The 57,671-nt window shown below is 41.9% G+C and carries 48 protein-coding genes (2 of these 48 only partly in view); 26 read left to right on the top strand and 22 right to left on the bottom strand.

Features of this window, described 5'->3' with window-relative positions:
- The 6 genes from IPM71_14175 to IPM71_14150 form a co-directional block, all read right to left on the bottom strand.
- Positions 1 to 73, bottom strand: partial view of a DUF1987 domain-containing protein gene (locus IPM71_14175; GenBank protein ID QQS50717.1) — the 5' end (the start) only. 302 nt of this gene lie to the left of the window's left edge; 73 of the gene's 375 nt are visible here — the first part of the coding sequence; the start codon lies at positions 71 to 73; its stop codon lies off the left edge, out of view.
- Between the two features lie 75 nt (positions 74 to 148).
- The gene (gene amrS, locus IPM71_14170; protein QQS50716.1) at positions 149 to 1,159 is read right to left on the bottom strand and encodes an AmmeMemoRadiSam system radical SAM enzyme; all 1,011 of its coding nucleotides are present in this window, start codon (positions 1,157 to 1,159) and stop codon (positions 149 to 151) included.
- A 164-nt stretch (positions 1,160 to 1,323) separates the two neighbouring features.
- Entirely contained in the window at positions 1,324 to 3,348 is a 2,025-nt protein-coding gene (locus tag IPM71_14165) for a dihydrofolate reductase (protein QQS52845.1), read from the bottom strand.
- Between the two features lie 100 nt (positions 3,349 to 3,448).
- Positions 3,449 to 4,981 carry a carboxypeptidase-like regulatory domain-containing protein gene (locus IPM71_14160; GenBank protein ID QQS50715.1) on the bottom strand — a complete coding sequence of 511 codons (1,533 nt, stop codon included), beginning with the start codon at positions 4,979 to 4,981 and terminating at the stop codon, positions 3,449 to 3,451.
- Complete coding sequence (locus tag IPM71_14155; protein QQS50714.1) at positions 4,981 to 5,898, bottom strand: FecR domain-containing protein; 918 nt, start codon at positions 5,896 to 5,898, stop codon at positions 4,981 to 4,983. The genes IPM71_14160 and IPM71_14155 overlap by 1 nt, the downstream gene beginning before the upstream one ends.
- A gap of 20 nt (positions 5,899 to 5,918) precedes the next feature.
- Entirely contained in the window at positions 5,919 to 6,527 is a 609-nt protein-coding gene (locus IPM71_14150; GenBank protein QQS50713.1) for an RNA polymerase sigma-70 factor, read from the bottom strand.
- 203 nt (positions 6,528 to 6,730) lie between these two features.
- Between IPM71_14150 and IPM71_14145 the strand changes: the two genes are divergently transcribed.
- Complete coding sequence (locus IPM71_14145; protein QQS50712.1) at positions 6,731 to 8,107, top strand: TrpB-like pyridoxal phosphate-dependent enzyme; 1,377 nt, start codon at positions 6,731 to 6,733, stop codon at positions 8,105 to 8,107.
- A 93-nt stretch (positions 8,108 to 8,200) separates the two neighbouring features.
- Here IPM71_14145 and IPM71_14140 read toward each other — a convergent pair whose 3' ends face one another.
- From IPM71_14140 to IPM71_14130, 3 genes are all read right to left on the bottom strand, one after another.
- Entirely contained in the window at positions 8,201 to 9,430 is a 1,230-nt protein-coding gene (locus IPM71_14140; protein QQS50711.1) for an ammonium transporter, read from the bottom strand.
- A gap of 23 nt (positions 9,431 to 9,453) precedes the next feature.
- Positions 9,454 to 9,810 (bottom strand): P-II family nitrogen regulator, encoded by a 357-nt coding sequence (locus IPM71_14135; protein ID QQS50710.1) that lies wholly within the window; start codon positions 9,808 to 9,810, stop codon positions 9,454 to 9,456.
- An 88-nt stretch (positions 9,811 to 9,898) separates the two neighbouring features.
- Positions 9,899 to 10,588: a hypothetical protein gene (locus tag IPM71_14130; GenBank protein QQS50709.1), complete on the bottom strand. Its 690-nt coding sequence runs from the start codon at positions 10,586 to 10,588 to the stop codon at positions 9,899 to 9,901.
- A gap of 306 nt (positions 10,589 to 10,894) precedes the next feature.
- On the opposite strand from IPM71_14130, the gene IPM71_14125 reads away from it, so the two are divergent.
- The 10 genes from IPM71_14125 (at position 10,895) to IPM71_14080 (ending at position 20,149) form a co-directional block, all read left to right on the top strand.
- Entirely contained in the window at positions 10,895 to 11,473 is a 579-nt protein-coding gene (locus IPM71_14125) for a YfiR family protein (protein ID QQS50708.1), read from the top strand.
- A 2-nt stretch (positions 11,474 to 11,475) separates the two neighbouring features.
- Positions 11,476 to 13,425, top strand: a complete 1,950-nt coding sequence (locus tag IPM71_14120) for a response regulator (GenBank protein ID QQS50707.1) — start codon at positions 11,476 to 11,478, stop codon at positions 13,423 to 13,425.
- A gap of 51 nt (positions 13,426 to 13,476) precedes the next feature.
- Complete coding sequence (locus IPM71_14115; GenBank protein QQS50706.1) at positions 13,477 to 14,103, top strand: SemiSWEET transporter; 627 nt, start codon at positions 13,477 to 13,479, stop codon at positions 14,101 to 14,103.
- 207 nt (positions 14,104 to 14,310) lie between these two features.
- Positions 14,311 to 14,454 carry a hypothetical protein gene (locus tag IPM71_14110; protein ID QQS50705.1) on the top strand — a complete coding sequence of 48 codons (144 nt, stop codon included), beginning with the start codon at positions 14,311 to 14,313 and terminating at the stop codon, positions 14,452 to 14,454.
- Positions 14,451 to 15,482, top strand: a complete 1,032-nt coding sequence (locus IPM71_14105; protein QQS50704.1) for a hypothetical protein — start codon at positions 14,451 to 14,453, stop codon at positions 15,480 to 15,482. Before IPM71_14110 ends, IPM71_14105 begins: the two co-directional genes overlap by 4 nt.
- A gap of 58 nt (positions 15,483 to 15,540) precedes the next feature.
- Positions 15,541 to 17,169 (top strand): hypothetical protein, encoded by a 1,629-nt coding sequence (locus IPM71_14100; GenBank protein ID QQS50703.1) that lies wholly within the window; start codon positions 15,541 to 15,543, stop codon positions 17,167 to 17,169.
- 6 nt (positions 17,170 to 17,175) lie between these two features.
- Positions 17,176 to 17,874: a hypothetical protein gene (locus IPM71_14095; protein ID QQS50702.1), complete on the top strand. Its 699-nt coding sequence runs from the start codon at positions 17,176 to 17,178 to the stop codon at positions 17,872 to 17,874.
- Between the two features lie 143 nt (positions 17,875 to 18,017).
- A complete protein-coding gene (locus tag IPM71_14090; protein QQS50701.1) occupies positions 18,018 to 18,632 on the top strand; it encodes an SIS domain-containing protein in 615 nt (204 codons plus the stop codon).
- A 38-nt stretch (positions 18,633 to 18,670) separates the two neighbouring features.
- Positions 18,671 to 19,213, top strand: coding sequence for a hydrolase (locus IPM71_14085; protein ID QQS50700.1), 543 nt, complete (start codon positions 18,671 to 18,673; stop codon positions 19,211 to 19,213).
- A gap of 9 nt (positions 19,214 to 19,222) precedes the next feature.
- Positions 19,223 to 20,149, top strand: a complete 927-nt coding sequence (locus tag IPM71_14080) for a carbohydrate kinase (protein ID QQS50699.1) — start codon at positions 19,223 to 19,225, stop codon at positions 20,147 to 20,149.
- A 36-nt stretch (positions 20,150 to 20,185) separates the two neighbouring features.
- On the opposite strand, the gene IPM71_14075 is transcribed toward IPM71_14080, so the two are convergent.
- From IPM71_14075 to IPM71_14060, 4 genes are all read right to left on the bottom strand, one after another.
- Positions 20,186 to 20,974: a hypothetical protein gene (locus tag IPM71_14075; GenBank protein ID QQS50698.1), complete on the bottom strand. Its 789-nt coding sequence runs from the start codon at positions 20,972 to 20,974 to the stop codon at positions 20,186 to 20,188.
- Positions 20,975 to 20,993: 19 nt separating this feature from the next.
- Entirely contained in the window at positions 20,994 to 21,386 is a 393-nt protein-coding gene (locus tag IPM71_14070; GenBank protein QQS50697.1) for a biopolymer transporter ExbD, read from the bottom strand.
- Positions 21,387 to 21,391: 5 nt separating this feature from the next.
- Complete coding sequence (locus IPM71_14065; protein QQS50696.1) at positions 21,392 to 22,090, bottom strand: MotA/TolQ/ExbB proton channel family protein; 699 nt, start codon at positions 22,088 to 22,090, stop codon at positions 21,392 to 21,394.
- 84 nt (positions 22,091 to 22,174) lie between these two features.
- Positions 22,175 to 26,656: a translocation/assembly module TamB gene (locus IPM71_14060; GenBank protein ID QQS50695.1), complete on the bottom strand. Its 4,482-nt coding sequence runs from the start codon at positions 26,654 to 26,656 to the stop codon at positions 22,175 to 22,177.
- A gap of 57 nt (positions 26,657 to 26,713) precedes the next feature.
- Between IPM71_14060 and tsaD the strand changes: the two genes are divergently transcribed.
- The 3 genes from tsaD to IPM71_14045 all read left to right on the top strand — a co-directional run bounded on the left by tsaD (position 26,714) and on the right by IPM71_14045 (position 30,488).
- On the top strand, positions 26,714 to 27,733 hold the full coding sequence (gene tsaD, locus IPM71_14055; GenBank protein ID QQS50694.1) for a tRNA (adenosine(37)-N6)-threonylcarbamoyltransferase complex transferase subunit TsaD: 1,020 nt from the start codon (positions 26,714 to 26,716) through the stop codon (positions 27,731 to 27,733).
- Positions 27,734 to 28,062: 329 nt separating this feature from the next.
- Positions 28,063 to 29,496, top strand: coding sequence for an MBOAT family protein (locus tag IPM71_14050; protein ID QQS50693.1), 1,434 nt, complete (start codon positions 28,063 to 28,065; stop codon positions 29,494 to 29,496).
- 5 nt (positions 29,497 to 29,501) lie between these two features.
- Positions 29,502 to 30,488, top strand: coding sequence for a hypothetical protein (locus IPM71_14045; protein QQS50692.1), 987 nt, complete (start codon positions 29,502 to 29,504; stop codon positions 30,486 to 30,488).
- Positions 30,489 to 30,525: 37 nt separating this feature from the next.
- On the opposite strand, the gene IPM71_14040 is transcribed toward IPM71_14045, so the two are convergent.
- Positions 30,526 to 31,068, bottom strand: coding sequence for an HD domain-containing protein (locus IPM71_14040; GenBank protein ID QQS50691.1), 543 nt, complete (start codon positions 31,066 to 31,068; stop codon positions 30,526 to 30,528).
- Between the two features lie 154 nt (positions 31,069 to 31,222).
- Between IPM71_14040 and IPM71_14035 the strand changes: the two genes are divergently transcribed.
- From IPM71_14035 to IPM71_13995, 9 genes are all read left to right on the top strand, one after another.
- Positions 31,223 to 31,597, top strand: a complete 375-nt coding sequence (locus IPM71_14035; protein ID QQS50690.1) for a DUF1987 domain-containing protein — start codon at positions 31,223 to 31,225, stop codon at positions 31,595 to 31,597.
- Positions 31,598 to 31,833: 236 nt separating this feature from the next.
- Complete coding sequence (locus IPM71_14030; protein ID QQS50689.1) at positions 31,834 to 32,658, top strand: DUF3108 domain-containing protein; 825 nt, start codon at positions 31,834 to 31,836, stop codon at positions 32,656 to 32,658.
- Between the two features lie 189 nt (positions 32,659 to 32,847).
- Positions 32,848 to 33,270 (top strand): SoxR reducing system RseC family protein, encoded by a 423-nt coding sequence (locus tag IPM71_14025; protein QQS50688.1) that lies wholly within the window; start codon positions 32,848 to 32,850, stop codon positions 33,268 to 33,270.
- A gap of 1 nt (position 33,271) precedes the next feature.
- The gene (locus IPM71_14020; GenBank protein QQS50687.1) at positions 33,272 to 34,168 is read left to right on the top strand and encodes a Fe-S cluster domain-containing protein; all 897 of its coding nucleotides are present in this window, start codon (positions 33,272 to 33,274) and stop codon (positions 34,166 to 34,168) included.
- 11 nt (positions 34,169 to 34,179) lie between these two features.
- Positions 34,180 to 35,514, top strand: a complete 1,335-nt coding sequence (gene rsxC / locus IPM71_14015; GenBank protein ID QQS50686.1) for an electron transport complex subunit RsxC — start codon at positions 34,180 to 34,182, stop codon at positions 35,512 to 35,514.
- A gap of 27 nt (positions 35,515 to 35,541) precedes the next feature.
- The gene (locus tag IPM71_14010; protein QQS50685.1) at positions 35,542 to 36,537 is read left to right on the top strand and encodes an RnfABCDGE type electron transport complex subunit D; all 996 of its coding nucleotides are present in this window, start codon (positions 35,542 to 35,544) and stop codon (positions 36,535 to 36,537) included.
- Positions 36,534 to 37,184 (top strand): RnfABCDGE type electron transport complex subunit G, encoded by a 651-nt coding sequence (locus IPM71_14005; GenBank protein QQS50684.1) that lies wholly within the window; start codon positions 36,534 to 36,536, stop codon positions 37,182 to 37,184. Before IPM71_14010 ends, IPM71_14005 begins: the two co-directional genes overlap by 4 nt.
- Positions 37,181 to 37,774, top strand: a complete 594-nt coding sequence (locus tag IPM71_14000; GenBank protein ID QQS50683.1) for an electron transport complex subunit E — start codon at positions 37,181 to 37,183, stop codon at positions 37,772 to 37,774. Before IPM71_14005 ends, IPM71_14000 begins: the two co-directional genes overlap by 4 nt.
- A 5-nt stretch (positions 37,775 to 37,779) precedes the next feature.
- Positions 37,780 to 38,352 carry an electron transport complex protein RnfA gene (locus tag IPM71_13995; protein QQS50682.1) on the top strand — a complete coding sequence of 191 codons (573 nt, stop codon included), beginning with the start codon at positions 37,780 to 37,782 and terminating at the stop codon, positions 38,350 to 38,352.
- Positions 38,353 to 38,431: 79 nt separating this feature from the next.
- Here the strand turns inward: IPM71_13995 and IPM71_13990 are convergent, their stop codons facing one another.
- Both IPM71_13990 and IPM71_13985 read right to left on the bottom strand, forming a co-directional pair.
- Positions 38,432 to 39,688 (bottom strand): Gfo/Idh/MocA family oxidoreductase, encoded by a 1,257-nt coding sequence (locus tag IPM71_13990; protein QQS50681.1) that lies wholly within the window; start codon positions 39,686 to 39,688, stop codon positions 38,432 to 38,434.
- 174 nt (positions 39,689 to 39,862) lie between these two features.
- On the bottom strand, positions 39,863 to 40,312 hold the full coding sequence (locus IPM71_13985; GenBank protein QQS50680.1) for a cytochrome B: 450 nt from the start codon (positions 40,310 to 40,312) through the stop codon (positions 39,863 to 39,865).
- Between the two features lie 225 nt (positions 40,313 to 40,537).
- On the opposite strand from IPM71_13985, the gene IPM71_13980 reads away from it, so the two are divergent.
- Positions 40,538 to 43,441, top strand: a complete 2,904-nt coding sequence (locus tag IPM71_13980) for an OmpA family protein (GenBank protein QQS50679.1) — start codon at positions 40,538 to 40,540, stop codon at positions 43,439 to 43,441.
- 80 nt (positions 43,442 to 43,521) lie between these two features.
- Here IPM71_13980 and ppk2 read toward each other — a convergent pair whose 3' ends face one another.
- From ppk2 to IPM71_13965, 3 genes are all read right to left on the bottom strand, one after another.
- Complete coding sequence (gene ppk2, locus IPM71_13975) at positions 43,522 to 44,328, bottom strand: polyphosphate kinase 2 (protein ID QQS50678.1); 807 nt, start codon at positions 44,326 to 44,328, stop codon at positions 43,522 to 43,524.
- Positions 44,329 to 44,406: 78 nt separating this feature from the next.
- Complete coding sequence (locus tag IPM71_13970; protein ID QQS50677.1) at positions 44,407 to 46,491, bottom strand: S9 family peptidase; 2,085 nt, start codon at positions 46,489 to 46,491, stop codon at positions 44,407 to 44,409.
- 134 nt (positions 46,492 to 46,625) lie between these two features.
- The gene (locus IPM71_13965) at positions 46,626 to 47,057 is read right to left on the bottom strand and encodes a methionine-R-sulfoxide reductase (protein QQS50676.1); all 432 of its coding nucleotides are present in this window, start codon (positions 47,055 to 47,057) and stop codon (positions 46,626 to 46,628) included.
- 338 nt (positions 47,058 to 47,395) lie between these two features.
- Between IPM71_13965 and IPM71_13960 the strand changes: the two genes are divergently transcribed.
- Positions 47,396 to 51,277 (top strand): response regulator, encoded by a 3,882-nt coding sequence (locus IPM71_13960; GenBank protein ID QQS50675.1) that lies wholly within the window; start codon positions 47,396 to 47,398, stop codon positions 51,275 to 51,277.
- Positions 51,278 to 51,314: 37 nt separating this feature from the next.
- On the opposite strand, the gene IPM71_13955 is transcribed toward IPM71_13960, so the two are convergent.
- The gene (locus tag IPM71_13955; GenBank protein QQS50674.1) at positions 51,315 to 51,683 is read right to left on the bottom strand and encodes a DMT family protein; all 369 of its coding nucleotides are present in this window, start codon (positions 51,681 to 51,683) and stop codon (positions 51,315 to 51,317) included.
- 51 nt (positions 51,684 to 51,734) lie between these two features.
- Positions 51,735 to 53,774, bottom strand: a complete 2,040-nt coding sequence (locus tag IPM71_13950) for a S9 family peptidase (GenBank protein ID QQS50673.1) — start codon at positions 53,772 to 53,774, stop codon at positions 51,735 to 51,737.
- 256 nt (positions 53,775 to 54,030) lie between these two features.
- Here IPM71_13950 and IPM71_13945 point away from each other — a divergent pair, with 256 nt between their 5' ends.
- Complete coding sequence (locus tag IPM71_13945) at positions 54,031 to 54,459, top strand: flavodoxin domain-containing protein (GenBank protein ID QQS50672.1); 429 nt, start codon at positions 54,031 to 54,033, stop codon at positions 54,457 to 54,459.
- A gap of 196 nt (positions 54,460 to 54,655) precedes the next feature.
- On the opposite strand, the gene IPM71_13940 is transcribed toward IPM71_13945, so the two are convergent.
- Positions 54,656 to 57,671, bottom strand: the 3' portion of a protein-coding gene (locus IPM71_13940) for an SMP-30/gluconolactonase/LRE family protein (protein ID QQS50671.1). The gene runs 437 nt beyond the window's last position; only the last 3,016 of its 3,453 coding nucleotides appear in the window; its start codon lies off the right edge, out of view; the stop codon is at positions 54,656 to 54,658.

Below are 57,671 nucleotides of genomic sequence, written 5' to 3'. Positions count from 1 at the left end.
CAAATACCCCAATATTTGGGTCTAAAATAACCTTTGGAGTATCGTTGGTGCCTTGGATATTGAGTGCTTCCATATCAAGCTTTTAAAAACAACGGGAGAATAATTGAAGTAAAATAAGTAATTTGTTTGAGTATTGCCTAATATTTAATTAACATTTCGCACAAAAAAACACCGGAGTGGAACAAGAGGCACAACTTCCATCGGAATTGGCATTGACAAGCCTGACATTGTATCCGTGGCGTTCGATGAGCCTGATACCGCAAGAAGGACAATGTGTATCGGAATAGCCCGACCTGCCAACGTTGCCCATGTATACAAATTTCAATCTCTCCGAAGCTATTTGCGCAAATTTTTCGAGGGTTTCTTCAGGTGTGGGGGGAGCCTGGTAAAGATTATGCGGAAAATAACGTGATAGGTGTAGTGGTACCCAATCGGAAAGATTATGCACATACCAATTCAAAAATTCAACAAATTCGTCCTCTTTATCATTGACTCCGGGAACAATCAGGCAGGTAACTTCAAGGTGCCTTCCGGATTTATAAATAGTCACCAGGTTTTCTTTTACCACGCTAAGCTCGGCCAGTGTGTATTTACGGTGCACTTTATCGTTAAAAGCTTTTACATCCACATTAAAAGTATCGATAATCTGAAGGTAATCTTTCAGCGCTTCCTGTCCAAAATAGCCGTTAGTAACCATCGCAGTTTTTAACCTGCGTTTCGAAAAATAATTAGCCACCTCCATGATAGTCTCATAAGCCACCGAAGGCTCGTTGTAGGTGAAGGCTATGCCCACATTGGCAGGACGACTGCATGCAAGCTCATAAAGCTGTTGCACAGTAAAATGCTTCGAATGAATGCCCTGGCTCATTCCTTTTTGCGAAATTTCGCAATTCTGGCACCACTGGCAGCGCATGTTACATCCATAGCTTCCTACCGATAGAATTTCCCTGCCAGGATAAAAATGATACAATGGTTTTTTTTCAATCGGGTCAAAAGCCATGGAAGAATAGAGTTGATAGGCTTCGGCTACCAGCTTTCCCCGTTGGTTTTTCCGTACCCTGCAAACTCCGGTTTGTCCATGCTTTAACACACACTGATGCGGGCAAAGTAAACACTGAACCTTGTTTTCGCCTAATGATGTATAATGTGCTGCAAGCATGCTAACAAAATTACTTTCTTTAAAATTAAGAATATTTCGCGGGCATTTACTGCCTATACTCTCCTAAAAAGGAATAAAAATACCGGAAAACCAGTCAGTCGGTTTCCGGCATCTGACTTCGAATGGATTGGAATACCTATAGTGTTTATTAGAACCTTAGCCTTCTAATTTACAGATGGTAAAACTGAATATTGCTTGCTGTATCCAATCATTTGCCCGGCATAATTGTCGATGTATTTTATTTTTACATCAATTATCTTATCTCCCTCGGTTACAAGTTCAAATTCGGGGTTCACAAAACCGGCATAGGGTGCAAGCTGGAGTTTTTTATACCTTTCGAGTACTTCTTTATGCAGTGCCGGGTCAACCACAACACCATAGCTTTCAACAAGTTTTTTACCAGCCTCGTAATCGCCCTCGGATTTAATGCGCTGCACCTCTTTTAAAAGCTGCCCAAACAAGTCGCGCAGTTTGTTAAAATCGTTGACCGTAAAATAGGTTTTGCCATCCTTCACCACTTTTTCAATTACCTTCTCCTCCAGACCTTTTTCGTAGCACCACGAGGCAATCAGCTGACGGTTGCGCATGTGGGCCTGTTCGATGTTTTTTCCCGGATCAATGCGTTTCAGCTGTGTCATGAGTCCATTGCGGATGTATGCAATGTATTCGGCACGGGCCACGTCGAGGTTGGGTTGAACGCCCAGTTCCACCATTTTGGGATCCATGGCATAATAAAGTGCAAACAAGTCGGCACGGGTTTCTTCGAGTGCCGAACCGTAATTTTTAAGTGCATCGGTACTTACACCAGTTAACAATTGTCCCGAACCATGACCCAGACATTCGTGTAAATCGACATGCAGGTTATGAGCCAGGTGACCGTATTGTTTTACCAGATCCATTTCTTCCTGGTTGTACGAGAATTCTTCGAGTTCGCCGGTTGCCAGGTCAGCCTGGCTATATGCATATGTAATGTTTTCCATGGTTACCGATTTCGAACCGTGTTGCTTGCGTATCCAATCGGCATTGGGCAGGTTGATACCAATAGGAGTAGCAGGGTAGCAATCGCCGCCAAGCATGGCTACTGTAATTACTTTGGCACTTACACCTTTCACCTCTTTCTTTTTAAATTCGGGGTTTATAGGCGAATTGTCCTCGAACCATTGGGCATTACTGCTGATAATCTCGGTACGCTTGGTGGCTTCAATGTCTTTAAAATTTACCACCGATTCCCAGGTTGCTTTCAACCCAAGCGGGTCGTTGTAGTTTTCGATAAAGCCGTTTACAACATCCACTTGCGACTGTGTATCCTTCACCCAAAGCACATTGTATTCATCCCATGTTTTCAGGTTGCCGGTTTTGTAGTATTCGATGAGTTTCGCGATAGTCGATTTCTGCAAGTCGTTCTCGGCAACCGTAAGAGCTTTTTCGAGCCAGAACACAATATTTTCTATGGCTGGTGAATACATGCCATTCAATTTCCAAGTAGCCTCGGTGAGTTTGCCATCCACTTTAAGTACTTTCGAATTCAAGCCATAGGATACAGGGGTTTCGTCGTCTGGGTTCTTCATCGATTGGTAAAAATCCTCTACCTCTGTTTGAGTGATTCCTTCGCCATAAAAGTTAACCGCCGAATGAATGACCATGTCTTTTCCCTCTTCCTGAATAATCTTTTTCGGCCAAACAGTTGAATCGAACATCACCAGCTGAATAAGGGCAAGGGTTTCGGTAAGATTCTTACCGGGTGCAAGTGCAAATCCAGCCGAATCTGACTTTTCCACCAGCTCTTTAAAATAAGCTTCTGAAAAACCAGGAGTAAATTTGTCGGACGAATAATGGTGGTAAATACCATTGGCAAACCAGATTCGCTTCAGGTAGACTTCAAATGCCTTCCAGTCGGGAGTGGCTTTATCGCCCGAATAACTCTGATAAATATTTTCGAGGTTTCGACGGATCAGCAGGTTGTATTCGCCATTCTGGTCGAACAAAATATCGCGGCCATATTTTGCAGCTTCGGCAAGGTAATAGATTAACTCTTTTTGCTGCAGGCTTAACGATTCGAAACCGGGTACCTTATAGCGCAGTATGCGCACATCGGCAAACTGCTCAAGTACGTAGTTAAAAGAATTGTCGGTTGTTTGAGATGTATTGTCGGGATTTTTACACCCCATTAGCATGGTCAGCATAAGCATAGAAATAAAATAAATTCTGTTCATGGTAATAGTTTAAAAATCAAAGTTAGAAAAAAGGACGAAGCCTGAACCAACAAATGATTGCTTAAAAGGAGTTAATTTATTCGATCACTGAAGGATAGTTTTTGCTTTCGGGGATTGCTCCTTTTTCCTGCAGGCGTTGAATAGTTTGTAACAAAGGTTCCTCAGGTAAAATAACGTTATCGTTTAGCCAGTATCCGGGTGTTGTAGTTTCTACCTGTCGGGCCAGTACATCGTCCGGCCGTGAGGTTTCCTTAAAAGGAATGTGCTTTAGAGTTGTATCGGCCATATTGGTAATTACAAACTCCGAAGAGGAAGTAAAGTTACACGAAAAGCCTTTGTTGTCTTTGCCACGTAATTTCTTCACTTTAATTCCGAATTCGGTGCGTGCATACTGCAGGTTCCAGGTTTGGTTATAATAGCGATATTCTACCGTATAACACGCAAACTCCGGATCGGCACGGTAATTCCGGGGGGTCTTTTTCACTAGCAGCGAACGGGCATACTTTAATCCCGATGGGTCGAGTTCAAATTCGGCTCTTACCAGGGCAAGGCTTTCAGAATCGAGATATAGCTTGCCGGAATAACCTGGGTATTGCACACCCTCTTTGGGTCGAAAGCCAATGACATAGGTCTGCTGGTTTTTATACATCACGGTCGGAAGCATGCGGTATTCGCATTCCTGCCCAGCTTCTTCGCTGTAAAAGTAACTGCTGTATTTAGCCACATCGAGCCTCAGACCATTGTACAAACCTCCTTCCACCACCAGGTTTACCAGTTCCGATTGGCTGATGTTGGTTCCCTTACGGCCCTTTACAAACCGGATCTGGTCGTCGGCCTGGCTTATGTAGGATGTTTTGTTAATCTCTACCAATGCCTCGCTGAGCGAAATATACTCATCGTTTTGTTTCGACGATTCGCGAAAAAAAGCGGTCATGTAGCGATTCTCTGTGGGGTGATTTTCCTTTCTGGCCTTGTAAGAGGCTAACACCAGCGAAAGGGCATTGCCAGGACGTATAATCACTTCTTTAATAGGCACGGTGGCTGTTGTAAGCTCCACCATCAGCATACTGGTTAACCATTCTTCGGGCATCAGCTTGCTGGTTAGGTACCCCATGCTGCTTACCAGTAAGGTATCGCTGGTATATTCTTCAGGAATTACCATTCGAAATTCCCCATCGGCGTTGGTAATGGTTCCCATGCTGCGCTGAGAGAAAAAGACGGTGGCAAAAGGAACAGCATTCTCCTTTCTGTCTACAACCTTTCCTCTGATTACAATTTTTCCGGGCGAAATATTTCCGGTACCCTGCGGCGATAGCACTACCAGATTGCCACGCACGATATACTTTACCTCTTGTGCCGGAAACAAACGATCGAGCAACTGGACTACCTGATAAGTGCCGTTCTCTATCTCCACCATGGTGCTGGGGTTTAATGCATCGGAATAAACAAAGCTAATTCCGGTTTGCTTCTGAATGGTATCGAGGTAAGAAAAAACTGTGCCTTTTTCGAAACTGATAGTTAGACTTTGGTTAAGCACGTTCTGGGCACCCAATGGAAGGGATACGATCCATAGAAGCCAAAGGAAGCATATCAGATTTCGTTTGTACATTAATTGCTGATAAATATCCGGTTCGAATCGAGTTGGTAATTAAAAGTTTGCATGGTGCTTAAATCGATCATTTCAAAAATATCCTCCAAAGACTGATTGCGGAACGTAGCGGTTAAGGTCTCAGTGAGTTCATGCTGCAGATTAAGTTCCAATTTTTTGTCGTAGCATTCGGCAAGAGTAATAAAAACTTCGTGAAGCGGTGCCTGACGGAATTCCAATATGCCTGTCCGCCACGCCAATGCATTGGCATTGAAAGCTTCCTTATCCTGAATTTGTTTTTGGTCGACAAGAAAGGTTCCCATCTCGTTTCTCAAAAGCTCTGTGCGGTTTTTCTTGTTGGCCGTTTCAAACATAGCCACATGTCCGGTTACAACTCCCACTTCAACAACTTCGTTTGTAGATTTTACATTGAAGGCAGTACCCAATACTTCTATGGTAGCTTCCGAAGCAAATACTTTGAAAGGGACAGCCTCGTTACGATGCACTTCGAAAAAGGCTTCACCCTCGAGAATTACATCGCGGTTTTCTTTTCCAAACTGGCTGTTATACAACAATTCCGAATGTGCTTTCAGTGTAACCACCGAACCATCGGGCAGGTTTACAAGCCGATTGCCATTCTGTGCAACCAACTGGTAATAATCAGACTCAGGCTGGGTGGGGATTTCTTTTATCAGCAGGTTGAACAGATATACCAATCCAAGCGCCATTACCAAAATGGCCGCAATGCGCAGCAGATATCGTGGCAGGGGAATACGATTCATGCGTGGAGACAAGCCCATGCGTGCCTTTACTTTTTTCCAGTCGGCTTCCACATCGATACCTTCAAAGGGCTTCAGGTCGGGCGTGGTGTCAATCAGGCGATCTGCTTTCTCCCTGTTCTCCTTTATTTTTTCTGTGTTAATATGAATCGTTTTCATTGCTCGATAATTTAATCATTTTAATATAAATAACTAATAAATCCGACAGCCCAAAGTATCAAAGAGGCTGTCATGTATGGCATCAGCCTTACGCGCAACAATTTGATAGCCTTACTGATTTGCGTTTCGACCGTACGTTTCGACAGTGCCAGCTTTTGGGCAATTTCTGAATTCGAAAGTCCATCGAACCGGTTAAGTTTAAAAATTAATCTGCACCGTTCGGGCAATGCTCCAATAGCCTCCAGCAAAGCCGATTCCAGCTCGGTTCGCCCCATTTCCTGTTCTATGCTATTGTCCATAGTTTCGGAATTACTTAATATATGGTTAGCATAATTCATCTTACTTTTTTGTGCCTGTAAATAATTGAGACTCCGGTTATGAACTGCTTTATACAGGTAAGAAGCCAGTGAGGACTGAATATGCAAGCTTTCTCGTTTCTCAAATAGTGTTACAAATAAATCCTGCACAAGCTCTTTCGAGAGTTCAACATCGCCCAAGAACCTGTGGGCATACATCACCAAACGAAGGTAATATTCCTTAAAAAGAATTTCGTAAGCCGTTTCACTGCCTTCTTTCAGATGCCTAATAAGAATTTCCTGTTCCACCTGTATTGTGTTGGTTGCAGCCATAAAATTAGCAATTGCTTTTATACCTATAACAAACAAAGCGCCTCGAACACGTATTGATCGTGAAAACTTTTTAGCTTGAAAAAGAATGACTGATAAAACACCTCTCCATTAGATAGAGAGTGAATATTTGCAAATTCGGAGAGGAAAAGTATATTTGTAGTACATGACAAAAATCATATCAACAAACCCTTCAAAAATAAGCTATGCCAAAAACAACTAAAATTTTCCTAAGCGAAGAGGATATGCCCCGGCAATGGTATAACATTGCAGCCGATTTACCAGGTGGGGTGAAACCACCCCTGGGACCCGATGGACATCCCATTTCGCCCGATATGCTGGCAGCAGTATTCCCAATGAACCTGATTGAACAGGAAATGAGCACCAGCCGTTGGATTGATATTCCGGAAGAAGTGCTAGCCCTGCTGGCTAAATGGCGACCTACACCGCTTCACCGCGCCTATAGCCTGGAAGCCGCCCTGAAAACACCAGCCCGTATTTATTATAAAAACGAAAGTGTATCGCCGGCCGGGAGCCATAAACCCAACACGGCCATTCCACAAGCCTGGTACAACAAACAGTTTGGTATTAAAAGGCTCACCACCGAAACCGGCGCCGGACAATGGGGTAGTGCCCTTTCATTTGCATGTTCACTTATTGGACTTGAATGCAAGGTTTTTATGGTACGTATCAGTTTCGACCAAAAACCTTTTCGCAAGCTTATGATGCAAACCTGGGGTGGGCAATGTGTAGCCAGTCCCAGTAACGAAACAAACTTTGGTCGAAAAATTTTGGCTGAAATGCCCGATACTCCAGGGTCATTGGGAATCGCCATCAGCGAAGCCATTGAGGCTGCCGTAAGCGACCCCACCGGACAAACCCGCTACACCCTGGGCAGTGTATTAAACCATGTAATGTTGCACCAGACCATTATTGGTTTGGAATCGAAAAAACAGCTGGCACTCTTTGGCGAAAAACAACCCGATGTGGTAATAGGTTGCGCCGGAGGAGGCAGCAACTTTGCCGGACTTGCATTTCCCTTTGCTGCCGATAAAATTCATGGAGCCAAAATCGATATCATCCCTGCCGAACCTACCTCCTGTCCCACCCTCACCCGTGGGCCCTATGTCTACGACCATGGCGATACCGCAAAAATGACCCCCTTGCTGGCTATGCATAGCCTGGGATCGGGATTTATTCCTGCCCCAATACATGCCGGAGGATTAAGGTACCACGGAATGGCTCCTCTGGTTTCGAGGGCTGTGGAAGATGGACTGATGAACCCTGTTGCCATCGACCAGATTGAGTGTTACAATGCCGGAATACTCTTTGCACGTACCGAGGGCATTATACCCGCACCGGAAACTACCCATGCCATTGCCGCCACCATTCGCGAAGCAGAAAAAGCAAGACTCGAAGGCAAAGAGAAGGTAATACTTTTTGGATTAAGTGGCCACGGAATGATGGACCTGGTTGGTTACGATAAATTCCTGAGTGGACAGCTCACCAAACACGAAATGTCAGAAGCAGAAATTCAAAAATTGTTGGCAGAAGTAAAAGCAACCCACCCAGTACCTCAATAGTAGAATCAAATAAGTAAAATTTGGTTTACCCTAAAAAGCGAAAGCCGCTCCTGCAAAGGAAGCGGCTTTCTTTGTATATGCAAAACGGGGAGATTAATTGTAAGCACTTTCGCCATGCTCGTAAACATCCAGACCTTCTTCCTCGATACGGCGGGAGACACGTAAACCATTGGTGTATTTAAGAATGGTAAACAGTACAAGTGACACGGCAATGGCCCATATTGCTACCGATACAACACCGATAGCCTGAGAAGTGAGCAGACCTGCATCATGTCCGTACAGAATACCTCCGGAAGTAGAGAAGAAACCAACCATAAGGGTACCAAATGAACCGCACACACCGTGTACAGATATTGCACCCACAGGGTCATCAATTTTAACTACTTTGTCAAAGAATTCAACAGAGAGTACCACCAGCACACCAGCCAATAGACCAATTACAAGTGCACCACCAGGTGTTACAGCATTACAACCAGCTGTTATGGCCACAAGACCTGCCAAAGCACCGTTCAATGTCATACTCAAAGGAGGTTTTTTGTATTTCAACCACATAAAAAGAAGAGTTGAAAGTGCACCACCAGCGGCAGCAATGTTGGTTGTTACGAAGATTAAAGAAACAGCGGCTGCATTGCTAGTACCAGCAATAGCAAGCTGCGAACCAGGGTTAAAACCAAACCAACCAATCCAAAGAATAAAGACACCCAAACTAGCCATTGCTAAATTATGGCCGGGAATAGCCTTGGTCTTTCCATCAGGTCCATATTTACCAATACGGGGTCCTAAAATCAATGCGCCTACCATGGCCACCCATCCACCTACAGAGTGAACTACAGTGGAACCAGCAAAATCCTGAAAAGGAACAGCTAAAGTAGAGAGCCATCCACCACCCCAGGCCCAATGGCCAGAAACAGGATAGATGATAAGAGTAATTATTGCACTGTAGATTAGATAAGCGTTAAATTTAGTCCTCTCTGCCATAGCACCCGAAACGATGGTAGCGGCTGTGGCAGCAAACACAGTTTGAAAGATTAAAAACGCCAAATCGGGCATATCAGAACGATAGGTATTTTGGGTAAAGAGGTCGATTCCGCCCCAGAAACCATTTTTAGCACCAAACATAATTCCAAATCCTACCAGCCAAAAGGCAATGGTACCAATTACAAAATCCATTAAGTTTTTCATCAGAATGTTCGCCGTGTTCTTCGAACGCGTGAATCCTGCCTCAACAAGGGCAAAGCCGGCTTGCATAAAAAACACCAGAGCCGCCGCAATTAAAACCCAGAGTGTGTTTATCGAATATATTAATTCTTCCATGACATTCATTTTAAGTTGTAAAACAATAGGTTCTATTCTTCTTCGCCCTTGATGTAAAGCGATTCATCACCACGTTGGCCGTTACGGATGCGATACGAGTCGAGCATTTCCGAAACAAATATTTTACCATCGCCAACCTCACCTGTTTTCGCAGCCTCCATAATACATTTTACTGTTTTTTCGAGGTTTTTGTCGCGCACCACTAGTGTTAACATGGTGCGTTCGATGATACTTGTATCGTAGGCCACACCGCGATATATGCGTGCTTCGTGGGTTTTTCCATTACCTCTTACATCCCAGTAAGAGAAAAACTCGATGTTGATGTCATGCAAGGCTTTTGTAACCTCTTCGAATTTTGTTTTTCGAATGATAGCTTCTATTTTTTTCATCTGTTATATTTTTTATATGATAACAACTTTCTAATGCATCCCACAGAAAAACTGCGGGATGCTTGTATTATGGCATTTTGTAACGTACTTAGAATGAGAAACCTACAACAAGGTAGGCAATTTCAGCCTGTGGATTCACAATTACAGAACCAAAAACCGGGATAGAAAGATTACCTGTGTTTATTTCCTTTTCGGCAGAAATTCCAAGGTTTACTAATCCAAATTCATCCTTGGTGGGATCTTCGTCTAGTGTATACCATCCGTTACCCACACCAGCAAACAAACTAAAATACTCAAAGGCATAATTGGCTTCGATGTACAAGTCACCACCAGCAGAGCCGGCACCTGGAGCTTCATTAAGCACTAATCCTGCTAAAAGTCCGAAATTTCCGAAATTGTATGAGGCACCTACTTCAAAGGCATGACTTCCAGCAGTATCAGAAAAATCAAACAAAGGTCCTTGATAGTAATAATCAGTTAAAGACAGACCCAGATTACCAACAGAGTAGGTAATGTAAAAATCGTTTTCCTGAATGTCAAACCCATTCAACGAAAAGGAACCCCAGGCTCCAACGGCGAAATTTCCTAATCCGACTTCCAAACCTGGCTGTATAGAGGGACCACCAAATTTAGTTCCACGCCATACATAATTACTAACTACATCGGCACCTATACTAAAAGGCGATTCAGATGCTGTTTCTTCCTGCGCATTCACAACAGAAAAACTACTCACTAATGCCACTAAGGCAGATAAAAGATAAATTCTGAGACTTTTCATAGCTTATAATTTTAAGTTATTAATTGATTGACGCTTCAAAAATAATACTTTTTTATTACTACACCCTATTTTTTGATACTTATTTTCACATTTTTCTTTCTTTTTTGTTATTTGATCCTTATTTTTAGGGTATCTAACAATTTATTTATACTTTTTTCAATACATACCCCTTTTTTTTAAATCAATTTCTTTAGTTAAATTAAAATTCTTTATTATTCTGCCTTTTTTAACCCAAATAAGTCTATTAAATCAGTGAGAACTGATAATTATGAATTAAACAGACTATGGTCTGTTATATGAAAAATAATGGCTATTTTTAAAGATTGGGGTTTCGATTTTATTTCAATGACTATAAAAAGCAAAGCACTTTCAGTCTGTTATTTTTTATGCTTGCCGCTATTTGTTCAGGCACAGGAAGTTGATGAAATTACACTCAAAGCCTTGTGGATTGGCAAATTCACTTATTTTATCGAATGGCCCTCTACAAGTTCCAATTCTCCGGTGTTTACCATTGCAACTCTCCAAAACAAATCATTTCACGAACAAATGACTGTGCTATTGAGTAAGCATTCCCTTTGCGGAAAACCTGTGAAAACGGTATGGTTAAAACAATTTTCCGATACGATAGATTACCAGGTATTGGTGCTGCCAGAAATGAAAACTGAAGAACTCAATAGTATCGTCGAGAAAACTAAAAATAAGCCTATCTTGCTTATTGGCGATACCGGAAACTATGCACAATCGGGGGTGCACATTAACTTTTACATCGAAGATCAATATATAAAGTTCGAGATAAACGAAACATCCATGCAAAATTCTGGTTTCTTTGTAAGTTATCGTTTATTAAACATTGCACGGATCGTAGAACCTGTGATTAAAGAATAGTTATGCTGAAAGATATTTCAATCCGGTATAAAATCATTCTCATGGTGATGGTGATCTTTCTGATCATCTCAAGTCTTTCGTTTGGCTTTTTTACTCTTCGGGAAATAATAAGACAAAAAGATGCACTGAAACGGGAAGCCTCCTACACTGCAAATTTTATTGCCGATTATTGCAGTGCACCTCTGGTTTTTGGCATCCGTCAGGAAACACAAGAAGTGCTTCAGTCGCTCGAGTCGAACCCTGCTGTTTTGTTTGCAGCTGTGTATAACCGAAAGGGAGAGCTTTTCGATACCTTTAACCTCAAGGATAAAACTATTCCAAAAACATTGGAAGGTTATACCATGGGCAGGGACACCATTGTTGAAATTGAAAAGAAATATGGTAAATTTTATCCCCCACAAAGCACCCTGCTGGCCCTGGCACCGGTTGTATACCAGAATGAGTTTCATGGTACTGTAATTATTAACTATTCGCTCGACCAGGCTCGCCTGTCGATAAGAAAAAATCAAAAAGCAATTGCTCTGGTTTTATTCTTTATTGCCATCCTGGTATTTCTTCTTGCCTATCTGCTGCAAAAAATTATCTCTGAGCCTATCCTGGAGCTGGCAGCAATTACCCAAAAGGTTATCAGCGAAGAAACAGATTTCAGCATCAGGGTAACAAAACGATATAACAACGAAATTGGGATCCTGTACGAGGGTTTTAATAAAATGATGGAGCAGATTTCATTGCACGATCAGAAGAGGGACGATACCGAACTGCAGCTCAAAAAAGCCAAAGACCAGGCTGAAAATGCCGACAAGCTGAAATCTGCATTTTTAGCCAACATGTCGCACGAAATAAGAACTCCCATGAATTCCATCGTGGGCTTTGCCGGACTTCTGGGCGATGCCTCCATCACCTCGGAAGAGCGCACCGAATATGTCGAACTGATCAATTCGAGCTGCAATACTCTGCTGCACCTCATAGATGATATTCTGGACATTTCTAAAATCGAAGCCGGGCAACTTAAAATCAGTCTGGAAAGCTGTAACCTGAATGAAATATTGCAGGAAATCTTCGTGACGTTCAAAGAAATCAACTTTGCCAATAACAATGATCGTGTTGAGCTCCTGCTCGATATTCCTCCAAGTTTAGCCAACCTGGTAATTGAAACCGATACTTTCAGATTCAAACAAGTGCTATCGAATTTACTGGGTAATTCGATTAAATTTACGCATAGCGGAAAAATATGCCTGGGAGTAACCCTTACCGAAAAGATAAAAAACCAGGAAAGAAAAAAATACGTGAAATTTTATGTGGCCGATACCGGCATTGGCATGGACACACTCACGCAGCAAATAGTCTTCGATCGCTTTGCCAAACTCGAATCGGATAATGACAAACTATACCGGGGTGCTGGTTTGGGCCTTACCATTTCGAAAAAAATTATAGAACTTCTCGAAGGTGAAATCTGGCTGGAATCAAACCCAGGCGAAGGATCGACTTTTTACTTCACTATCCCGGCTCCAAAAGATATACACATTTCAGATACGCTTCCGAAGAGTTTCTTTTTCGGAAAAACAGAAGGCGAAAAAACCTTCGAACATAAAACCATACTTATTGTAGAAGACGACCCTTCGAATTACGAATTGCTCAAAGCCCTTCTCCGCAAAACAAGGGTTCAGCTTGCCTGGTCGAAAAACGGCATAGAAGCACTTGATTATTGCATTGCACACAAGCCACACCTTATATTAATGGATATAAAAATGCCAGACATGGATGGTTTCGAAACCTTTCAGCGACTGCGTGAGATGAACATTCGCATACCCATTATTGCACAAACTGCATTTGCACGCCTGGAAGACGAAAAAAATATCCTTGAGAGCGGCTTTGACGGATACCTTTCCAAACCCATTGAAAAAGGTAAACTGATTGGTGTGCTCAAGGACTTTTTAACTGATGATGAATAATTTTGTGGCTTGTTTCGAAATTGTTTTTTTTAATAAACTACTCATCCCCATATGTACATTAAAATAATAGGACTTACAGCAGCTGCACTAACCACCTTTGCTTTTCTACCACAAGCCATCAAAACCTGGAAAACCAAGTCGACCGACGACCTCTCGCCCGCAATGTTTGGTTTGCTTTGCACAGGTATCTTACTCTGGCTGATCTATGGTCTGTTAGTCAATGACCTTCCGATTATTCTGGCTAATTCCGTTACCCTGGTCCTTGCATGTTCAATCTTATATTATATCATCAAGCCCGGCCATGCCCAGAAGATAAAACATGTAGCACTCTGGACCAGCAATTTAGAAGAAATGAAAGATTTTTACTGCCACCACTTTAAGGCAACATGTAGTATGTTATACAAAAATCCAACAAGCGGATTTCAATCGTATTTCATTAATTTTTCTTCCGGAGCAAGCCTCGAACTTATGTACAACAAGAATAGTGAACAAGAAAAGGCACAACTAAGTGGCCATTTTTGTATCAGTGTAGGATCGAAGAAACGGGTAGATGAGTTTGCAGAACACTTTCGAAAAGAAAAAATAGAAATTTTAAAAGGTCCCCGCGTTACAGGCGATGGTTATTACGAATTCCTGTTTCGCGACACGGAAGGAAACCTTGTTGAGGTTACGGTGTAATTGAAAGTCAAAAACCTTAATTTCTATCTTATGACAGGCCCCTTTTTATAGATTTTTTTTCGGACTAGTTAAAAAAACTTAATTTTTTCAATTCACCCATGCAACCCTAAAAAAAGGCCTTTGTCTTTGAGGTTTAAAGAATGAATTTTGGCTAAGTTCAGTTTGGCATCAAATTTGGTTAAGTTAGGCCGTTAAAACCTCAAAAGAATGAAAGTTATTACAATGTTCTACCCCGAAAATGGACCCTACCAGGGATGCCCCGACCATTTTAGCCTCTTTCACCCTTTATTAAACCTGGGAATAATTATTTCACTTATAGTATACAGTCACACTAAATTTTCTTTGATATGAAACGACTACTCTATTCACTATCGATTGCCTCTTTCATGCTTGTCACTTCGTGCGAGCTTATCGAAGAGCCTACTGTTTTCGAACCCGACCAGCCCGATGCGGCCGGCAACCTCTTAATTATCAATAACTCAAACGAGCAACTGGTATTGTACAAAGACCAGGTAGTGATTAAAAAAATTCCTGCCTCAGCTACCGATTACCTCGTTAATATTCCGAACCCCTCGGAAGGAACCGTGCAGCTCGATTTGTATTTGTGGACCGATGTGTACGAAGATGTCAACAACCCCGATCCATCCCTTGCTTTTAAAAGGTGGTTGATTCCGCTCTCGAGCGAAACTACTGTATCGCAAAGAGCTACCTGGCACATTAGTGGGGCAAGTCAGTATACAGATGTAGCTACTTTAAATCTTTCCTACTTTGGTGGTACCGATAATTTTGTCGATGTATACCTAAACGGCCGTACAGGTGCAAAAATATCAAGCTTGAAACCAGGCGATCAATACAAGAAAGTGGGTGTTGATTACGGTAACTACACCATGCATTATCTCTACTGGTTCAGCGATCAGAACAGCAATGTTGGTTTTGAAGAAATGGGATGGATTGAAAAGCAGCTAGTGAATGGTGATGAAAAAGACATCTGGTTAATTCTGAACGAAAACCGTAAAGATATTACCATGACTATTCCTCATCTGGGATCAGCAGGTAACCAGGGCACTAAATATGCAGGAGTTGAAATCGCGAACTACTCCGGTGAGCCTGTGCAAATTTTCGTTGGAGACAAGCTGATTGAAGCAGTATGTTACCTGGAAGATGGAAATACCAAAAACCTTTCGACTCTAGATATTGACGGAGTGTATACATTCTTCCTGCCAATCACAGAAGAAGGTGCAACCGAAAAAGAATTCCGTCTGAAGGCACAAACCCTTACTACAGTTCAGGTTGTTGAAACCATTGACATTACAGTGATTGCAGACGATGTAGTAGGCTGGAAAGTTGATGGACTTGCCGACACAACCAATAACAAATAATATTTAATAACCAGAGAACTGTTCAAATTGAACAGTTCTCTTTCTTAATCTCTATGCTATGAGAACCAGAAAAATAACACCCCTAATTTTACTTGCTTTCAGCACGTTATTTTTCACGCAGTGCGAGGTTTACCGCGAAGGGTGCATGGATCCAAACGCCACCAATTACGATGTGTCCGCCGACATCGACGATGGTTCTTGTAACTATATCATCGACCCGAACCAGGAAGTCTGTCAGGCTGACATCGAGGGAAACCTTTCCATTACAAACCAGACTGGTGAATTGTTGTTTTTATATGCAAACAATGAATACAAACAGTGTATACCTGCCGATGCGGAAAATTTTATCCTGAATATCCCAAACCAGGAGAACAACGTGTTCACCCTTCAGGTATGGAAATCGGGCGATATCACCAACAAAGACAATCCCGAGGAAGAAAAGGTATACCGTCAATGGAGTGTAGCACTGTCAAGCAACACCCTGCCCGCCGAACGTGCCAACTGGATAATTACCAATAGCGATGCCAACAGCAGTTCAGGAACCTTATCGTTGAGCTACCCAAACCTTGACGAATACAATCAGCAAGTAATTTACCAGGTAGATGTGATGCTCAACAGCAAGAATGGTTCGAAACTAGCCTCCTTGCAGCCCGGGGCAAGCGATAAAAAAGTAAGTATCGATTATGGAATCCACTTCCTTTATTTCCGCTACTGGTATTCCGACCCCAATTCGACCACAGGCGAAATAATTGAAATTGGGTGGAATGAGGTAAACAACATTGTAATCAACGCTGAACATAAAACAGCAGACATTGATATTCCGGTATTCTACAGCATTGTAGGAAAATATGGTTACACACGCATTTTCAATAAAACTGCCAACCCGGTTACCATATATGCCAACGATAAGCTGATAGAACAAATAGCCAAAGTAGACGGATCGACCAATGGACTTTCGATTATACCGGCCTTTAATTCTACACTGTTCCTGATACCCGAAGAAACTTATACAATTTCGGCCAAATCGGTTGACGGATCTACCAGCATAGGGTCTTTTAAAAGCATGCACATTGTAACCCACGATACTGCCAAACTGGCTATTGGCCCCAAGTACAAAGATATTTCCTTCACCAATAATACCACAGAACCTCTTATGCTTTATTCAGAAGGAGGAGAATATCTGGGTATGTTAGTCGAGCCGGGCGCCAGTTCAGGAATATTCCTAGTGGAATCGGGTTATGATACCCTTGTGGTATTCAATCCTTCAAAAACAAAAACCCAACGGATTGAAGCCGCCACTGGGGTAATTGTGAGTACGCTCAATGACCATGAGGCCACAATGCTGAATATTTCTACTCCCTGGACCCTGATTGTTAGCAACCATTATCAGAGTCCGGATATAAACGACAACGAAACCACCAACATGCTTGCCACACTCTTTAATACGAACGACCTAAACTTATCATTCGAATACAAGGTTAGTTCTGAGTATGGTTATGATAAGTTTTATTTCCTTCTCGATGGGGTGATACTCCTTAACGGCGAAAGCGGGGTCATTGATTGGAAATACTTTTATTCTACCAGCATAGCTCCTGGCAATCATACACTCGAATGGAGGTATGTAAAAGATGCCATGTTTTCGAGAGAAAACGATAACGTAGAAATCAGGAATATCACAGCCAATTAACATGCTATGAAGATAAAACTACTGGCTTTGCTTTTGTTGTTTCTTCCAGCAGGAATATTTGCACAGGGTTTTGGTGTGGGTTATCAGCTTGATTTTGGTTTACGAACCAATTTTGGCGAGGGTAGCGGCTACGATCAGACTATGAATACATTTATACAAAGTTTGTACCTCAGAGTGCACGACGAGTCGGGAAAACAGGCCTACCAGATTAGTCTGGGACTCAGGGTGGATTCAATGGGCTTTATCAACAACAACTATTACTATTCGGCCGACCAGGATGCATTAGAACAATACCATGTGGATGCTCACTTAAAGCGACTTGCATGGCGATTAGGATATACCAAGCAATTGCAATTTGCCGGTGAACCCGGAAAATTTGTTTTAGCCTTTAATTATGGTTTTGTCTACGAAAACACCATAAAAATGAAGCGCGAAAGCATCTATGATGAAATATGCTACAACCTATATGATGAATTCAACAAACACAATTTCGGATTGTCGCTGGGCATCGAAATGAGGATCTGGTACGTGACATTTGGCTACAAGTACGAGTACATGTTTGTGGATGTCATGAATCATGAAGTATTAAAACAGAGTACTTCCGGAGTAGATCAGAATGCAGAATTAAAAGGAATAAAATACCTTCCTTCGACATCGTTGTTTTATCTGGCCTTTCATTTCGATGCCTTTCACAAACAGGAGTAAATACTAAAAACCATTTGTTTACCGAGCATCTCCATAATACCGGAGATGCTCTTTTTTTGCATGGAAAGGAATAATTAGATCTTAAATTGAAAAATCATTTTCTGAATAGTGTGAATGCAAGTATATTTGACAAAAAAAGATTTATGCTGACACATATTCAGGAATTACTTCAAAAAGAAGCCGAAGCAGTTTTAGCCATACCGGTGAACGACCAATACGATAAAGCCCTGGATATTATTTACAATGCAGTGCATTCCCGTAAGGGTAAACTCGTTGTAAGTGGCATGGGCAAGGCAGGCCAGATTGCCATTAACATCGCTACCACTTTTAGCTCCACGGGCACGCCTTCAGTGTTTCTGCATCCTGCTGATGCCCAGCATGGCGACCTCGGGGTTATTCAGGCTGATGATGCCTTGCTGCTGGTTTCGAACTCGGGTAAAACCCGCGAGATACTTGAACTGGTCATGCTGGCCCGGAACCTGCATCCCGATATACATCTTATTGCCCTGGTAGGTAATGCCGACAGTCCACTTGGCGAACAAGCGGATGTAATTCTGAGCACCGGTCACCCTCAGGAAGTATGTCCACTTGGCTTAACTCCAACCACTTCTACTACCACCATGACTGTTATAGGTGATATTCTGGTAGTTCTGATGATGGAACGGATTAAATTCTCTGTAGAACAGTATGCCAAGAGACACCATGGTGGATATTTAGGCCAGAAGTCGCGAAATGCAGCCGGGGGGTCAACTACCTGATATACATTCAAAACAAATAAGTAAAAACCACACTCTGTATGCGTATTAACCAGGAGAACACGATAGCTGTAGTAATAGATATGCAGGAAAAATTGCTTCCTCATATCGAAAATCATGAAGCCATCAAAAATAATTGCATCAAGCTGATCAGGGGATTGAAAATTTTGAATGTTCCAATGCTGGTTACTCAACAATATACCAAAGGCCTGGGCCCCACCGTGGCTGATGTAACCGAAGCAATTGAAAACCTTTCGTACATCGAGAAAATTACATTTAGCTGTTACCGCGAACCCAATTTTGTAGATTTACTTCAGGCAAGTGCTAAAAGAAATGTAATAGTTGTTGGCATTGAGTCGCATGTGTGCGTGCTGCAAACTACTCTCGACCTGATCTACAATAATTATAACCCCATTGTGCTCACCGATGCCACAGGGTCAAGGCATGCTGAAGACAGGCGAATCTCGCACTGGCGTATGCGCGATGTGGGAGCTATTATGTCGACCACTGAATCGATTTTATTTGAATTGTTAAAACAAGCAGGCAGCGATGAATTTAAGGCCATTTCGAAACTTTTAAAATAATATAGTGAAATGCGAAAAATATATACGATAGGCGAAACAGTGCTGGATATACTGATCAAAGGGAATCAACCATTTACTGCCAAAGCAGGTGGTGCTTGCCTGAACTCAGCTGTTACCCTGGGTCGTTTGGACTTACCTATCTTTTTCATTGGCGAGTACGGACTTGATGAAGTAGGGAACCTGATCGACAAATTCTTAAAAGAAAACCATGTTTCGACCGAATATGTATACCGTTATTTCGATGGAAAGTCGGCCTTGGCCCTTGCATTTTTAAATGAAAAAAACGATGCGAGCTACGACTTTTATAAAATTTACCCAAAAAAACGTCTTCACATCCAGTTTCCGGAAATAGAGACCGACGACATTGTATTATTTGGTTCGATTTATGCTATAACCCCCGAAGTACGCGACATTCTTATTAAATTCATTACGCATGCCAATAGCCAACGTGCCATTGTAATGTACGACCCGAATTTCAGAAAACAACACTTGCACGAATTACCTAAGTTAAAGCCACTCATTCTCGACAATATCTCGCACTGTAACATTCTGCGGGGATCGAACGAAGATTTCTCGTTTATTTTTGGCACACGCGATGCCGACGACACTTATAACCTGATAAAAGATAAAACCCATAACCTGCTCTACACCTCTTCTACCAAGGGCGTATTTGTGCGTACCCAAAGCATATCGGAACGTTATGATGTAAGGAAAATTGAACCGATAAGCACCATCGGGGCTGGGGATAATTTTAACGCAGGAGTAGTTTATTCTCTTTACCGCTATGGTATTGGATACAAAGACCTCGACCAGCTTAACCGCGACCAGTGGGAACAGATTATCAATACCGCAGTCGATTTTGCCACCTTTGTATGTATGAGTTACGACAATTATATTTCGGCAGAATTTGCCGGACAATACAAATTACCTTCCTAAGAATTTGTTCGAGCTTAAAGCCACACTAAACAGTCCTTATTTGCCACGCAACCTGAATATGTAAGTAATAGTTCCTTCCTGAATGGCAACCGCATCTTCCTTGATATTGAACCTGGAAGCCAGTGCAGCTCTTCTGGCTGCATCGAGCAATTCTTTTTCGAGTGTAGTGGAACCTTTTACGCCTGGCTCGGCAAAGGTCACATTTCCCTGACGGTCTACACGAATACGAACCACCACGGTACCTTCTTTTTGGATGTTAAAATCGGGTAAAGGTAAATTTACAGGCGAACGTCCATTGAGGCTGAATGAAATGCCATCTCCAACACCAGAACCCAGCGAGTTGCCCGATGAATTTGGATCGCCCGATTGTATACCCTGATTGCCTGTACCACCAGCACTGCCTTCCGATCCGGTTGAGGGAGAATCTTTTTTTCTTCCCTGATAGAGTGCGCTTTGATTCACCGCGGGTTGTTCCACCGGTTTGGTCTCGGTTTCAGTTTTTTTCGTTGTTGTTTGTTCGCTTGGGCGTTTTACCGGTTCCTTTTTTGTTGTGGCTATTGATGGAGCCTCCTCATAATCCTGGGTTAAGGGCGTTTCGGGCGTATAATCCGATTCAGCAGTTTTACTTGCTGAAGTTTCCTGCACTTGTTCCTGTGGACGAGGTTCGGTGGCACCAAGACCTGTTTCACTGTCGCCAAAACTAATGAGTATTCCCTGCTCCGAAGGCAATGGCAATGGAGTGGAAAAACCCAGGAACAGACACATCAGCAGTGCCAGAATAAAAATTGTAAGGGTCAGGAAAAAAGCGCGTGTATCCCAGATCATAATTCAACAAATTAGTGCTTTATTCCGGAGCAGTAGCCAATATTACCTTATACTTGTTCCGTTTGGCAATATTCATTATCATCACCACATACTCGACATCGACGGTTCGATCGGCATGCAAAGAGAAAGTAGGGTCGACCCTGAACTTTAATTGACTCTGCAGCATGGGTTCGATCTGGTCGAAAGTTACCTGGCTGGTGCCAACAAAGTACCTCAGATCTTCGGTGATTGAAACCGCAACTGCCGGATTGGCCTGAGTCTGGTTATTGCTTTTAGGCAGAAGTAGCTTGATTGCATTAGGTGCAATAAGTGTTGAAGTCAGCATGAAAAAGATCAACAACAGAAATACCAGGTCTGACATCGATGCCATACTGAATTCGATACTTGGTTTAGTGGTCCGTTTAAGTGCCATGGCCTTTATTTAGCAGGTTCGTTAAGCAAATCCATAAATTCCATGGTAGTAGCTTCGAGCATATTCACCACTTTCGCAATTTTTGCAGTTAGTATGTTGTAAAAGAAATAAGCTAAAATTCCAACAATCAGTCCCGCAACGGTGGTTACCATGGCCTGATAAATACCTGAAGACAATAACTGTATGTCGATGTTGTTACCGGCATGTGCCATGTCGTAAAATGCACGCACCATACCGGTTACAGTACCAAGAAAACCAATCATAGGTGCTCCACCAGCTGACATAGCGAGCAAATAGAGGGTTTTTTCGAGCGAAGCTATTTCGAGGTTGCCCACATTTTCAATGGCAGTATTCACATCCTGCAGTGGCCTGCCGATGCGTCTGATTCCCTTTTCTACCATGCTGGCAGCAGGATTGTTGTACGACTGGCAAAGTGCTACGGCAGCATCGAGTTTACCATCGTGAATATAATCTTTGATGCGATTCATAAAATTGATGTCTATTTTCGCCGCCTTGTTAATAGCAAAAAACCGCTCGAAAAAGATATAAACCGCAACCAGCGACAATAAAAAGATCGGGAGCATTAGCCACCCACCTTTCATTGCCATATCGATAAAAGGCATGCTTAATTCAGTAGCACCTGCTGCAGTGGCTTGTGCTGCTTGCTGATTGATATCTGTCTGAAGAATCAAAAATGTTGTCATAGTAGTTTAATTATTTGCACTAAATTATATAAACGCTGGGAGCTGTATGATTATTTTATCACCGATTTTATAAACAAATTGTTTTTATTCCTGGTCTTCGTCGCGAATTACCGCAGAACTTCCTTCAGGCTTCTTTTCTTTGTTGCCTTTCGATTTTTTATTTTTTCTATTCTTTCCTGCTAAGTCATTCAGGCTATCGAATTCTTCAGTATAAAACACTCCAATTCCCTGGGTGTAGGGCGAATAGGTCACAATTTCGTCGTTTGCACGGTTGTAAGCGCGAGCCCTAAACTTTCCATTAGGAGTAATCTTATAATCGACATCAAGATTTCCGAGAATATTGGTGGCATCTTCAGCTTCGGCATTGGTTTTCATGTCCACACTTCCGTTAATGGTTAGCCGGTCGTTAAGAAGCTGGGTAGACAATGCGAGTTCAAGCTCTTGTGGGCTCAATTCTGAACCAGGCCTGTAATTGACGCCAAAATCAAATTCATCGCTAATCTGCGAAAGCCAGTTGCTTAGCTGGTTAGTCAAAAATTCACTTGCATTTACCCCTGCAATGTTTGAATTACCTTTTTCTGCATCGGGTTCGTTACCGGCATACATAAACCGATTTAAGACCAGCAACGAAAGAAACTGTTTTCCCAGGGCTTCGTCTGAGCCAATGGCGGCAGATAAGACATCACGTTCTTCCTGTTCGGAAAAAGGTAGAAAGATATTGTAGTTTATTAAAGGGTTCATAAGCCTGCCGGTAAGGCTCAATTTACAATCGACCGTATAGCGCGTAGTGGCTGTCGGATCTCCCGTCAAGTCGGCCATTGAGGCTTTTGTACGATAATAAGTATTGATATTGACATTCGCATTTACCGGATCGCCAGTCCACTGAAGGCTACTACCCTGCTCTACTTTAAATTTCTTATTCAAAAGCATTTCTTTCAGTGTAAACAGGTAAGTCCCAGATTCTATCACGTATTCTCCCAACATATTAAAATCGCCCAAAGGATTAATACCAATGCGTAAATTTCCGGTTCCCTGTGTGGTGATGATATCGCCTACTGTTGGATCGAAAATGATATTAACCTCGGCAGCCGGAGTAACATTTAAATTAAAATTCAAATTCAAGCCCGAAAGGTTTACTTTGTATTCGTCCTTATCCATTTCGGAAGAAACAGTGTCGGTTTGTATGTATTTAATGAAGTTGTATTCCGATAGCTCTTCGGTATCGGAGAGCGGAATGTTAAAGAAAGTTCCTGGTTCGGTGGTAGCGGTGATATCAAACGTAAGTTCGGAGCTTGGCCCGTTAATACGTATCAAACCACTTGCAAAGGCTTGCCCAAAGAAATAGGGGTTCTCATTTTCTGTGGTATTAAGGCAATAAAAATTTCTCGGCTGCATGCTTAAGTTCAAACTGAAGGTTTTAAGGTATTCGGTACGAATAATACCATTGAGCTGGGCTGTGTTTCCAAATTTATCGAACAACTCCACTCTGTCAAACACGATGTTGTTGTTGGTAAAAGATACCTCAGAGGTAAAGTTGTAGCGGGTATTCAGGTAATCGACTGTAAAAGCTGCCTTTTGAACATTAAGAATTCCATTCAAGATGGGTTTAGCCCCGGTTCCGGTCAGATGCAACTTACCGGTGGCCAGTCCACGGATATCGCTAAAAATGGATTTAAGATAAGGATTGATAAAGTTTAACCTGAATTTATCGAGATTTAGAGCCAGGTCTAGCTCGCCCTGACGGGATGGAAAATACTCGCCCCCGATATCCAGGGTATTAAGGTTTCCACGGAATACATTGGCATCTATTTCTATCGATTCGCGTTGGTAATTATAGCGAGTATCGATGTGTGTATCACCTATCAGCTCATCGTTAAGTTCCAATGCCTGCACATAAAGTGAGGCAAAAAAAAGCGGTTTTTCGCGGCCCATCACAACGGCCTTGCCATTTACCAAACCACCAAAGCGAAAACTTTCTGAACGGGTAAAAAAATTCAGGTAACCAAAATTGAAATTGTGAAAATTACAACGCATGGTATCGTTTGTGTTTTTGGAAAGGCTACCCTGTGCCTGCAGGTATTCATCGCCATGAGAAAGCTTGAAATTTTGAACCACTATTTTACTGCTGTCATATACCAGGTTAAAGGGATGAAGCACCCAGAGTGAATCGCCCAACACAAGCATAGAGCTATCTATTTCTACTTCGGCCACAATCTTTTGTCCGGGCAAATTCCTGAATGCCAGTTTACCTTCCAAATCACCTCGGTGCATAGTACTATCCCAATTCATCCATCTTGCCTTAAAATCGACCAGGTTTGAATCGATCACAGTTAATATTGTAAAATTGTTAAGGGCCAGGCGCTTGTTGACGTTTAGCTCCTGGCAACCAAAATCAATATCGATAGTCGATTGGGTGGCAAGGGAGTTTAACACCAGATTTTTTATGCGTGTCTTGTTAATCCTCACTTCCGGCGATTCTATGTGTATGGTTGCCTCCTGGACTAATCCTCTTTTAAGCTCACCTTCTACCAGGGTTTTTGGATTAATCATGTATTCAGAAGTAAAATAACCAAGAATACTCTGAACATTTTTAAAGTAAAAACGGTATTTGAAATCTGCATCGGGCAGCAATTTCCCATCAGGCGTGTACAGTCCTAATGAAGGTAAATAGGTGTCGAACAAGCGAAGGTATTCTTTTGCGAGTGTAGTAAGTTTGTAATGGCCACTGATAGCTCCCTCGGCGAAATCGGATTGGAAATTTATCTGGTTAAGCAATGAATCATTCCTCACGAATAGCGAAAAATCGTACAGCTGTATCTGAGCATCTGATTTCGAAAAAAGTGCATTAACAAGTTTAATTTCCCCATTCACCTCGTCAGGCGAATTTCCCGAAAGGCTTGCACGAACTAAGAAACTAGCTTTTGAATTTGTATTCTTTTTATCAATGTTGAGTGCACTAAGGTTAGCCATGTACACATGCGAACTGAAATTATACTGACGGATAGCCGAAGATAAATCAAGTAGTCCCGTAAAACTCATCTGCAGGTTTGGATCGTCAATTTCAAGTTCGCCATTAAAACTCTTCTCCGAGAAGCTGCCATCGACTTGTATATTCTGATATCGATAGCCATTAATTGTAAATGAAGGAATATCGCCAGACATATTCACGCTAAGTCCTTTATCCATAATTCCTGAACCCTCGACCTTCAGATTAAAATCAATCTGTCCAAATCGTTCGGGCGAGGCTGTAATAGGGCCAATCTGAAAACCATCTGTGGAAACAAGGCCTGAGAATGTCACACTGTTGTCGATTCCGGGTTTAAACAATACGTCGAGTTTTGCATTGCCCAGGTTAGTGATCAGGGTTCCGTACGAAACAAAGTCTTTAAAAAATCCAGTGAAATTTCCCTTGTAAGTATAGTATTCAATGCCCGAAAACCTCTCCGGTAGTTTTATAGTTTTACCGTTTGGCAACCTCAATCTTGTAATATCACTTGTGGTGGTTTGAAAATGATCGATATCGAAAATCAGGAATGTTTCATTAATATCGGGTAAACCAGAAATATCAAACCTTCCCTTTAAGCTTGTAGAGGAACCATAACTTAGTTGAACAGACCTTCCCCGAAGGTTTGCCAAACTGCCATAAAAATTACCCGATAGCTGAAAATCATCTTCCATTTGCTTAAAAGCCGGAGTAAACCAGGCTAATTCGCGAATGTTTACCTTCGATTCGCGGCAATCTATGTCCATTTTAATGTGTTCGTTAAAACGTCCACCGCTGAAATCTTTAAAACTATCGAAATCAAAATAAATATGTTCCATCCGAAAATAGGCCTGGTTGGTTTCGAGATACAACTTGTCGAAATACAACTGATTACTGCGAATGAGCAGATTCGACCCGAAATCGTTTATTTTAAATCCCGATTGCTCCAAAAACGAGAGCACATCAATTTTCATAGTAAGGGTATCGGCAAAACTAACCAAATCACTTACATTCATGTTTAGTTCCCGAAATGTCATTTGAGAATAGTCGATGCCAAACTCCTTTTCCTGCCGGTAGTAATTATGAATATCGAGGCGACAGTTGCGAAGTTTTATCTGATCGATATATAATGGTTCGGGTGTTTTACCCGGCTTTTTACCTTCTTTGAGCTTATCGACAATAAACTGCAGGTTTATTACCCTCGACGAATCGGAATACAAACGAAAATACGAATCTTTAAAACTCAGCTCCCCTATGCGCAAAGGAATGGTTTTATCGAACAAGAGCTTTTTCATGATACCGGGTAGTTTTACCTTCATCTTCCCGGCATAAATAAGGGTATCAGCATTCAGGTCGCGTATCAGAAAACCTTCAAGCTCAGCCCGGTTAAACAATCCGAGATGCACTTTCTCATATTTAACCTGAGAACCAAATAGTTCCTGAATCTTTCCGAAAGCAATGGAAGTAATTCGTGTTTGAACCTTTGGCGTATTAATTATGATGGAGGCAGCCACCCCAAAAATGAAGAGGAGGAAAAGCAGCCAGCCAATCAGGTTCAATATTTTTTTAATAAGTTTGCGCACGCCGGAAAGATTAATGCAAAAATGCGAAAAATCGGGCTACTTTAATAACAAATATTCATGGATACAATAATCCTCGGTATTGAATCGTCGTGCGACGATACTTCGGCCTCAGTAATTTGCAATGGATTTGTAGCCAGTAACAGGGTAGCCAACCAGGATGTGCATAAAAAATATGGTGGTGTAGTGCCGGAACTTGCCTCAAGGGCTCATCAGAAAAACATTATTCCTGTAGTAGATGTAGCCTTGAAGGAAGCAGGAATATTACCCTCTGATGTTTCGGCCGTAGCCTATACCCGCGGCCCGGGCTTGTTAGGTTCGCTGCTGGTAGGTACCTCATTTGCAAAGGGTTTTGCCATTGCCAACAACATTCCATTGATTGAAGTCAACCACCTTCATGCCCATATTCTTTCGTTGTTTTTACAACAAAAAGATGAAAACCTGTCAATTCCCCCTTTTCCATTTCTGTGCCTTCTGGTTTCTGGCGGTCACACACAAATACTGGTAATTCGCGATTACCTTCAATCGGAGATAATTGGTCAGAGCATTGACGATGCCGCCGGCGAAGCTTTTGACAAATGTGCAAAAATTATGGGGCTGCCCTACCCGGGTGGTCCGCTCATCGACAAGCTAAGTAAGGAAGGAAACAGCTCTGCGTTTGCATTTAACAAACCCAATTTGCCAGGACTAAATTACAGCTTTAGCGGACTAAAAACCTCGTTTCTCTATTTTCTGCGCGACCGGCTGAAAGCCGATGCTGATTTTATCGAAAAACACAAAGCCGATTTATGCGCCTCGCTTCAACGCACCATTATCGAAATATTGCTCGATAAAGTGCAACTGGCAAGTGAACAGACAGGAATAAGGCACATAGCCATAGCTGGCGGTGTTTCGGCCAACAGCGGTTTGCGACACAGCCTTATCGGAACCGGTAAAAAACAAGATTGGAAAGTTTACATTCCGGAGTTTAAATACTCCACCGACAATGCTGCCATGATTGCCATTACCGGATATTACAAATACCTCGGAAAAGAATTTGGAACGCTCGCGGCAACCCCCTTTGCGCGGAGTAAGGCCTGACAGCAGTTTCGTATAGCCCACCCACAGTGTGTTTACCACACCTGAATTCTTTTTCAATTGACCCTCAGAATAGATAGAAGAAAGTGACTGTTGGCCCGAACAATCAATTCAATAGCTTCAGCTCAGCCGTTTTTCAATGTAAATATTTCGAAATACAGACATACCAACCATATTGTCTATCGTAAGATTGGATATTTACATCAAAATCAATAATACGGTAACCATAAACTTAATTTGTAATTCAAAGTATTGATTATTTTTGCCACGTTCAAAAACCTATACTCATTACCTCACACCAAATAAAACCCATTCAAACTAAACCCTGATTTATGCTCTTCAATTCCATTAGTTTCCTATACTTTTTTCCCATAGTAGTAATATTTTTTTACTTACTCAATCCTTTGCCCAGAAGGTACTTTTTGCTGGCTGCCAGTTTGTATTTTTATATGTGTTGGAAGGCTGAGTACATTGTGCTTATCCTTTTCACAATGTACATCAATTACTATGCTGCCATTCAACTGGCGAAAACACAAAATCCTAAGGTTCGCAAAAGATATCTGCTACTTGGAGTATTGCCCAGTTTCGCCTTACTCTTTGTGTTTAAATACCTGAATTTCGTTGGCGACTCGGTTCGTTCAGTATTCGAAGCAATGAATATTCTGATCGATATACCCTATTATAATCTCCTGCTTCCCGTAGGTATATCGTTCTTTACTTTCCAAACATTAAGCTACACTTTTGATGTATACAAAGGCCATACACCGGTAGAAAAGAGCTTTTCGACCTTTGCACTTTTTGTCTCGTTCTTTCCACAGCTGGTAGCTGGTCCAATTGAACGTTCGAACCATCTTTTGCCAGGGCTCAAGAAAGATGTGGTGTTTAACATCGATAATTTTGCAGTTGGTTTCAGAATTATGTTAATCGGTTTCTTCAAGAAAATTGTAGTGGCCGATCGTTTGTCGATTTACGTGAATACAGTATACAATAACGCAGAGCATCATAATGGTCTGACCTACATTGTAGCTACCATCTTTTTTAGTTTTCAGATATATTGCGACTTTTCGGGTTATTCGGACATTGCCATCGGTAGCGCCCGCATGATGGGCATTGACCTGATGCAAAACTTCCGTCGACCATATTTTGCGAAAAACATCAAAGAGTTTTGGTCGCGTTGGCATATATCGCTATCCACCTGGTTCAGAGATTATGTTTACGTGCCGCTTGGGGGTAACCGTGTGAAATATTGGCGATGGGTGTATAACATTATGATTACATTCCTGCTCAGCGGTTTGTGGCACGGCGCCAGCTGGACATTTGTGATATGGGGAGGTATACATGGTTTCTTCTCTCTTGCATCGGTTGGATTCCGACCCAACACTACAAAGAAAAAGAACGCTTTGTTCTCAAAACCACTTGTAGTATTTGGCATGATTGTGATCAACTACATAATAGTGCTTCTGGCCTGGGTGTTTTTCAGGGCCAACTCGTTCGACGATGCCATACTCATACTCACAGAAATGTTCCGTCTTAGTGGCGATACACTCTATATGGGTGGGGCCGATCCGGAGAATTTCTTCTATGGCGTTTTGGCAATTTTGATGCTACTTGTTATTGACGGAGTGCAGGAATACTCGATAACCAAGCTTCAGTTTTTCAGGAGCCGTAAAACAGTGGTGCGCTATTTAGCCTATGCAACCATTATAGCCATTATCATGATGTTAGGAGTATTCGACAGCAGCCAGTTTATCTATTTCCAATTTTAGATTATATGAAACGACATATTGCTATTCTTATTACTAAAACAATCATCGTTTTTACTATAGTAGCCTTGATTGATATTGTATTAGGGGGAATCCTGAAACAAGCATTTTTCAACCAGAAATCGGGCCGGTATTACCGTACCACAGAGGCTCTTTATGGTAGTGAGGCTGATGTAATGATTTTCGGAAGCTCCATTGCAAACCATAGCTGCAATCCCCAAATACTTACCGACTCGCTTAAACTTTCGTCATACAACGCCGGAGTGCGTGGTCAGAGTGTGTTTTTTGCCCAGGCTATACAGGAGGTTGTGCTGGAGCGCTATAAACCCAAAGTGATGATACTATTGCTTGAACCCTATATTTTATACGAACGTCCTGATTTTTATGACCGTCTGGCCGACTTGTCTCCCTATTACAGAAAAGAACCTGCAATAAGGGAAATAATGACTTTAAGTGAAAAAAATGATTTCAAATACAAATACTTTTCGTACAGCAACCTTATTGTGTTTAATTCTACAATCCTGCACATTCTAAAATACAAATTGCGACCTCAGGCCGACATCCGTGGGCACCTTCCTATGTACGAAGCCATTTCACCCGTTACAATAGCTCAGATCGAAAAAGAAAGAAAAGGTGAATATACTCCGGAAATAATGCAAAGTTTGGAAATCGACACCAATGTTTACCGTTCGCTGGAGAAATTCTTTTCTAATGCAGAGCAAGCTAATATTCCCATTTTATGTGTTTTTGCACCCGAAATCAGGTATGCCGATTACAGTAATGACGAATCGTTTAAGTTAATTAATGAACTGGCAATAAAGTACAAGGTAAAAACGATGGATTATAACAACCATCCAGATTTTACCTATCAGTATCATTATTGGGGAGACAATGTGCACCTGAACAATAAAGGGGCCGATTACTTTACCAGTCTGCTGGCAAATGATATTAAGGAGATTTTGGATAAAGAAAAAACCGACCTGACCTTGAATTAGAAATTTCCCTGGGGTAACTTGAAAACCAAAGGTTTATTCAATAATTTCCCAACACATTTCTGGCCATTTGGCAGGCTTTATCGAATTCAGCCTCAAGTTGAGGGTTTACTCCCCTGCATCCTTTTACCACTTCCATTGCCCAAACAATGTATTCAATCTTCATGCTTCGAGTCCAGGCGAGCCTCGTTGTTAAAATATCGAGTATGTTGCAGGTTTTATCGGCTATTTTAATTTGTTTGGCTAAATCGGATATCGTAGAAGCCTTGCTTATCTGAGCAGCTCTTCTTTCTAGCTTGCTCAACCGCATATTATCAGTTACTTCCAGCACCACCGATAACACATCAGATCCAAACAATTGTTCAATTTCTGCAGCTGAAGTATTAGTATCTTCCAGTACATCATGCAAAATGGCCGCAATGATTAAGGTTTGGTTTAAAGTATTGCTGGTATGGCTCAACAAATTTGCCACTTCAATCGGGTGATTGATATAAGGTACATCCTTAGCCCCTTTCCTGCGCTGCAAGCAGTGCTTTTCAGCTGCAAATTCGTATGCTTTTGTAATTAAGGCAATAGAATTCATGCGTTTGTTAGTTAAAACTTTTGGGGTTTATCCAAAAATAGTCTAATATTCCGGCCTAAAAGCCTTCCATCAAATAATTTATTTTGAGAAGGTGTGGTGAATTGAATTTATTGTAATTTTAAAACCAGTTGACAAGAATATTTTCAGTTGATTCATGGAAAACCTACTAATATCAAGTACCAAACGCACACCTGAGGTTGAATTCTCGACCGAAGGAAGGCTAAAAATTAGTGGGAGATCTATACCCGAGGATCCTTCGAAATTCTATGACCAATTATTTGAATGGACTTTTTTTTATTGCCAGGAACCCAAAGACTCAACCACCCTGGACATTTCGCTTGAATACTTTAACAGCGGTTCTTCCAAAGCTTTGCTGCATATTTTAAGGGCGCTGGCCGATCTGACAAAAAAAGGAAAACAACTCAGTATCAATTGGTATTACGAAGAAGGTGACGACGATGTATTGGAACGAGGAGAATATTATGAGTCGATACTGGATATAAAATTTAATTTCATCGAAACCGATTAATCCTTCGTACTAATTGAGTTTTTCCAATTCAACAAAATCCTGATTATTTTTATATCTTCAACAAGTATCTGACAAGCATATTCAGGCATTACTAATTTGATGAATCTTGAGGTGATGATTGGCGGGTACAAATAAAGATTAAATGAAGTTCCTTCGGATTTGCTTACATAATTTATCATTTTAGAAATGGTTCAATTATTGTTTAAGCAAACAAAACAAATAGAAAATATTGCGTCATGAATAAGCTTACACTATTAATTTCCATTTTATTATGCCTGGCAGTTAACCAAATAAATGGACAAGAAAAGAAGACGAACTGCAAAATAAAAAATACTACTTTCCAATCCGGAGAAAAACTTTCCTATACAATATCTTATAACTGGCTGGTTGTATTTTCGGAAGTTGGGCTTGTAGAATTCACCATAAAAAACGACATGATCAATGGCAAAGAAGCTTATCATTTTAAAGCGGCTGGTCAAACTTTTAGTTGGTGGGATAAGTTTTTTAAAGTGCGCGATAGCTACGAAACATGGGTTTTAAAGGATAATCTCAGACCTCAATATTTTCAACGAAATACCCGTGAAGGCGATTACCGCCAGCACGAAAATTATACCTTCCAGGGAGATACAATAGTTTACAGGAAGAATAAAATAAAAGACAATCCTTTTAATTACGACACCATTAAAATTGATGGTTGCAGCTATGATGTTATGAGTGCCCTGCTCTACACACGAAACCTCGATTTTACAAAATACAAAATTAACGACAAGATTCCGGTAACCGTAGTGCTCGACGATAAACCATACGATTTATACTTTCGCTATTTAGGAATTGAAAACAAAAAGATTAAAGACCTGGGCACCTTCGAATGCCTCAAATTCACTGTTCTGCTTGTAGAAGGCACCATGTTTAAAGAAGGAGAAGATATGTTTTTATGGGTCACCAACGATGCCAACCGTATTCCGGTATATGTCGAAAGTCCTATCTTAATTGGATCTGTAAAAGGTTATATCACCAAAATCGAGGGAAACAGGTACCCGCTCTCATCGCTTAAAAAATAACCCGACATTCAGGAATTAACATACTTACTGAAAAAGGGTTTTATGCAATTCACCATAGAAGTAATTGCTTATAAGTCCTTTGGGGAAATTTATTTAGAATCGGTCTATTTTGAGAAGAATCTTTTAGCAGAACTGTTTTGTTAGCAGAGAAAATATATTTTTGTATCGCCCTTACTAAAACTGTGATGAATGAGTTCTACCAACTGCATCGAGCAGCAGGGAATTATTGAAGAAGTAGAAAACGGGATTGCCCGGGTGATGATAAATTCTTTTTCGGCCTGTTCATCCTGCCACTCCAAGGAGTCGTGCGGCAGCAACGATATACAGCAGAAAGAAATCGTAGTGAAAGTGCCTGAAAATCAATTCAAAGCAGGTGACATGGTGATGGTAAGCCTGAATCAATCCTTAGGCTATAGGGCCGTATTACTGGCGTATTTACTTCCCTTCTTCGTAATGTTGTTTCTGCTCTTATTGCTTACCCAAATGGGTTTAAGCGAAACCTTTGTAGGTCTTATGTGCCTGCTTTTTGTGGCCATCTATTTTTTTATACTATACCTCTTCCGAAACAGGCACAAAAAAACATTTCAATTCACTTTGAAAAAAGTACACTAATATGAATCCTGTTATTATTTACACTGTGGCGTCGCTCAGCGGGCTGGGAATTACCTCTGCTGTAATTCTCTTCTTTGTTGCCCGTAAATTTAAAGTCTATGAAGACCCTCGCATTGACCAGGTTGAAGAAACACTGCCTGCAGCCAATTGTGGCGGATGTGGATATGCTGGTTGCCGGAATTTTGCCGAGGCCTGTGTAAAATCCGAAAGTTTTGATCTTTTATTTTGTCCGGTAGGAGGCAATGATTGCATGACAAAAATAGCCAGCCTATTAGGGCGCGATGCTGCGACAAAAGATCCACAGGTAGCTGTTTTACTATGCAATGGCACCTGCGAAAATCGCCCCAAAACCAACCATTTCGATGGAGCACAGACTTGTGCTATTACTACTGCTTTATATGGCGGTGAAACAGGCTGCCATTATGGTTGTCACGGGCTAGGTGACTGTGTAAGAGTATGCAAGTTCGATGCCCTTACGATGGATCCAGTGAGTGGACTACCTGTGGTTGACGATGCGAAATGTACTGCCTGTGGAGCCTGTGTGAAAGAATGTCCGAAAGGACTTTTTGAATTAAGGAAAAGAGCCAAAGCCGATAGAAAAATATATGTTGCCTGCAAAAATGAAGACAAGGGAGGCCCGGCAAAGAAAAATTGTTCTGTAGCCTGCATAGGTTGCAGTAAGTGTTTTAAGGTTTGTCCATACGATGCAATAACAATGGGCAACAACCTGGCTTATATCGATTCAGATAAATGTCGACTTTGTCGCAAATGCGTGACAGAATGCCCCACTAATTCCATTATCGAAATTGGGTTTCCCCCACGCCGCGAAAAAGCAGAAGCAGCCAGTGATATTCAAATAACTGCAAAGCCTGATAACAATACACAAACCATCAACTGAAGGAGGTACACGTGCTAAAAACTTTTTCAATCGGAGGAATTCATCCGCCAGAAAATAAACTTTCGGTGAGTGCAGCAATCACAGAGTTACCAATTCCGAAAACAGTCGTTATTCCGCTTGCGCAACATCTGGGTGTTCCTTCAAAACCAATCGTTCAAAAAGGCGATCAGGTGAAAGTAGGACAGCTGATTGCCCAGAGTAACGGATTTATTTCGGCCAATATCCATGCATCAGTTTCGGGTAAAGTAGTAAAAATTGAACCCAGTGCAGACAGCACAGGTTATAAGCGCGATGCAATTTTTATTGAAACCGAAGGCGATGAATGGATGGACGGGATTGACCGTTCGGCCACTCTTGTGAAAGAAATAAAACTGGATCGGAATGCAATTATCGATAAAATTGCACAATCTGGTATTGTAGGACTGGGTGGGGCCACCTTTCCCTCGCATGTAAAAACCATGGTACCCAAGGGTAAGAAAGCCGAATACCTGCTTATTAACGGAGTAGAATGCGAACCCTACCTTACCGCCGATCACCGGCTGATGCTCGAAAAAACCAATGAACTTGTAGTGGGTATACAAATCCTAATGAAAGCCCTTGATGTAAAAAAAGCCATAATAGGAATCGAAAATAACAAGCCCGATGCCATTGCCATTATGAAAGAGGCGGTGAAAAACATCGAGGGAATTAAGGTACAGGCTTTAAAAGTGCAATACCCCCAGGGAGGAGAAAAGCAGCTTATTTCGGCTGTTCTTGGTCGCGAGGTACCTTCCGGAGGATTACCCATCGATATCGGGGCGGTTGTATATAACGTAGGTTCAGTTTTTGCCATTTACGAAGCGGTGCAAAAAAACAAACCACTGGTGGAAAGAGTGGTAACCATTACAGGAAAACAGGTAAAAAAACCTTCCAACTTTAAGGTGCGCATTGGCACATCGGTGCTCGAACTCATTGAGCAGGCGGGCGGTTTGCCTGAAAACACCGGAAAAATTTTAAACGGTGGACCTATGATGGGTAAAGCCCTGGCGCAGCTCGATGTGCCAGTGGTTAAGGGAAGCTCCGGAATTTTACTTATACCCGAACAAGAAGCTATCCGTAAAGAGGTATTTACTTGCATACGCTGCACCAAATGCATTTCGGTATGCCCTATGGGTCTAGAGCCTTACCTTCTTGGTATTGAAGGTGAAAAAGGCCTTTATGACAAAATGGAAAATGACCGGGTAATGGATTGTATCGAGTGTGGATCGTGCAGTTATGTTTGTCCTGCCGGAAGACCTTTGCTCGATTATATAAGACTCGGAAAAGGTAAAGTTGGTCAGATTATCCGGAAGCGAAACACAAAATAATTCCTTAAGAATTTAAGAAAGCATTCAATGAATAAATTATTTGTCTCACCCTCACCACACATTCACAGTGGCGATTCCGTCAGCAAAAACATGTATGGGGTAATTATCGCCCTCATACCTGCATTTATGACATCTGTTTGGTTTTTCGGAATTGGCTCCATAGTGATAACCCTGGCTGCTGTATTATCCTGTGTACTTTTTGAGTACCTCATTCAGAAATACATGTTTAAAACTGCACCAACTATTAGCGATGGATCAGCCATTTTAACCGGCCTTCTTTTAGCATTTAACATCCCCACAACAGTGCCCATTTGGATGATAATCACAGGCAGTCTTGTTACCATTGGCATTGCTAAAATGTCGTTTGGCGGATTGGGGAATAATCCCTTTAACCCGGCATTGGTAGGTAGGGTTTTTATGTTAATCTCCTATCCTGTACAAATGACTACCTGGCCTGTTCCCATGAGTGATAACCGTTTTACTTCAATCGATGGATTAACCGGTGCTACTCCACTCGGAGTGCTGAAAGAAGGCCTTGGTAAAGGCGATAAACTCGAAACCATACTTTCACAAATGCCCGACTTAGGCAATATGTTTTTAGGAAATATAGGCGGAAGTGCTGGTGAGATATCGGCTATTGCTCTCCTAATCGGGTTTGTATATTTACTCTGGAGAAAAATTATTACCTGGCATATTCCGGTGAGTGTAATTGGCAGTGTATTTATCTTCAGCGGAATTCTGCATTTTGCCAATCCCGAACTAACTGCCGGACCTGTTTTTCATATACTTGCAGGAGGCGTCATGCTAGGTGCAATTTATATGGCCACCGATTACGTTACTTCGCCAATGACAATAACCGGAATGCTGATTTATGGAATCTGCATCGGAATCTTAACGGTATTAATCAGGGTTTTTGGAGCTTACCCCGAAGGTATATCATTTGCAATACTTATTATGAACGCCTTTACTCCGCTTATAAATTTGTATGTTAAACCCAAAAGATTCGGGAGAGTAAGATCATGAAGAAAATCGAATCATCCTTACTGAACATGGTTTTGAGCCTGTTCCTTATTTGTGCAGTCATGTCGGCAGCCCTGGCCAGTGTCTATATGTTCACAAAAGATCCCATTGCCAATGCTGATAAAAAGAAAATTAACGATGCCATTGGCCTCGTATTGCCTCCTTTTGACAATAGTCCGGCAGATGAAAGTTTTAAAATTGGAATTACTCAAAACATCGATGGTAACAGTGCTGCTGACACCCTCGTTTTCTATCCGGCTTATAAGGATGGTAAACTTGTAGGAACTGCCATCAGCTCATACACTTTCAAGGGTTATTCTGGTTATATTTCAGTAATGGTCGGTATTTCATCCGATGGAACCATTTTCAATACCAAGGTAATGGATCAAAAAGAAACCCCTGGGCTTGGAACAAAAATGACTGACACTAAATTTCATGATCAATTCAATGGTATAAACCCAGAAGAATTCAAGCTTCAGGTTAAAAAAGATGGCGGAGATGTCGATGCAATCACTGCAGCAACAATTAGTTCAAGAGCATATTGCGATGCACTTAACAGGGCGGTAAATGCCTTTAAAACTAATATGGCATCCGCTCCGGCAAGTGATTCAGCCAGTTCAATTCAATTAAATGAAGGAGGTATAGAATGAGCCTATCAAAATATTTTACCAATGGCATCTGGAAGGAGAACCCTTCTGTTGTACTTGTGCTTGGTACTTGTCCGACGCTTGCCGTTACCAGTGAAGCTGTGAATGGAATAGGCATGGGTGCTGCCACCACATTTGTATTGTTGGCATCGAATGTTCTGATTTCATTGCTCAAAAACGTGATACCCGACAAAGTGCGCATCGCTGCATTTATTGTTGTGATCGCTTCGTTTGTAACCATAGTCGATCTGGTAATGAAAGCCTATACGCCCGATTTATATAAAACCCTGGGAATATTTATACCCCTTATTGTTGTAAACTGCATCATTCTGGGTCGTGCCGAAGCTTTTGCTCAAAAGAACAAAGTACTACCTTCGATGCTGGATGGCCTGGGTATGGGTATTGGATTTACACTGGCACTCACTGCCATGGGAGCTTTTAGAGAAATTCTTGGCAATGGATCGATTTTCGGATACAAAATGGTAAGCGAAAATGCCCAAACCATCTTGCTATTTATTATGCCTCCTGGAGCATTTTTCACTTATGGATACATGATTGCTCTTACAAACCGAATTAAAACCGTTAAGAAGTAATTGCTATGGAATACATTCAAATTATAATACTTGCGCTGTTTGTAAACAATGTTGTACTGGCACAATTCCTTGGAATTTGTCCTTTTCTGGGTGTTTCGGGGAAAATTAATACAGCTGTAGGCATGGGTGCCGCAGTAATTTTTGTGATGACATTGGCAAACCTGGTTACTTATCTGATTTATACTGCAGTACTGGTGAACCTGCATATCGAATTTATGCAAACCATTACCTTTATTCTTGTAATTGCTGCCCTGGTGCAAATGGTGGAAATTATCCTAAAAAAGGTTAGTCCTCCTTTGTATCATGCTCTTGGAATCTACCTGCCGCTTATTACAACAAACTGCGCTGTGTTGGGTATTGCACTTTTGGCTATAACAAAAGATTACAACCTGGTTCAAAGTGTGGTATATGCCTCGGCAACAGCAGTAGGCTTTACCTTGGCAATGGTTTTAATGGCTGGTATTCGTGAACAACTCAAGCTGGTGAATATCCCAAAAGGAATGCAGGGAACACCAATTGCACTAATCATAGCAGGTTTATTGGCGATGGCCTTTATGGGATTTGCAAATATTGTATAGCTAAGATATATTTGAAAAATAAACCCCGGTTTTCTTAATGAACACCGGGGTTTTTATTTCTCTATTGAGAGAATACAATTTATACATCGTATTCCGGTAACCAGCGCACCACCTTCTCATTCTGAATGGCATCGTTGGCCATATAAACGGCAATGGCGCTTTTACAGCCCTCGTCAAGGCCGAGCAATAATTTTTCCTTGCCTTGTATGGCTGCTGCAAAATTCTTGTATAAAATCCAGGTGGCATTCAGGTAGCTGGTATCGAAAGGATATCGTTTATCGTTGTAAATAGAAGAAGCAATTTCCTTGCGGTTCTCTCTGTGAAAAAGTTTCATGGAGGCACCTGTTACTCCATCGACATTACCCAGCGCAGCCAGGTCGGCATCCTGTTCGGGATAGATATAAGTTTCGTCCATAAACTTTGTAACAATGGTGGCTTTATCACCTCTGAATTTGATGGTAAAACCTTCGTGCATGTTCGATAAGGTAGCACTAAAGCTCACTTTCAATCCATTTGGGTATTCGAAAAGTGTATGCACATTGTCATTCACCTCACGACCGTCTTTCCAGTAATCAATGCCACCCGTTCCAACCACTTTGGCAGGATGAGAACCGGCAATGGTATCAATCAGGTTAAGCTGGTGCGAGCCAACTTCAGCCATCAACCCCCCGGAGTATTCGGAATAAAGACGCCAGTTGGCGTGCCTTTCCAGCTCCGGTGAAGGCACCGGGCGGCGCCAGTTATTAAAACCATTCCAGACACCATCGATTTGGGTAATTTTTCCACAATAGCCGTTTTGTATCAGGTCTTTTATCACCAGAAAAGAAGGATTTAACTGGTATTGATACGAAACCTGAAAGAGCTTGGGGTAATTCAAAGCCTTTTTCCTGATATCAAGCACTTGCTCAATGGAATAAGCAAGAGCCTTTTCGCACATTACATGCACCTGACAGTCGATTGCATCGAGTGCCATCTGGTAATGCTCACTAAGGGGTGTGCTGATTACTACGGCATCGATTTCTTTATCATCCAGCATCTTGCGGTAATCGGTATAGGTTTTCGGAGTGATGTTCACCTTTGAAAGTGCCTCGGTAATCCGAAAATCAAGAATATCGCAGCAGGCTACCACTTTAAACTCCGGAATTTGCTCCAGCACGCGTAAGATATCTGTTCCGCGATACCCTAAACCGATTACTCCAATTTTTATCCTCTCGTTTTCAGGTACCGGTACCAATTTGAATTTTTCGCTGCTACAGGCTGAAACCAGGCCCAGGCTTAATGCCGTACCAGCCATGCCGGTATGCTTGATAAATGCACGACGATTAATGTGTTTCATTGTTTACTCAGGTAATGCGTTTCGCAATGTTTATAGTCGTAGTATCCACATAGGATAATAAAACAAATCAGCGTACGCAAAATAAACCCAGGGGTTACTCACACAAAGAATGATGTTTATCAAGCAGTTAAATAACTTGATGAAAATGAACTTATCGGTTACTAAAAGTGAAGTCTAAAACCAACCGGTTCCCAGCCGATAAAATGGCCAGGGTATGGCCACAAGAATGAGAAGAAAACTCACAAGCAGGAAGTAAAATCCCGATCTGAATTTTTTCGAATCAGCTGCTATTCTTTTAATTTTTACAGAACCTACAGTAAGCAGTATAGCAGCAAAAAGCATGATAAGCGCATGTTCCACAGTAAAAAAACGAATGAGGTAGATAGAAAATGTTAGCTCTGAAAATTGAACACGGGGACTTACAAAATACAATACTAATCCTAACAATACCTGAAGGTGAAAAAACGAAAGGTTGAGCGTAAAAAGTGTTTTATCGCTTTTTTGATAGGTTCTTTTCCTTTGCCAACCTAAAAGATAATTGACAAGGGCTAAAACAAATAATAGTAAAACAACCCAACGAAGTCCGGAGTGAGCTGCTTGTAAAATGGTATAAAGTGTATTCATCTGGTATAATTTGTTTATGTCGGGGAAACAGTTCGAATCAAAGATTGTTTAGGACTATAATTATTTGGGGAAACTCACAAAAATTACAAACAAGGCATGACATTCACTATTTCTAAGTGGAATGCAGCTAATTCGCGAAAGAAATACCTTTAAAAATGCAATTTTCTTAACTTGTTCTTTCAAGTGTGCCAAGAATTGAATAATTTGGTAAAAACTTAAAAAGAAATGAGAGCATTACTAGCAATATTTTTATTTGGAATAATGAGCAACCTTTGTTACTCTCAACCAAAAACAAGCATTCTGGATGTACGCAATGTGTACGACGAAAAAGGCGATTATTATTTCGATAAGAGCGATTATAAAAAAGCCATTGTCTATTACAACATGGCTTATAAAAAAGATGCCGCTAATTACTATTCCGTGCTGCGCAAAGCAGAAGCTTTTTCGGCACTGGAACTCCTGGATCAGTCAGCAGAATGCTACCGCATAGTTTTCGAAACAAGTCTTTACATACCTAACGAATACCGCTTACAATTTGCTTTGCTCCTTCTCAAAAATAAAGATATATCAGGCTTTGAGTTATGGTTAGGAAAGTACAACGAAATTGTGACCTCCGAAATAAAAGGCTATGTGAGCTCTACCGATGTAAGGGCCAAAATGTACAAAGATTCGTCTTTTGTGATGGTAGAAAACGAAAGTGTTTTAAACACACCCGAATCGGAAACGGCTCCCGGCATTTTTCAAAATAAAATCACATTTTCCTCTACCCGTAAAGATTTGTATGGTAGCAGTGCCAACGATAATTACAACCTCTTTTCAGCTACTTTCCTGAAAGAAGGACGCTTAGGCCGGTTGAATAACCTAAATACCAGCCTTAACACCACTCAAAACGAGCTTTCCGTTTTAATTTCCAATAAAACCAATAAACTTTTCCTAACACGAGGTACTTCCAATACGTCGAATCTGAAAACCTTTGTGAGCGATATACCCAAAGATGCTACCACTAAATTGGAATTCAGCGAGTTAAACATCGAAGGACTTACAAGCATTGGTTATCCAGCCCTTAACAGCGATGGTACCAAAATGTATTTCGTTTCTGATGCTCCCGGCGGTATTGGCGGACTGGACATTTATTCCAGCGAAATGGTAAACGGTAAATGGTCAAAACCTAAGAATTTGGGATCGCAAGTTAACAGCTCCAAAGACGAACTTTATCCATCTGTGCTGAACGATACCATGCTTTATTTTACTTCGGCCGGGCATAATGGATTGGGCGGTCTCGACCTTTTTGTGGTAAACCTCAAACAGGAAAACAGCAGCCCTAAAAACCTTGGCAGCAAGGTTAATTCAGCCTATAACGATTACAGCCTTTCATTTTCTCCCGAAGGCTATACAGGCTATTTTTGCTCGAACCGCCCGGGCGGCATGGGAAAAGAAGATATATACAGATTGCATTTATTAGACCTGAAAGTAAAACACGCCGCTTATAAGTTTAAAAAGAAATCGACAATTGAAGAGGGTAAAATAAACTTGTACCTGAGCGATGGCGAAGAACATAACATTGCCTCCGTAGCCCAATCGGGTTTCAATTTCGGATTTCAACCCACAGAACCCTATAAAATTGTAATACAGCACGAAAATGCCCTGGCCAGTAATATCATCTACAATCCTCTGTTTTCGGCCGAGCAAAAGAAAAAGGAAATACTCAATCCCGAACCTCTGGATAAGACAGAAATCAAACTCCAGCCAGGCATGAGGTACCAGTTTACTGCCGGAATGAAACCTCTGAGCTCGGAATACAAAGATGCCTTAAACGACCTGGCAAAAGAATACCAGAGCTCGAACAGCAGCGTAATTGACTTAACAGCCCTGGCCAAAGAGCTTATGATGAATGTGGGCGAGATGTATACCATCCGGTTTGTGAAGGACGAAGATAATCCGGCTGTGGCTTCCAAAGATCCATCGCTTTTATTTATCAACGAAAACAATATTCATGTGGCTGGACGGTCGTTCTTTTTTGTTTTGCCACTCGATATTGAAGCCAATTTCAACATTCAAACCGACATTGCTTATTTCAAAGAAAACTTCAACCCCAAAAAGACCGGCGCAGTAAAAGTCGATGCCGAGCCCGTATTTAAAGAAGTTCCTGTAAAAGAATCTCAGGGCTTTCCGATATTGGTAAATACCGAATCGCTTACCGAAGTTGCGGCCAAGAAAATAATGGCTACCGAATTGACTATTATACCCGGTACCATGTACATACTCACCCTGAGTAAAAAAGACCCTGCCACCGGCAAAGACATGGAAATTGTAGTACCCCTTACAAAAGGAGTAAAGTATAACCTCGGTACCGAAACCCAATCGGAAAGCGAATACAACAAAACACTCTCGCAAATGAGTGCAGCGCCATCGAACACTGCCGATGCCGAATTAATCGACATTTCCATTCTTTCGAAGGAACTCAATGTTAGCTCTGACGAAGACATTGTGTTTAGCCTTATGCCGGCGATAAAACTTGCCTCTCAGACTGCCGAAAGCAAAAATGTGCTCACCACTTTAAATGTCGATGGCCGTAAGTTTTTTGTGACCAGCATGCAAAAGCTCCAGGTTAACCTTAAACTCGACCAGAATAAAAAGGTGAATATACAAACCGATTTGGCTTACATCAAAGAAAACTTCGATGCTTCTACCATCGCCTTAAAGGTTGATACCAGTTCGTTTAACACCAACCTGAAAAAGTATGACCCCACGGTAATCACCGACCCCGTTTTTGATGTAATTGTGGTGAATTTCGATCTGAACGACTTTGCCATCCGCCCCGATGCCAAGGTTATTCTGGAAAAGAATGTTATCCAGGCCCTGCGCAGCGATAGCCGCCTTTACGTAACGATAAAAGGCTACACAGATGCTCTGGGAGATGCAGCCTACAACGAAAAACTTTCGAAAAACCGAGCAGAAGCAGTAAAAGATTTTCTCTCGAAAAACGGTATTGGCGAATCGCGCATACGCACCTTCTCCTATGGAGCCTCACTGGCTCTGCAGGAAGGTGTGAAATGGGAAGATTTGAGCGAAGCCGAACTGCAGAAACACCGCAAGGTTGAAATTATCATCTACCTGCCTAAAAAGTAAACCCCTTATTATAGAAGCCCCCTTTTTGCTGAGCAGAAAGGGGGCTTTTTTTTACAAGAATAAATAAGTTAGAAATAGGATTAATACACCTCAGGCACAAAAGTCTGGTCGCTCAGGGGCGGGCGAATATAGTCTTCGGACGATTGCTGCGAGGGCAGCACAAGCTTTTCGTACTTGATGGATTCGTAAGGCACCAGACTTAGTAAATGATGGATACAGTTGAGGCGGGCCCGCATTTTATTGTCGGCTTCTACCACATACCAGGGCGCTTGCTTGATATCGGTATACTGAAACATCTTGTCCTTGGCTTTTGAATAATCTACCCACCGCGAACGGCTTTCAAGATCCATAGGACTTATTTTCCACCGCTTGGCCGGGTTGTTGATACGGTCGGTAAACCGTCGTTCCTGTTCCTCGTCGCTCACCGAAAACCAGTACTTTATAAGTACAATGCCCGAACGTATGAGCATGCGTTCGAACTCTGGGCACGAACGAAGGAACTCTTCATATTCATCGGGGGTGCAAAAGCCCATTACATGTTCCACCCCTGCCCTGTTGTACCAGCTTCGGTCGAATAGAATCAATTCTCCAGCCGCAGGAAGGTGGGTTACATAGCGTTGAAAATACCATTGCGATTTTTCTTTCTCCGTAGGTATGCCAAGCGCCACAACTTTGCAAAAGCGCGGGTTCAGGCATTCGGTAATGCGTTTAATGGCCCCGCCCTTCCCGGCTGCATCGCGGCCTTCGAAAAGCACTACCACTTTTAACTTTTTATGCTTTATCCACTCAAGCATTTTCACCAGCTCTAGCTGAAGCTTTTCAAGCTCTTGCTCGTAATACTTTTTGTCGAGAACGGGTTCGTGTTTTCCTTTTTTGTTTTTGCTCATAGCGGCTAATATGAAAGCAAAAAGTTACAAAAAAACTTTCTATAATATTGCTTCAAAATAAACAGAGCTAGGTGCATCTTACTTAAGCCACTGGTCGAGCCAAATATAAAATTCGCGGTGCCAGAGGATGCTATTCTGCGGGGCTAATACCCAATGGTTTTCTTCCGGAAAATGAAGGTACCTGGCAGGAATACCACGCAGCCTTGCCGCAGTATATGCCTGTAAACCCTGGCTGTATAGAACACGGTAATCTTTTTCGCCATGTATCACCATGATGGGGGTGTTCCATCGATCGACAAACAAATGAGGAGAGTTGGCATAAGACCTCTGGGCGATCCGGTTCGACTGGTCCCAGTAAGGTCCACCCAGATCCCATTCCACAAAAAAGGTTTCTTCTGTTTCGAGGTATTGCGCCTCGAGGTTAAAAATACCATCGTGGGCAATAAAGGCCTTAAACCGGTTCTGGTGGTTACCGGCAAGCCAGTATACCGAAAAACCACCATAGCTGGCCCCTACTGCACCCAACCTGTTTTCGTCCACATAGGGTTCGAGGGCAAGTGCATCGATGGCACTGAGGTAATCTTTCATGTTTTGCCCGCCGTAGTCGCCGCTTATCTGTTTATTCCATTCATGGCCAAAGCTTGGCAGGCCTCTGCGGTTTGGAGCCACCACAATGTAATCGTTGGCTGCCATAAGTTGGAAATTCCACCTGTAAGAGAAAAACTGGCTTACCGACGATTGAGGTCCACCCTGGCAATAAAGCAGAGCGGGATATTTTTTTGTTGAATCGAAATCGGGAGGATAGATTACCCAAACAAGCATCTGCTTATTGTCGGTGGTTTTTACCCAGCGTTCTTCGACCTTTCCCATGTTGAGTTTAGCCAGCAATTCTGAGTTTACATCCGATAGTTGGGTTTCGGTGCCATTGGAAATATCCACTGAGAAAACTTCAGTAGGCATGGAAATGGACATTTTGGTGGCTATCAATTTTCCTGAGCTGTACCAAACCGCCTGGTAATTGTGATCGCCTTGTGTAAGGGCACGATAGGTTTTCGAGAGTAGGTTATATTCGTAAACCTGATAACGGGCATGCCAGTCGCTTGTAAAGTAGAGGTTTTCGCTCTTTTCGTCCCACACGAGGCCATGCACCATCTGGTCGAAGTTGTCGGAACAATTGCTCATGGAACCTGTTTGGAGATCGAGTATAAACAAACGATTCAGGTCGGACTCGTAACCATCGTGCTCCATGCTTTCGAAAGCAAGGTATTTTCCATTGGGCGAAAACACAGGGTTGATGTCATAGCCCATCATTCCCTGGGTAAGGTTGTTGGTTTGGCCTGTTTCTAATTGGTAATGGTACAAATCGGTATTGGTCGAACGGGCATATTCGGCACCCGACAACTTTTGAGAGGTATACACAAGGCTTTTGCTATCGGGCGACCAGGCTACCTGTTCCATTCCTCCGAAAGGTTTTTTGGGCGAATCGAACAACTCGCCTTCCATGATGTCTTTTAAATTCAGAAGGGAATCGCCTGTATAGTCTGCGACAAACAAATGGCTGTGCGAATCTTTCCACGAATCCCAGTGGCGTATCATCAGGTCGTTGCCCAGATAAGCATTGGCTTTGGGCAAATCAGGATGCCGGTCTATCACTTTATCGGTACGGGTAACTTCTTTCGAATACACAATTTTAGTTTGGTCGGGCGAAAATTTAAATCCCGTAATGCCACCCTCTACCTGTGATATTTTTTTCCGGTTGGTGCCATCGGGATCCATTTCCCATAGTTGGGTTCCTATGTCGTCGGAGTAGAGAAAAGCAATTTTCTTTCCATCGGGGCGCCAGCAAATGTTCGATTCGCTTTTGGCCGAATGAGTTATTTGTTTTTTACCACTTCCATCGATATTCATCAGATAGATTTCGGAATTGCCTTTGTTCTCGGCTACATCGTAATATTTTACACTGTAAAGGATGCTTTGCCCATCGGGAGAGAGGGCCACTTCGCCTACCCGGCCAAATGCCCATAGCAATTCGGGGGTGAGCCTGTTGCCTTTTAATTCCACGGTGGGTTTGTCGATTATTGTTTCTTCGGGTTTTGTTGGGGTCATATTACAACTACTGATTAGGAGCACGGTAAATAGAATTGAACCATAAAGCTTTTTCATATCCGGAGTGAATAAAATTAAGGAAATAAAAATGCAAAATGATTTTGATGCACGCAACAACAATTGTCAGTTAACCAGAGTAGATTCCAAGATAATATTGGACTGATTGGTTAATTAATATTGAAAAAAAAAGCCTATTCAGCCTTTGGAACAAAATTAAGCGAAAGGGAGTTTACACAGTGTCGCGTATTTTTGTCGGTAAACCCCTCGCCCAAAAAAACATGGCCAAGATGTCCGCCACAGTTGGCACACACAATTTCAGTGCGGCGGCCATCGGCATCGGGCACGTGCTTCACCGCTCCCTTAATTTCGTCGTCGAAACTGGGCCAGCCACAATGCGAATTAAACTTATCGTCCGATTTATAAAGGGGGGTATCGCATTGCTTGCAAGTATAAGTTCCCGCAACCTTATGGTCATTATATTTTCCTGTAAAAGGCGCCTCAGTACCTTTGTGAATTATAATTCTTTCTTCTTCGAATGTCAACTCGTTAAATTTCATTTTTTCCTGGGCTTTTAGCGTTAAGACTGAACTACAAACAAAAACCAACACAAAAAATATTTTCATTGTCTTCTATTTTCGGTTCCATTAAGCATTGAATTGCAGAGGTAAAGCATATTAATCCTTTAACCCATAAATCAATAAATTGTTTACTCATTAACAGCATGTTAACGAAATACTGGCTTAAAAAAACAAGACCTGATAGGGAAATTCACAACCAGATTTAGTATAAGAGGGCAGCCATGCTGCACAATGTCATGCTCACAAACAATTGAGTCAACTATTTTTACCGGCAATAAACCTAATCTTATTCACCATATTTAATGGCTTTTTATTATATTCATTGTGAAATTAAACAATTGTGTAGGAAAAGCGATTGATTATCTGATTCAGAATTCAGCGAGATGATACCTTCGAAAGATAGTTTACATATAATTGTGATGAGAGGTAGAAGCTTGCTTTGGGCCTTTCTTCTATCCTTTCCAGGTGTATTAAGCATTTACGCCCAACCCGTTCGGCTTCAGTTTGAACCCATTGGTATTGAAGGAGATGTTTCGTTAAGCATTGTACATTCCATCATCGAAAGCAAAGATGGTTTTATCTGGTTTGGTTCGGTAGATGGACTGGCGCGTTATGATGGTTACAGCCTTAAACTATTTGCGAATAGCGAAGACGATACAAACTCCCTGTCGAGCAATGCTATCCGAAGCATAATCGAAGACCGCAATGGATTTATCTGGGCAGGCACCCAGGAAGGTGGATTAAACAAGTTCGACCAAAAAACACAACGGTTTAAACGTTATTATGGTAGCCGCGATACCCTGCATGGCTTTACCGGTACCAGTGCCTGGAAAATTCTGGAAGACAGCGAAGGAAATCTTTGGATTGGAACCTGGAACCACGGATTATTCAGAACAAAATCTACTAAAAGTTTACAGGAAAACGAAAGGTTTACCTGTTACAAAAATATTCCTTCGCAAAAGAATTCACTCAGCCACGACATTGTGAGAGAAATATATGAAGATTCTCATGGCACCATCTGGATAGGCACACAAGGTGGCGGTTTAAATCGTTACAACAAAAAAACGGATAATTTCACCATCTATCAGCATTCGCCCCACAACAAGAAAAGTCTGTCGAACAATAGTGTGTACTGTGTATTCGAAGACAGTGAAAATCGCCTATGGGTTGGTACCAGCGGAGGAGGTTTAAATCTGTATAACGCTGCTACAGAAACCTTCAGCAATTATTCCGATGAATACAGCGAACACATTGATGCAATAGTTGAGATTAAGCCGGGATACCTGCTTATAGGAACTGAAAACGGCTTAAGAATATTTGAAATATCATCGAAGAAATTTTTTCGTCTCACCGCCGAACTTGGACAACGTAATGAGTTGAATTATAAGCTAATCCGCACAACATTCAAAGACAGCCAAAGCATTATTTGGGTAGGCACCGAGCATGGGGTTTATAAAAGCCTGGTAATTAAAGAATTTCTTCATATACGGCATGATCCTGAAAACACCAACAGCTTAAGTCACAACATTGTAAGGGCAATAACCGAAGAGCCAGATGGAACTACATGGGCGGCCACCATAGGCAGAGGATTGAACCGGTACGACCCAAAAACACACCAATGGATGGTTTATAAAACAGATAACTCGGGTAATGGGTTAAAAAGCAACGGCATTCAGAGTTTGCTGGTCGATTCGAAAGGTACACTTTGGTGTGGAACCATGAATGGTTACCTGCAACGCTATCACAAAGCTACCAATACCTTCAGTGCTTATTTGCTTGAGCCTGATCCAATCAACACTCCCAATTTCATTCAGGGTATTGTGGAAGATGCAAAGGGCTTCCTGTGGATAGGTACAGAAAATGGACTGTGTCGTTTTAATCCAAAAACGCTTACATGGGATTACCTCCGACACAATCCGAAAAACCCTCATTCCCTTAGCGGAAATAACATTCAATCGAAAGCCATTTATTTCGATGCCAAAGGGAACCTTTGGGTGGGCACCTGGAACAATGGACTTAATTTTATTGCAAAAGATGAACTTTACAAAGAAAAACCTAAGGTTAAGCACTGGAAAACAAGCGAAGAAAAGAAGAAGGGCAGCTTTTCGAACAACAATGTGCTCGCAATTCATGAAGATAAAAAAGGAATTATGTGGCTGGGGACATACGGAGGCGGATTAAACCGCTTCGACCCCAATAAAGAAGAATTTTTTACCTATACAACTGAAAATGGTCTGGCGCACAATGTAGTCTTTGGAATCCTGGAGGACAGAGAAGGAAACCTCTGGCTTAGCACCAGCAACGGGCTTTCGAAGTTTGACCCTGTTACCGAGAAATTCAGCAATTTTTACGAGAGTGATGGTTTGCAGGGAAATGCATTTTTTTGGGGAGCTTCCTACCAAAACAAAGATGGGTGGATGTACTTTGGCGGACAAAACGGATTTAACAAATTTAAACCTGAAAATATCACAGTCAATACGGTTATTCCCCGCATAGTAATTACCAATTTCAAAGTATACAACAAAGACAAAGATTTTGGTAAAGCCTTAAGCGAGCTATCGGAAGTGAAACTCTCATACCGCGATAATTACATTACCATCCATTTTGCAGCCCTCGATTATGCCAATCCATCGAGAAATAAATTCAAATACAAACTAGAAGGTTTCGACAAAGAATGGATTGAAAGCGGTAACCAGCAATTTGCCAGTTATACTAACCTGCCTGGCGGAGTATACACTTTCAGGGTTATTGGCTCCAACCACGATAATACCTGGAACAACCAGGGAACTTTTCTAAAAATAAGAATAACGCCTCCCATTTACCAGCTTTGGTGGGTTCGTATTCTATTTCTCATAAGCATCGCTTTGTTGCTTTACTTTATTTATCTCTCGAGGGTTACCAGCTTCAAGAATCAAAGCCTGCGGTTAAAACAAATGGTCGATGGCCGCACGAAAGAACTCAATACCGCTAATTGTCTGCTCGAAGCACAAAAACAAGAAATTTTGCAGCAAAAGAATGAAGTTGAAATGCAACGCAATAAAATTCTGGAGCAAAAGCAGGAATTGGAGCTTCACCGTAATCACCTCGAAAGCCTGATTGAAATTAGAACCGACGAACTTGCCAAAGCTAAGAACAGGGCTGAAGAATCGGACAAAATAAAAACATCCTTTCTGGCCAACATGTCGCACGAAATCAGAACACCACTTAATGCCATTGTTGGTTTCTCCAACCTGCTCGATGAACGAGGAATAACCCCAGAAGAGCGCAAAGAGTATGTAGAACTCATTAACAGGAACACTGACACTTTGCTGGTTCTTGTGAACGACATTCTCGATTTATCGAGCATGGAAGCAGACCAATTAAAATTGCACAACCACCAGTTTAGCCTGAATGAGTTTATTGATGATATCACGAATTACTATAAAACAAGTTATTCCAAATCAAATGTGGAGTTCAGGGTCAACCATGAGCTTCGGGAACTTAACCAGACTATTTTTTCCGATAGTTACCGACTAAAACAAATACTGACCAACCTGCTGAACAATGCCTTTAAATTTACCGAGCAGGGGTTCATTGAGTTTAGCTGCAAAAAAAACAACGAAAATATCCTCATTTCAGTAAAGGATACCGGAATTGGCATTTCTAAAGAAAATCAGGAAATTATTTTCGAGCGTTTTCGAAAAATAGAAGACAATACCACTAAGCTTTATCGTGGAAGTGGGTTGGGCCTTGCAATCTCAGTACGTTTGTGCGATTTAATGAAATGCCGTTTGTGGCTTGAATCTGAATCTGAGAAAGGTTCTACCTTCTTTCTTGAAATACCCCTTGGTACCAAAGGAGAAAAAGTTAGTGCCACCCACAATAAAAAAAGTAAAAACGAGACACCCGATTGGACCAATAAAAAAATTCTGATTGTGGAAGATGAAACAGCCAATTACCAATACCTGAAAAGCTTGTTAAAAAAGACCAAATCTGAATTTGTATGGGCACAAGATGGTCAGGTGGCGGTGAATTACTTCTTATCGGGCAAATCATTCGATGTAGTATTGATGGACATCAAAATGCCTATCATGAGTGGCTTTGATGCTACTGCCAAAATAAAAGCGATTAACCCTATGCAGGTAATCATTGCCCAAACAGCCTATGCCATGCCTCAGGATGTAGAAAGAATTCAAAATGCCGGCTTTGACGACTACCTGGCCAAACCAATTAACCCATCACTCTTTTACGAGGTGGTGGGTAAATACCTCACCATAGGATTTTAGATCGGATTGCATTTGAGAAGATAAAACGCTGGCAGAGCTATTTTTTGAAGATAAAAACCACCGCCAGAATCAGGAATACAAACCCAATCAGGTGATTGAGTCTAAACTGCTCCTTCTTAAAAACCAATAATACAAATACCGTAAAGACTACCAGGGTAATTACTTCCTGAATAATTTTCAATTGCCATAGATTAAAAGGCCCCCCATGTGTATTGTAGCCCAAACGGTTTGCCGGAACCTGGAATATATACTCAAAAAAGGCAATTCCCCAGCTAAGCAATATCACTCCAATAAGCCCGAGCTTCTTTACCCAGGTCCACTCTCCATACTTTAAATGTCCGTACCAGGCAAGAGTCATAAAAGTATTGGAGAGTATTAGCAAAAAAATTGTAAGAAAACCGCGCATAGTAATGAGATTTAGATTTCACTTTCAAACATTCTTCGAAAAAAAACTCTCTTACTCCTGAATTCCCATCAGGTAAAGCATAAAAGCATATTCCAGGGCTGTTTCACGCAAGTATTCAAATCTTCCTGAAGCTCCACCATGTCCGGTATCCATTTTCATGTGCAGGAGCAAAAGATTATTGTCTTTTTTTATTTCCCTTAATTTGGCCACCCATTTGGCGGGTTCCCAATACTGTACCTGCGAGTCGTGATATCCCGAAGTAACCAGGATATTGGGATATTCCTGCGCTTTTACATTGTCGTAAGGTGAATAAGAGAGCATGTAACGATAGTACTCCTCTTCGTTCGGGTTTCCCCATTCGTCGTATTCGCCAGTGGTAAGCGGAAGTTCTTCGTCGAGCATGGTAGTAACCACATCGACAAAGGGAACAGCTGCCACAATACCTTTGAACAATTCTGGTTCCATATTGGCAACAACAGCTACCAGCATTCCTCCTGCGCTACCACCCATGGCAAAAAGTCGATCGGCGCTGGTGTAGCGATTATTGATCAGATATTTGCAACAGGCTATGTAATCGGTAAAGGTGTTCCACTTCTTCAATAGCTTACCGTCATCGTACCAATGACGCCCCAACTCCTGTCCTCCCCGGATGTGCGCAATTCCGCAGATAAAACCTCTGTCGAGCAAACTTAGCCGGTTCGAACTGAAGAATGCTTCGGCCGATATACCATAAGATCCATAACCATTAAGCAGTAAGGGTGCAGAACCATCCAGTGGAGTACCTTTTTTAAATACCAAAGAAACAGGAACCTCGGCGCCATCGGCTGCCACGACATAAATACGCCTGCTTTCGTAGGCAGAAGAATCATACCCTCCAACAATTTCCTGTTGCTTGAGTACCTCAAGCCTGCGCTCATGCACATGGTAGGCAAAAGTAGTAGTAGGGGTAGTGAGCGAGGAATAACCTAGACGAATCACCTCGGCATCGTATTCAGGGTTCACCGACATCCAGGCGGTATAGATGTCTTCTCCGAAGTCAATGGTATGATCGGAACCCTCAAGCCGATTGATAATCCTGATCTGGCTGACACCTTTCACACGTTCTTCCAGCACTAAAAAACGATCGAATACCATAAAACCCTCCAACAATACTGCTTCGCGATGAGGGATTAACTCCTTCCAATTACTAAGCCCGGTGTTCGTCTCCGGGGTTTCCATAAGCCTGAAATTTTGTGCTTCGTGATTGGTACGAATCAAAAAACGATCCTGGTAATGTCCCAGGTTATATTCCAGTCCTCTGATACGTGGCTGAAAAAGCCGGAATTCGCCCAAAGGATTGTCTGCCTTCAGTACACGGTATTCGTCACTCAGAGTAGCAGAACTTCCAATCATTAGATATTTCTTCGACCGGGTTTTTGTGATGTAGCAACCAAAAGTCTCGTCATCTTCCTGGTAAATTAAAACCGAAGGCTGATTCGATCCAAGCTGGTATCGCCAGATCTGATGAGAACGCAGGGTTTGTTCATCCTTTAAAGTATAAAAAACTGTTTTACTGTCGTTCGCCCAGGTGGCCCTGCCCGCCACATGATCAGTTGGCCGGTCGATAAGCTGTCCTGTTTTGAGGTCTTTAAAGTACAGGGTGTAAACCCTGTTACCTACCGTATCAACTGAGTAGGCTAAAATCATGTTGTCAGGGCTTATCGAAAAACCTCCCAACTGATAATAGGCATATCCGTCCGCCATTTCGTTGACGTTTAAAAGTACTTCTTCGACTGACTCCGGGCTATCCTTCCTGCGGCAATAGATAGGATATTCCCTTCCTTCTTCAAGTCGTGTGATATAATGATATCCGTTCTCCTTAAAAGGCACCGACATGTCGGTTTGTTTCATTCGGCCCTTCATTTCGTTAAAAAGCAAATCCTGCAGTTCTTCGGTGGAAGAAAGTTGCTTTTTGGTGTATTCATTCTCGGCATTCAGGTAGGCCTCTACTTCAGGCTTCCCCCGCTGGTTCATCCAAAAATAGTGATCCGTGCGGGTATGTCCATGAAGCGTAAGTTCTTTGGATATTTTAGTAGCTAAAGGTGCGTTCATATAGTTACAGTTTGAAGAGGATAATATCACAACAGCCCATTCACATTTTTACCTTGCAATGGGATATTTGCCAGAAATTCCTACAATTTTATTGATTGCTTTCGGGGGTGCTAAAATAGCGATTTGGCTCGCATTAAAAAACAGCCTTATAAGTCGATTTTATATCCGCGGTGAATGAGGCTCAATAGAAATCAAATTCCTATTTTTGTATGAGTTCTTGAATACTTAACCTGACAATCTGAAAATATTTAACAACATGAGCAAGGCATTGGTTATTTACCTGAGCAAAAAAGGCACTACAAAGTATTTCGGGCACAACATAGCCAGTTACCTGAAAGAAAAAGGGGTCGATTGTAAAGTGCTTTCCTTTCACGATGCAAAACCACAGGATATAACTGGTTATGATATGGTTCTTTTAGGATGTTGGACGCATGGCTTGTTTGTGGCTTTTCAGCACCCTGAGAAACAATGGCAAAAGTTTGCACAACAAGTGCCCCCATTAAATGGAAGCAAACTGGCTCTGTTTACAACCTATAAAATAGCCACTGGCAGTATGTTCAGAAATATGCAGAAGGCCCTTGGAAAAAATGGGGAGAAAATACAACTTACCCTAAAAGCGAAAAGCGAAAAAATAAATCACGAGCATAAGGCAGCTCTCGACAAGTTTTTAAACTCAGGCCTGTAAGTACCTTCAGGTGGCAACGGATTAATGAAGCTCTCCGCAGCAAGCTGACGGGGTATCTGCAATGGGTTTTATTTTATTCGCCTCAAGAGGCGTGGTATTTACCCGCGCACCCGCTTTCAGTCCCGATGTAAATTGGGATTCGACATTAAAATTTCATTTCGTGAACTCATGAAATTTAAGTCTCACGAATAAATGCCTAGTTTTCTATAGGTATCGGTAGCCTTATAAAAAATCTGGAGCCCTCATCTACCTTGCTCTCTACCCATATTTTTCCTTTGTTTTTTTCCACAAATTCACGGCAAAGCATCAAACCAAGACCCGTTCCTTTTTCCCCCTCAGTACCGCGACTGGTGGAAGTAGATTCCATTTTAAAAAGGGTTTCAACTTGCTCAGGGGTCATCCCTATTCCTGTATCGGAAAAACAAATATCGATATGGTTGTTCACCGGTTCAATTGTGCGAATGGTAATTTTACCTCCTTTAGGTGTAAATTTAATCGCATTCGTAAGCATGTTGCGCACAATTGTTTCAAGCATGTCATGATCGACCCACACTAATTGGGAAGGCGATACCGCCATTTCTGCCACAATCTCTTTCACATCGAGGTTTTCTTCCAATAAAATCAGATTGGTACGAATAACCTCATGCAGATTCACTGCCACAGGGTGCACTGATATTTTGCCCGATTGAGCGAGCGACCATTGCAGCAAATTTTCGAGCAAATTGTTGATATTGGAGGTTGCCTGGTAAATCGAGTCAATAAACTTTAACTTTTTCTCGTCATCGTAAGACTGATAATTTTTGGTTAAAAGCTCCGAGAAACCAAGTGTTACATTCACAGGATTGCGTAAATCGTGTGCAATAATTTTAAAGAACTTATCTTTATTGGCATTCAGTTCCATTAGCTTTTGTTCCGAAGTACGAAGCGATTCTTCAATTTTTTTGCGTTCGTCTATTTCCCGCTGCAGGTCACTTGTTTTCCGCTGCACCATAATTTCGAGGTAGCGGTTGCGTACTTCCATTGCGCGCATCCTTAACCTATATACCGAAACTACAATCAAAAGGATTATTCCCACCAGAATAATTCTAAATCCCCATGTTTTATAATAGGGTGGTTTCACTATTACTTTAAGTGTTGCCATTTCTTCGCTCCATACCCCCTCGTTATTCGCCCCTTTTACTTTAAAAAGGTATTCGCCGGGTGGAAGGTTGGTATAGGTAACAAACCTCCTGTTGGAGATATAGTTCCATTCCTTGTCAATGCCTTCGAGCATGTAGGCATGTTGATTTAAATGGGGTGCAACTAAGTGCAATGCGGCAAACTCAAAGCTCACCACATTCTCATGGTAACTCAGTTCAATATGGTCGGCATAATTCACTGCTTTGTGCAGAGTAATCTTTCCATCGCGCTTAACACCTACAGGAACGGATTCGTTAAAAATCCTTACATCGGTAATCAGCACCTGTGGCGGTATGCTTTTATTCTGAATGCTATCGGCATGAAATACGTTGTAACCGTTCACTCCGCCCAGGTAGATACATCCGTTCTTAGATTTTAATCCGCTTCCCCAGTAAAACTGGCTGCTTTGCACTCCTTCACTTTCGTTGTAATTGCGAAAAATAAGGGTCTGCGGGTTAAACATCATAATTCCATCGTTGGTACTCATCCATAAGTTTCCTTTACTATCCGGATGAATGGCATAGATCACATCACTTCCAAGTCCGCTTCGTTTCGAATACCTGGTGATAGTATAAGCTTTTCCTGATACTGGTATGTTGTGCACCACAATTTTATTAAGGCCACCTCCATAGGTGCCAGCCCATATGGTTAATTCGGTGGATTCGTTGTCGATGTATAGCGAAATGACCCTGTTGTCGCTAATGGTGCCACGATCCGCCTCACTATGTAAAATCTGATCAAACTTAACCTGCTCTGGCTTGAAATTCTTAAGAGATGCATTCTTGTTAAGGTCTTTTGGGTACCTCATTCTGTTGAGCCCATTCCAGGTTCCCACCCAGATATCTCCATTCCGGTCTTGCACCAAAGCAGATTGCACCCTGTTGTCGCTCAGGCTGGCTGAGTCTCCAGGCCGGTTGCCAATATTGATAAACTGTTTACGCGATTCGTCGTATATATCGAGCCCGGAACCAGTACCAAACCACATAAAACCCTGCTTATCCTGCATAATAGCCTGCACAATATCGCTGCTTATGGTAGAGGGATTGCCAGGTTCATGAAGTATTTGATCGATGGAAGCTATGTAGTCATTCGGATCGGCTCCTACAGGCACAGGTGCACTGAATTTAACCAGGTTTACACCTGCCTCCCAGGTTCCGGCCCATAGAGTATAATCATCCTGTTTAAAGGTACTGATCACTACGTTCGAAGATAAGGTTGGCCACTGAGAAGGGTTGTGCTGAATTTTAAAATACTTTCCTGCCACCGGGTCTTTTACGTTGATACCTCCACCCACGGTACCTATCCATAATCTATCCTGCGGATCGATAAAAAACGACCGGATGACATTATGGTTTATACCATCGGGATTAAAAGGCTCGTATTTTACATGGTTAAATTTTTGAGTATAGGGTACATACCGGCAGATGCCTCCACCATTGGTTGCCACCCAATAGATTCCAAGCTTATCCTGAAATACGCTTCGCACAAGGTTAATCCTCAGACTATTCGGATTTTGAGGGTTATGGAGTATTTTAACAAAGCTATTGTTGTAAGGATTAAACAAGCTGATTCCTCCCCCGTCTGTTCCTATCCAAATCAAACCTTCACGATCGAGATACAAAGAAGTAATCAGGTTGTGGCTCAGGGCATTTTCTTTGGTTTCGTTGGCCATATAACGCACAAAAGTACCCGTACTTTCATCAAATTTGTTAAGTCCATCTTTGGTACCAATCCATAGTACTCCGGTAGTATCTTCCAGAATAGCATTGATTTGATCGTGCGAAATACTTTTTTTGTTGCCAGGTTCATGGACAAAGGCCGTAAAACTGCTGTCGGCCGGATTAAACAAATGCAAACCTCCTTCGGTACCAACCCAAAGTCGTCCTTTCTTATCCTGATAAATCGACCCGACTACATTGTTATTGAGTGTACCCGCCTTGCCATCGACATGTTTAAATATCTTAAATTTCCCTGTTTCTTTGCTTAACAAGTTCAAACCACCCCCATAAGTACCAACCCATACATGGTTCTGC

This window comes from Bacteroidota bacterium, from assembly GCA_016699695.1.
In the GTDB taxonomy this organism is placed as follows: domain Bacteria; phylum Bacteroidota; class Bacteroidia; order Bacteroidales; family UBA10428; genus UBA10428.
The sequence above is the reverse complement of the archived record's forward strand: the minus strand, read 5'-3'. Positions and strand labels throughout refer to the sequence as shown.

Excerpts from the sequence above, each read along its gene's own strand:
- amrS (QQS50716.1), bottom strand. The coding sequence starts at position 1,159 with ATGCTTGCAGCACATTATACATCATTAGGCGAAAACAAGGTTCAGTGT.
- IPM71_14165 (QQS52845.1), bottom strand. The coding sequence starts at position 3,348 with ATGCTTATGCTGACCATGCTAATGGGGTGTAAAAATCCCGACAATACA.
- IPM71_14160 (QQS50715.1), bottom strand. The coding sequence starts at position 4,981 with ATGTACAAACGAAATCTGATATGCTTCCTTTGGCTTCTATGGATCGTA.
- IPM71_14155 (QQS50714.1), bottom strand. The coding sequence starts at position 5,898 with ATGAAAACGATTCATATTAACACAGAAAAAATAAAGGAGAACAGGGAG.
- IPM71_14150 (QQS50713.1), bottom strand. The coding sequence starts at position 6,527 with ATGGCTGCAACCAACACAATACAGGTGGAACAGGAAATTCTTATTAGG.
- IPM71_14145 (QQS50712.1), top strand. The coding sequence starts at position 6,731 with ATGCCAAAAACAACTAAAATTTTCCTAAGCGAAGAGGATATGCCCCGG.
- IPM71_14140 (QQS50711.1), bottom strand. The coding sequence starts at position 9,430 with ATGAATGTCATGGAAGAATTAATATATTCGATAAACACACTCTGGGTT.
- IPM71_14135 (QQS50710.1), bottom strand. The coding sequence starts at position 9,810 with ATGAAAAAAATAGAAGCTATCATTCGAAAAACAAAATTCGAAGAGGTT.
- IPM71_14130 (QQS50709.1), bottom strand. The coding sequence starts at position 10,588 with ATGAAAAGTCTCAGAATTTATCTTTTATCTGCCTTAGTGGCATTAGTG.
- IPM71_14125 (QQS50708.1), top strand. The coding sequence starts at position 10,895 with ATGGCTATTTTTAAAGATTGGGGTTTCGATTTTATTTCAATGACTATA.
- IPM71_14120 (QQS50707.1), top strand. The coding sequence starts at position 11,476 with ATGCTGAAAGATATTTCAATCCGGTATAAAATCATTCTCATGGTGATG.
- IPM71_14115 (QQS50706.1), top strand. The coding sequence starts at position 13,477 with ATGTACATTAAAATAATAGGACTTACAGCAGCTGCACTAACCACCTTT.
- IPM71_14110 (QQS50705.1), top strand. The coding sequence starts at position 14,311 with ATGAAAGTTATTACAATGTTCTACCCCGAAAATGGACCCTACCAGGGA.
- IPM71_14105 (QQS50704.1), top strand. The coding sequence starts at position 14,451 with ATGAAACGACTACTCTATTCACTATCGATTGCCTCTTTCATGCTTGTC.
- IPM71_14100 (QQS50703.1), top strand. The coding sequence starts at position 15,541 with ATGAGAACCAGAAAAATAACACCCCTAATTTTACTTGCTTTCAGCACG.
- IPM71_14095 (QQS50702.1), top strand. The coding sequence starts at position 17,176 with ATGAAGATAAAACTACTGGCTTTGCTTTTGTTGTTTCTTCCAGCAGGA.
- IPM71_14090 (QQS50701.1), top strand. The coding sequence starts at position 18,018 with ATGCTGACACATATTCAGGAATTACTTCAAAAAGAAGCCGAAGCAGTT.
- IPM71_14085 (QQS50700.1), top strand. The coding sequence starts at position 18,671 with ATGCGTATTAACCAGGAGAACACGATAGCTGTAGTAATAGATATGCAG.
- IPM71_14080 (QQS50699.1), top strand. The coding sequence starts at position 19,223 with ATGCGAAAAATATATACGATAGGCGAAACAGTGCTGGATATACTGATC.
- IPM71_14075 (QQS50698.1), bottom strand. The coding sequence starts at position 20,974 with ATGATCTGGGATACACGCGCTTTTTTCCTGACCCTTACAATTTTTATT.
- IPM71_14070 (QQS50697.1), bottom strand. The coding sequence starts at position 21,386 with ATGGCACTTAAACGGACCACTAAACCAAGTATCGAATTCAGTATGGCA.
- IPM71_14065 (QQS50696.1), bottom strand. The coding sequence starts at position 22,090 with ATGACAACATTTTTGATTCTTCAGACAGATATCAATCAGCAAGCAGCA.
- tsaD (QQS50694.1), top strand. The coding sequence starts at position 26,714 with ATGGATACAATAATCCTCGGTATTGAATCGTCGTGCGACGATACTTCG.
- IPM71_14050 (QQS50693.1), top strand. The coding sequence starts at position 28,063 with ATGCTCTTCAATTCCATTAGTTTCCTATACTTTTTTCCCATAGTAGTA.
- IPM71_14045 (QQS50692.1), top strand. The coding sequence starts at position 29,502 with ATGAAACGACATATTGCTATTCTTATTACTAAAACAATCATCGTTTTT.
- IPM71_14040 (QQS50691.1), bottom strand. The coding sequence starts at position 31,068 with ATGAATTCTATTGCCTTAATTACAAAAGCATACGAATTTGCAGCTGAA.
- IPM71_14035 (QQS50690.1), top strand. The coding sequence starts at position 31,223 with ATGGAAAACCTACTAATATCAAGTACCAAACGCACACCTGAGGTTGAA.
- IPM71_14030 (QQS50689.1), top strand. The coding sequence starts at position 31,834 with ATGAATAAGCTTACACTATTAATTTCCATTTTATTATGCCTGGCAGTT.
- IPM71_14025 (QQS50688.1), top strand. The coding sequence starts at position 32,848 with ATGAGTTCTACCAACTGCATCGAGCAGCAGGGAATTATTGAAGAAGTA.
- IPM71_14020 (QQS50687.1), top strand. The coding sequence starts at position 33,272 with ATGAATCCTGTTATTATTTACACTGTGGCGTCGCTCAGCGGGCTGGGA.
- IPM71_14010 (QQS50685.1), top strand. The coding sequence starts at position 35,542 with ATGAATAAATTATTTGTCTCACCCTCACCACACATTCACAGTGGCGAT.
- IPM71_14005 (QQS50684.1), top strand. The coding sequence starts at position 36,534 with ATGAAGAAAATCGAATCATCCTTACTGAACATGGTTTTGAGCCTGTTC.
- IPM71_14000 (QQS50683.1), top strand. The coding sequence starts at position 37,181 with ATGAGCCTATCAAAATATTTTACCAATGGCATCTGGAAGGAGAACCCT.
- IPM71_13995 (QQS50682.1), top strand. The coding sequence starts at position 37,780 with ATGGAATACATTCAAATTATAATACTTGCGCTGTTTGTAAACAATGTT.
- IPM71_13990 (QQS50681.1), bottom strand. The coding sequence starts at position 39,688 with ATGAAACACATTAATCGTCGTGCATTTATCAAGCATACCGGCATGGCT.
- IPM71_13985 (QQS50680.1), bottom strand. The coding sequence starts at position 40,312 with ATGAATACACTTTATACCATTTTACAAGCAGCTCACTCCGGACTTCGT.
- IPM71_13980 (QQS50679.1), top strand. The coding sequence starts at position 40,538 with ATGAGAGCATTACTAGCAATATTTTTATTTGGAATAATGAGCAACCTT.
- ppk2 (QQS50678.1), bottom strand. The coding sequence starts at position 44,328 with ATGAGCAAAAACAAAAAAGGAAAACACGAACCCGTTCTCGACAAAAAG.
- IPM71_13970 (QQS50677.1), bottom strand. The coding sequence starts at position 46,491 with ATGAAAAAGCTTTATGGTTCAATTCTATTTACCGTGCTCCTAATCAGT.
- IPM71_13965 (QQS50676.1), bottom strand. The coding sequence starts at position 47,057 with ATGAAAATATTTTTTGTGTTGGTTTTTGTTTGTAGTTCAGTCTTAACG.
- IPM71_13960 (QQS50675.1), top strand. The coding sequence starts at position 47,396 with ATGATACCTTCGAAAGATAGTTTACATATAATTGTGATGAGAGGTAGA.
- IPM71_13955 (QQS50674.1), bottom strand. The coding sequence starts at position 51,683 with ATGCGCGGTTTTCTTACAATTTTTTTGCTAATACTCTCCAATACTTTT.
- IPM71_13950 (QQS50673.1), bottom strand. The coding sequence starts at position 53,774 with ATGAACGCACCTTTAGCTACTAAAATATCCAAAGAACTTACGCTTCAT.
- IPM71_13945 (QQS50672.1), top strand. The coding sequence starts at position 54,031 with ATGAGCAAGGCATTGGTTATTTACCTGAGCAAAAAAGGCACTACAAAG.